We start from the raw sequence: 56946 nt of genomic DNA, 5'->3' as shown, positions 1-56946 counted from the left end.
GAAAATAGATGAAATTATAGAATTCAGCGGATGTCAACGCTATATCGATACTCCGGTAAAAAGATACAGTTCCGGAATGACCGTACGTTTGGCGTTTGCTGTAGCAGCATTCTTAGAACCGGAAATTTTGGTCGTAGACGAAGTGCTTGCTGTTGGTGATGCAGAATTTCAGAAAAAAGCAATTGGTAAAATGCAGGATATTTCCAGAGGTGAGGGCAGAACAGTACTTTTTGTGAGCCACAATATGGCAGCGGTAAAGAGTTTATGCACCAGGGCTGTACTGATAGATAATGGAAGATTTGTTTTTTCAGGCTCACCGGAAAGCACCATTGACGAATATTTAAAAGCGGAAAAAAGCTCCAATGTTTTAGAAAAAGTATGGCCTTTGGAAAAAGCTCCCGGAAATAATGTTTGCAAACTCATCAGTGTCAAAGCCAAAACAGAAGAAAAGTCAATATTCATTAGTAATGACCTGGAAATAGAGTTTGTAATCGAAAATCTTGGTGAAGCGCCCAAAAAACTGAACATAAGCATGGTCGTATATTCCAGTGCCGAAGTTCCTGTTTTTAATGTGGTTTCAGATTCCTATAATTGTGAAAAAGGCAGGTATGTCATCAGTACCGTAATACCAAAAAACCTGATGAATACCGATACCTATTCGGTTAGAGTTCTGCTTGTGGAAGATTCTTCTAAACCGCTATGCAACGAATATAACGTACTGAACATTTCTTATCTTGAAGAAAAAAGAGATGTTGCCTGGTATGGAAAATGGATTGGGGCTATTAGGCCTCAAAACCTAATTGATTGGGATTTCAAAAAAATATAAGATGAACATTCTTAGAAAAATTAAAAAAAAACTAACAGCTCCCAAAGGCAATTTTTCATGTTCCGTTTGCGGTAAGGATAACGTCAGACTGAATCCATTACCCGAGAAATATTTAAGGACATTTGCCAAAGAAGGATTTATCCATTCCATTTTTTTATTTGAAACCCTAAACCTTTTTGAATATTCGTGCGCCAATTGTGCTGCTTCAGACCGTTCGAGACTGTATGCCTTATATCTGAATGATTTCTTTTCAAAATCTAAAGAGGTCAAAGTTTTGGATATTGCCCCTACAGAACATTTGAAAAATTACCTTAACAGTAAGGTATTGGCACAAAATTACAGGTCGGCAGATTTATTTATGAAAGATGTTGATGACAATGTAGACATACAGGCAATGGATATTTATCCTGATAATTCATGGGATTTGGTTATATGTTCGCACGTTCTGGAACATGTTCCTGACGACATCAAGGCTTTGAGCGAAATCTATAGAGTGCTTAAAAAAGGCGGAGTTGCAATACTAATGGCACCAATAAACCTGGGACTCGAAAAAAGTTTTGAAGCAGAAAAGGATAAACGCTATACCGTTTCTGAACGTTGGAAATATTTCGGACAGGACGACCACGAAAGACTATACAGTAAAAACGATTTTATCCAAAGAATTAAATCTGTCGGATTCAATCTGGAAGAACTGGATAAGGATTACTTTGGCGAATCGGTATTTAAAAAATACGGCATTACCTCAGGGAGTGTGCTTTATATCGGAAAGAAATAGAAAGATTGCAGCTTAAAAATGCAGTAAACTACCAAATCACTAATTCAACATTATGAAAATTAGCGTTTGCATGATAACATACAATCACGAAAATTATATTCGTGAAGCTATAGAAGGTGTTTTGATGCAAAATATAGATTGTGATATGGAACTTATAATTTCCAATGACTGTTCTACTGATACTACCGACGCTGTCATAAAAGAAATTATACAATCACATCCAAAAGGCTCGCTCATTAAATATTTTTTTCATGAGCAAAATCTGGGAATGATGCCTAATTTTATATTTGCATTAAAACAATGTTTGGGCGAATATGTAGCATTGTGTGAGGGAGATGATTATTGGACAGATGAAAACAAGCTTCAAAAGCAGATTACTTTTTTAGATAATAATAAAGAATATGCCGGCTGTTTCCACAATGTTCTTGTCATTAACGAAATGGTTCCGGACTTTAAGCCAAAACCCTGGCGGGAATATGACAAACATGATTTTACGCAGTTAGACACATTCTCAAAACTGGCGCTGTTCCATACCTGTTCTTTTGTTTTCAGACAGCGTTTTTTAGAATTTCCAACGTGGTTTGAAAAAGTAAAAAGTGGAGATATGGCCCTGTTCTCCATTATTTCGGCAAAAGGAAAGCTAAGGTTTATTGATGGAATAATGGCAGTTTACAGAAAAAATGAAAGAGGAGTAACATCAGGTCAGAAAATTATAGACTATCATAAAAACCGGATACGGCTTATGCGTTTTTTTAAGGTCCATTTTGGTGTTTATCAGACCCATTTGAATGAGATTATAGCCTATCATCGCAAAGAAATTATAAAGACATACAAGAAAAAAGTACTGAGTATTTTTAAAATTAAATAACCATTGAAAAGCAGCAGTCCAAATATTGCCATAGTAACGCCTTCACAGAATGCCTATTCTGAAACATTCATTGAGGCTCATAAAAATTTGCTTGACGGAAACGTTAGTTATTATTATGGAACGGCTTCAAATATTAAATTAGAAGGAAAAGGTGAGGTGCTAGGCGGTACCAAAAAATTAATTGGAAAGGCAATAGATGCCGTTTCTTCTAAAAAACTGCAGTCACAAAAAAAAGCCCTGCTCAATTCCTGGAAAAAAAACAGGATTGACGTATTATTTTTTGAATACGGAACAACGGCAGCCCAATTTATTGATGTCATAAAAGAATCCGGATTGCCCCTGATAATCCATTTTCACGGTTATGATGCTTCTGCACATGCTACCCTAAAAGAATTTGAAAAGCAATATGCAGCCATGTTCAGTTATGCCACCTATGTAATAGTGGTGTCAGAAGTCATGCATAAAAAGCTTTTAGAAATAGGCTGTCCAAAAGAAAAAATCGTAAAAAACATATACGGTCCAAGCGACATATTTTTTGATTTGGAACCTGCTTTTTCAAAATCACAGTTTCTCTCTGTTGGCAGATTTACCGGTAAAAAAGCACCCTATTATACCTTGCTGGCTTTTAATGAAGTGCTCAAAGAATTTCCGGAAGCCACTTTGGTATTATGCGGAGACGGCACTCTATTAGAAACCTGCGAAAACATTTGCCGCTATTATCAGATAGAAAAATCCGTAAAGTTTGCCGGAGCTGTAACTCCCGAACAAATTAAAAATTACCTGAAAGAATCTTTGGCTTTTGTACAGCATTCCATCACGGCAAAAAACGGTGATATGGAAGGAACTCCATTGGCTGTTCTGGAATCGAGTGCGGCCGGATTACCGGTTATAGCATCCAAACATGCCGGAATACCCGAAGTGATTATTGATGGTGAAACCGGACTACTGTTTGAAGAGCATGATGTTGAAACGATGGCAAAACACATGAAATCTCTTTTAAAAGACAAACAGTTGGCAAAAGAAATGGGAGCAAAAGGAAGATTGAATATACGTTCCAACTTTTCAATGAAAAGGCATATTGATATACTGAATGGTCTGATTCTAAAAGCATCCAATTCGTGAAGCCGCAAGTCTCCATACTGATTCCGGTTTACAATCGGGAACATCTCATTGCAGAAACCCTTGAAAGCATCCGTTTACAGAGTTTTTCAGATTGGGAATGTATTCTGGTGGACGACCATTCAACAGACAATTCCGTTGAGGTTGTATCGGCATTTATCAGCCAGGACCCAAGATTTAAATTATATAAAAGACCTTCAGATAGGTTAAAAGGAGCCAATGCCTGTCGTAATTATGGGTTTGAAATGGCGCAAGGAGAATTCATAAACTGGTTTGACAGCGATGATATTATGCATTCCGAATTTATCCATAAGAAAGTCATTGCCCTAAATACCAATAGCGGGCTCGATGGCATCATTTCTAAAACAATGATGTTTGAAAATAGCATAGAAAATATCACGGGACGCGAAAACAGAACATTTCTGACTGAAACCACACTCGAAGATTTTTTAAAACTAAAGACTTCCTGGTATTTGCCGGATATTATGTGGAACGGGAATTTCCTGAAAGGAAAGCAACTTTTTGATGAAGAGCTTCTTGCCGGACAGGACAGCGATTTCTATGCCCGGATGCTCATTGAACAGCCCAAACTTGAAGTTATTGATGAGTATCTTACTTATTATAGGAAACATCCGCAAAATATAACATCACATATTGATAATAGGAAAAATGCCAGGCTAAAAATCTCGCACCTGCATAGCGTTATCCGATTGATAGCCTTGTTGGAAAAAAAAGGAAAGCTGTCAAAAGACCTGAAGCTGCATTTTTTTAAGGCAATGATGAAATATTTGCCCTATGTAATTTCAAGCAATCAGGGCCTGAAAGCTTTGATGAAACTGCTGCGGAAACTGTCTTTTTTTGATTTTGGAATTTTTAAACGCTGGATTAAAATATTTTTAGCTTATTTTTCACTGAAAATTATTGGAAAAGGCGAGAAGCTTTTAAAATAACACCATGATAACCCTACTCTACCCATATCGAAACCGAGAAATACAGCGCATACAGCGTTCTATGGATTCGTTGGCACAACAAAAAGTACATAACTTCAATGTAGTGTTTATAGATTATGGTTCTGAAGATGGAATTGCAGCAGAAGCAAAAGCTTTGGTTGAAAAATATGATTTTGCTTCCTATGTTTATCTGTACGCCAAAAACCAACCCTGGAATAAATGCAAAGCCTTAAACTATGCCATAAAAAAGCTGGAGGAAGGCTATTGTTTTGTTGCCGATGTCGATATGATTTTCCATCCTGAATTTACTTCAGTTTTAGAACAATGTTCAGATAAAGCCTCAGCCACTTATTTTCAGGTAGGGTTTCTTTCAGAAAGCGAAACAAAAAAGAATGTGGCTTTTGAATCCTACCAGGTTAACTTCAAAACCAATGAAGAAGCTACAGGAATGACGCTCTTTCCGGTTTCCTGTCTTAAAAAAATAAACGGATTTGATGAGTTTTTCCATTTTTGGGGAGCCGAAGATACGGATGTTCACAATCGACTGAAAAATGCGGGATGCAAAGTGAATTATTATGATAAAAAGCTATTGATGCTGCACCAATGGCACCCAAATTACCGCCAAAGGGAAGCCAAAACACTCAATAAGGAATTACAACTTTCCGGAATTGTAGAAATAAACCAACAGCATCTGTTCCATAACCAAAAAGAAAACATAGTCCAGGTCAATACAAAAGATTGGGGGCATATAATGGACAAGGCAGAATGGGAAGAATTGCAGGCATTTCCTGTCACTTTGTTGTCGAATGAAAAACAGCGGATTGATTATTTTCTTTATCAGCAATTACCGAATTCTATGAATAGGATTCTGGCAGTAGAGATAAAAGAAAACCCTGTTCAAAACAATTTCAAATACAGGCTTAAGAAAAAAATGGGCAAAAAAGTTCCGCAATTTTACAGCCTAAAAGAAATCAATGACCAAATCCTGTTGCATATCGTTTCATTTTACCATACAAAACCCTACATTTATCAGGTCAAAGAAGATTTGAAAACTATCATTTTTAAAATAAAAACCTAAACCGGTTCATGTCCCAAAACGGAAATATCAGGCTTTTTTGGTGGAGCGAAATCCAGCTCGCCGGTAAGAAAAAGGAAAACTACGGAGATTCAGTAGGCCATTATTTAGTCGAAAAAATTTCCGGTAGGAAAGCCGTTTGGACACATCCTAAAAAACGTTCATTTTTAGACCGATTTAAAACCGTGTATTTCACAGCGGGAAGTATTCTGACACAAGTGAGTGGAAAATGTGTGGTTTGGGGAAGTGGCATTATCTCAAAAGAATATAAAATAAAAAAAGCCGTATTTTTAGCCGTTCGAGGACCGCAAACACGCAAGCATCTGATAGCACAGGGATATGATGTTCCGGAAATTTACGGAGACCCGGCGCTTTTATTACCGGTATTTTATAATCCGGAAAGGGAGGTGCAATATGATTTGGGGATAATTCCGCATTATGCCGATTTCCAAATCGTTACAGAACTATATAAAGACCATAAGAATGTTCTGATTATAGACTTGATGACCAATGATGTGGAAAGTGTGACCAACCAGATTTTGAAATGCAGAAAAATACTGTCTTCATCGCTACACGGAGTCATAGTAGCCCATGCCTATCAGATTCCGGCAGTTTGGGTAAAGTTTTCCGAAAATGTTTTTGGAGACGGAATCAAATATCAGGACTATTTTGAATCGGTTGGAATTGAAAATTATACGCCGGAATTTCTGACGAAAGCTCAGGACAATAACCAGACAGAATTACTTTTTAGCCAAACAGATTCACTTCCGAAAGCCGAAAAAATCAAAGAATTACAAAATAAGTTGATGGACGTATGTCCTTTTAAATAATAGGTATGGCCAAAGTAATCTTGATATCACAACTCCCATTGCCTTATCCTAAAATAGGAAGCTGGACTACTCTGTATCAGAATTACCTGAATAGCGACCATGCGATTGATTATATCATTTGCGAACAGTCCGACGAACAATTCCAGAATGTGGAATACGGTATCGTCAGTCAGACGCTTACGCTCAAACTCAAGAAAAAATATCAGAAGAATAATTACATCGGTTATATCGAAGCTCTTGAGAAAATAGTAGTATCAGGAGAAAAGTATATCATCCAGATTGTCGATAATTTCGGAATAATCAAACCATTACAGGAATTTTTGGAATCCAAAGGGAAAAGAACCCAATGCTATATTCAATTTTTCTATCATGGTTTTGCTCCTTTTTATGGCAATTTCGAAAGCAGAAGTTTTTATGAGTTTATAGACGAAATGGTTCTTTTAACTCATGACAGCTACAAAGCACACAAAAACTATTATACCATATTGCCTTGCCGCTTTTCTGTATTGCACAATGGGATTGACGAGAACAAATTTTTTAAGGTTTCAACGGAACAGAAACAAAAGTTACGTGAAAAATTAGGACTGACATCAAAAACTGTTTTTATCTGGTGTTCACAGGACCGACCTAAAAAAGGATTAGACCTGATATTAGATGTTTGGAACCGAATTTATGAGAAACATACAGACTGTACTTTGTTGGTAATAGGGGCAAAACGAGATAAAACCTTTGCCGGAGTTTCTTTTTTAGGGAAAATCCCGAATGATGAATTACCCCAATATTATCAGGCAGCAGATGCCTATCTTTTTCCAACCTTATGGCATGAAGGCTTCGGACTAAGCCTGATTGAAGCACTCCATTGTGGCTGCTATAGTATAGCCTCTGCTTTGGGCGGTGTTCCGGAAGTTTTACAGTATGGTAATTTAGGAAGACTGATTGAAAACCCCCATTTTATTGCCGAATGGGTAGATGCGATAGACGAATTTTTGTTGGAGAAGGAGGAATATCCTTCACTTTCCGAAGAACTCTATTCAAAAACAGCGTGGAATAAAGGCATGAACGAAAGAATTGCAGAAGCTAAAAAAAGTTTAGGACGATGAAAACGATAGCCATAATTCCGGCCAGAGGCGGTTCAAAAAGACTACCCGGGAAGAACCTGATGTTGCTCGACAGGCTTCCGTTGATAGCACACAGCATTTTATATGCAAAAGCAAATCCGGATAGTATTGATGCCATTTTTGTAAGTACTGACGACCCTGAAATAAAAAAAACAGCTTTGGAATATGGTGCAGAGGTAATTGATAGGCCGGCGCATTTGGCAGGTGATCACGAACCTACCGTAACAGCTTTAAAACATGTTCTTGAATCTATAAAAACAAGACCTGAAACGGTAATTCTGTTACAGCCTACCAATCCGTTACGTCCGGAAAAATTGCTAAAGCAGGCTATTGAAATCTATAAAAAGGAGAAATGCGAAAGCCTTTTTACGGTAACACGCAGTCACCATAAACTTGGAAAAATAAATAACAATAAATTTGTACCGTTTAATTATAAACCGGGACAACGAAGCCAGGATTTAGAACCGCTCTACTTTGAGAACGGACTGCTCTATATCTGCAAATCCGATTTGATTTTAGAAGATACAATTATCAGCGAAAACGCCTATCCTCTACAGGTAGAACATGTCTTTGCCCAAGTCGATATTGATACGGCTGATGATTTTGATTATGCTGAATACATCTACCAAAAAAATAAATAAAACAGAATACGATATAATGAACCCCTACATAGAAATCGCAGGAAGAAAAATAGGATTGGATTATCCGCCGTTGGTGATAGCCGAAATAGGAATCAATCACGAAGGCTCGCTTGCCGTTGCCAAAGAAATGGTTGATGCGGCACACAGAGCAGGAGCCGAAGTTGTAAAACACCAGACGCATATTGTTGAGGACGAAATGAGCGGAGCAGCCAAAAAGGTTGTTCCGGGAAATGCAACGGTTTCTATTTATGAAATCATGGAACGCTGTGCGCTGAATGAAGCCGAAGAACTGGAGTTAAAAGAATATGTAGAAAGCAAAGGCATGATTTTTATCTCAACGCCTTTTTCGCGGGCTGCGGCAGAACGCTTAAAGAAATTTGATATTCCGGCCTATAAGATAGGTTCGGGAGAATGTAATAATTATCCATTGCTGGAACATATTGCCGGTTTTGGAAAGCCGGTCATATTGAGTACCGGAATGAACACGATTGAAAGTGTCAGAAAAGCCGTTGCTATTTTTGACAGGTACAACATTCCCGTTGCGCTTTTGCATACCACGAATCTATATCCAACACCCATCCATTTGGTGCGTTTTGGAGCGATGACAGAACTGCATCAGGCTTTTCCGGATAAAGTTTTCGGGTTGAGTGACCATACGCTAAATAATAACGCCTGCCTGGGAGCTGTGGCTCTGGGAGCTTCTATTTTAGAGCGGCATTTTACAGACCACATGAATCGTACAGGGCCGGATATTGTTTGCAGTATGGATGAAACAGCCTGTAAAGAATTGATTGCAGGCAGCAATGAAATCTGGCAAATGCGAGGTGGAAGCAAAGAACCCGCAAAAGAGGAACAGGTAACGATTGATTTTGCTTTTGCTACAGTATGTTCTATCAAACCAATTGCAGCAGGAGAAGTTTTTACCAAAGAAAATATCTGGGTAAAACGTCCGGGAACCGGAAAAATACTCGCAGAACACTTTAATAATATTTTGGGTAAAAAAGCAACAAGAGCTATCGGGAACGATGAACAGCTAGTTTGGAATGATATTGAGTAAGCCGTGAAAAAAATACTTTTTCTTACAGGAACCCGGGCTGATTTCGGGAAGATAAAATCGTTAATCCAGATATTGGAAAAAGACCAGGATTTTGTGCCCTATATCGCTGTAACAGGAATGCACCTGCAACAGGAATATGGCTATACGCTTATTGAAATTGAACGTTGTGGTTTTGAAAATATCCATACGTTTTCGAATCATACCCACGAAACAACGATGGATTTGACGCTGGCAAAAACAATAGAAGGTTTGTCTGCTTACGTCAAAGAATGCCAACCAGACCTGATTATTGTTCATGGCGATAGGGTAGAGACTTTGGCCGGAGCCATTGTAGGTTCGCTCAATAATATTCTGGTAGCACATATTGAAGGCGGAGAAATTTCAGGAACTGTCGATGAGCTGATTCGTCATAGCGTGAGCAAGCTGTGCCATATCCATTTTGTGTCTAACGAACAGGCTGCCAAAAGGCTGATTCAGATGGGGGAATTGTCTTCTTCCATCTTTACCATCGGTTCTCCGGATGTCGATATTATGTTTTCTGAAAATCTTCCTGATTTGGAAACCGCAAAAACATATTACGATATTGGATTTGACAATTTTGCTATTGCCATGTTCCATCCCGTAACAACGGAAGCAAAATACATGATGGAATATGCCGCTAATTTCACACAAGCCTTGCTCAATGACAATCATAATTATGTAGTTATTTATCCAAATAATGATTTGGGCAGCAAAGCAATATTGGATGCCTATCAGCAATTAAAAGACAATCCGAGGTTCAGGATATTTCCTTCGCTTCGATTTGAATATTTCCTGACCTTGCTGAAAAATGCGCAATTCATTATAGGCAACAGTAGTGCGGGAATCCGGGAAGCTCCGTATTATGGCATTCCGATTATCAATATCGGAACTCGTCAGCAAAACAGGGCCGTACATTCTGAAATTATCAATGCAGATTATAGTGTTGAAGCTATAAATGATGCATTAAAGACAATCGACAGTCATACTGTCAATGCAGAAAAGGAAGATTTTGGTGCCGGAAACAGTGCCGGATTATTCCTCAATTCATTAAAAAATCAGGATATTTGGCAGCTGAATCATCAGAAGCAATTTAGGGATATTGATGCACAATAAAAAAATCTTCATATTACTGCCGGACGGCATTGGCCTACGCAATTTTGCGTATTCTCATTTCCATGAATTAGGACAAAAAGAAGGATTTGAACCGGTTTTCTGGAACAATACATCTTTTGATTTGAAAACATTGGGCTATGAAGAAGTGAAAATTCACAGGGCTAAAACACATCCGCTGACTGATATTTATAAAAATGCCCGAAAACACATTGAACTAAACCTGAACATCCAAAAAAGTGGTGATTCGGTTTACGATGCCTATCGTTTTCCATTTTCATATAAAAACCTGAAAAGCTCTCTAAAGAGTATGGCCACTCGCGTAATTATTGCGGTCCACTCATCAGGAAAAGGATTGGAAAAAGTTCGGGAAAAGATTCAACAGCAGGAACGAAAAACTGATTTTTATCGGGATTCTTTAGCCACATTGCAAAAGGAAAAACCGGCCATGGTTTTCTGTACGAATCAGCGTCCGGTTCTGGCCATTGCGCCACTTCTGGCAGCCCGTGATTTAGGAATCCCAACGGCTTCTTTTATTTTTTCATGGGACAATCTTCCAAAAGCGACTATGGTTGTTGAAACCGATTACTATTTTGTATGGAGCGACCATATGAAAAAGGAACTGCTTTATTATTATGACTACATACATCCGGAACAGGTTTTTGTAACGGGCACACCGCAATTTGAATCCCATGCCAACAAAGCGACTATTCAGTCAAAACAGGCTTTTTTTGAAGCAAATGGCTTGGATAGTGCCAAAAAATACATTTGCTTTTCGGGAGATGATATTACGACTTCTCCTGATGACCAACAATATCTGGCAGACACGGCAAAAGCGGTCCGTGCATTAAATGCCAAAGGGTATAACTTAGGAATCCTGTTCCGTCGTTGCCCAGTCGATTTCTCTTCGCGTTACGATTCGGTATTGGAAACCAATAAAGATTTGATTGTCAATCTGCCACCATTGTGGAAAAAGATTGGGGAAGGCTGGAATACTATTCTGCCTACCCGGGAAGATGTGGTCTTGCAGCAGAACACGATTTTCCATACAGAAATGGTTGTCAATCTGGGTTCTTCAATGGTTTTTGACTATGTGTGCTATGATAAGCCTTGCTGTTTCGTAAACTATGATACCGATCGTACGATAGGAAGCAACTCATCAGTCAAAAAGATTTATAACTACGTCCATTTTCGTTCCATGCCGCATAAAAATGCCGTAATCTGGCTCGATTCTCCTGAGGAAATAGCTGACCGTATTGAAACTGGCTTGCTAAATCCGGAATCGAATGTCGCTGCGGCAAAAGAATGGTTTCAAGTAATTAACGAACAACCCATTCAGGATGCTTCGGCACGCATTTGGGAAGCCATACGCAACATAATCCGCTAGAATATGTTCTTCAATTCCCTGTCGTTTGCGGTCTTTCTTCCTGTAGTTTTTTGTCTTTATTGGTTTGTATTCAAGACATCCAAAAAGGCACAAAATGCATTGCTGATTATAGCAAGCTACTATTTTTATTCGTGTTGGGACTGGAGATTTTTATTCCTATTAATTTTTTCGACAGGACTGGATTATTTTACGGCATTAAAAATAGAAAACAGCCAATCTAAAGCGAGTAGAAAAACCTGGTTTTGGATTAGCGTTGGCGTAAATCTCGGATTTCTTGGCGTATTCAAATACTATGATTTTTTTGCAGTTTCCTTTTCAGAATTGTTGAAAGGATTTGGTTTGCAGGCCAATCCGTTACTTCTCAAATTGGTTTTACCCGTTGGAATTTCATTTTATACCTTTCACGGACTTTCATATATCATTGATATTTACAAAGAGCGTATTCGTGCCGAACGGAATTTTATTGACTATGCACTTTTTGTAAGCTATTTTCCATTACTGGTAGCCGGACCAATTGAAAGGGCAACGCATCTTTTGCCCCAGGTAAAAGTCAAACGAAATTTTGACTATCAGCAGGCGAAGGAAGGACTGCATCAGATTTTATGGGGATTGGTCAAAAAAATAGTCATTGCAGATAGTTGTGCCCAATATGCCAATGCTGTTTTTGACAATTATGAAAACATGAACAGCCTGTCACTTATGTTGGGAGCAGTTTATTTTGCCTTTCAGATTTATGGTGACTTTTCGGGTTATTCCGATATTGCTTTAGGAACTTCTAAACTTTTTGGTATCAACTTGCTCAAAAACTTTGATTACCCTTATTTTTCAAGGGATATTGCAGAATTCTGGCGGCGGTGGCATATTTCGCTTTCATCCTGGTTTCGGGATTATCTTTATATTCCATTAGGAGGTAGTAAAGGCGGAACGTGGATGAAAATCAGGAATACATTTATCATCTTTTTGGTAAGCGGCTTTTGGCATGGTGCCAACTGGACTTTTCTGGTATGGGGATTCTTAAATGCATTGTATTTCCTTCCGTTGCTCCTAAGTAAGAAAAACAGAATACATACCGGAAATATTGAAAATGTAAATCCGGTTCAGGCACTCAAACTGATTCCTCAAATCGGACTGACGTTTCTATTAACGTGTTTTGCATGGATATTTTTTAGAGCACCAACAATCACCGAAGCATTCGGATACATACAGAGAATGTTTACCAACTTGAAATTCAAAAGCCAGTATTTTAGCATAGAACGCTATAATTATGAACTGCTGCTCATGATTTTGTTGTTTGTTGGTTTTGAATGGTTCAACCGCTATAAAGTAGAACCAATTTCCGGACGATACAGCTATCTGAAAATTGCTTTAGCCATTGCGGTTTTATTGTTGTTTGGAGTGTATAGCGAGTATAAAAGTTTTATTTATTTCCAATTCTGATGAAAAGATTTCTGCTCCATCTGCTTAAGGTTTTTGTCGGTTTTATAGCCGTAATCTATCTGTTGGATTATGCTTTCACGGCTGGATATGTAAACAGCAAACCCAGAAATAAAATAGCATTGGCCTATACCGGAAAACCACAGGACTACGATGTGATTTTCTTAGGTTCGTCGAGAGCCAACAACCATTTTGTTCCGCAATTGTTTATCGATAAAGGCTATTCGGCTTATAATTTCGGAATGAGTGGTTCCCGATTGGAAGAGAGTGCTTTGTTACTGGAACTTTTATTGGCAAAAGGAACAAAAATTAAAAACCTTGTCGTTGAGGTAGACCTGAATATCAATTCCAACGGATTTTCTGAAGGTACCCGCGCTTATTTCTATCCTTATTTGAAAGAGTCGGTTCAGATTAGAGACTATTATAAAAATATAGAAGATTTTGACCAATTGTATTACCTGCCATTTTACCGCTATCTAAAATATGATGCTAAAATAGGAAGCAGGGAATTATTTTTTACGATAGCGGAAAGACCATCAAAATCCTTGCAACGTCATGGTTTTTATCCATTAAAAGGCGAAGGAAAAAACATGAAGTATGACCTTTCAAAATACAGTCCGAAGCGAAATACGGCTTATGAAAGGATTAAAAAAATCTGCAGGGAAAATAACATACGATTGATTGCTGTAACAACACCCATGTGCGAGAATGTAAAAAATGCTGCATATTTTGAAGATGTTGTCAAATTATATCCGGAAGTTCATAATTTTGAAGCTGTAGTAACCAGCGATGATTATTTTTCTTCCTGCGGACATATGAACGAAAAAGGAGCTACTATCTTTACGCAGTTTCTTTTGGATAAATTTTTTCAATAATGCACATAGCTTTTCTAACACCGGAATATCCTCATGAAAAGGTTCGCCATGCTGCCGGAATCGGAACCAGCATCAAAAATCTTGTTTTGGCTCTGCATAAAGAAGGAATCAAGGTTTCGGTTTTTGTGTATTCCCAAAAGACAAATGAAATCCTGGAAGAAGACGGCATAAAAATTCATCTGATACAACATAAAAAATATAAAGCTTTTGGTTGGTATTTTTATAGAAAGCACCTCCAGAATTATCTTAATCGTTACATTACAAAAGATAAGATTGATTTGGTAGAAGCTCCGGACTGGACAGGAATTACAGCCTTTATGAATCTGAATGCACCTTTGGTCATCCGTTTTCATGGCAGCGATGCCTATTTCTGCCATTTGGAAAACCGAAAACAGAAGCGTAAAAACTTTTGGTTTGAAAAACTCGGATTGGAAAAGGCAAAAGTTTATATCGCGCCAACACAATTTGCGGGCAATCTTACAAAAGAGATTTTTAAAATCAAGGGCAAACTTATTCAAACTTTGCATTACGGAATCCAGCTTTCAGATTTTTCAAATGAAACGCCGGAGGATTTTGAACCCGGTCTGATTTTATATATCGGGACTATTATCAGGAAAAAAGGCGTGTTGGAACTTCCTGCTATTCTGGAAAAAGTTGTTGTAAAAAATCCGGAAGCACATCTTTTATTAATCGGTTCTGATTCGTATGATTTACAAACACAATCATCATCAACCTGGCAATTGTTGCATTCCATGTTAAATGAAACGCTAAAAGAGAAAGTCAGTTATTTGGGAAGAGTGCCTTATAATGAGATTCGGGAACATATCCAAAAGGCCAATGTATGCGTATTCCCGACTTTTGCCGAAACTCTGGGTATGGTAACGATAGAATGTATGGCCATGCAAAAGGCTGTTGTGAATAGTAATATCGGCTGGGCAAAAGAATTGATTGTTGATGGAGAAAGCGGTTTTTTGGTACATCCAAAAGACCATACAGTATATGCTGAAAAAATAAACAAACTGATTACCGATAAAAATCAGGTGTTGCAACTTGGCAAAAATGCCAGGACACGTGTGGAGCATGTTTTTGACATACGAAAAACAGTCCTGCAAAATATTGAATTCTATAAGCAGCAGTTATGATTATTCTCTACCACCAAAATAATGCAGTAACACAGGTCTGGAACGATATTTTACAGGAAGACGTTCCGGTTCGTCTGGCTTCCATTGCAGATACGCTGTTTGAAGTAGCACATGCGTTTCCTGAATCGCTGTTGTTTTGGTGTCATGAATCACAACGCAATTATTTTAATAAGGATAGTGATAGTATTGCTGCTATTTTCCATCATAAAAAAATAATGGCTTTTTACAATCCGGTAAAAGAAAACTATTTTCCGGATACTATCGGATATGTAGACGAAAGCCTTTTTGCCAATCCAAACAAGAATGAAAAGTTCGCAACCTGGTTTGCCAGTGCTGCCATAGGCGGAATAGCTAGTGAAGTGCTTTTGTGTTTGGAAAAAGAAATTGTGCATGATAAGGATTTCAATTATTTCCTGCATTCTTTAGCGAAGCTATGGATGCCACACGGACTTTTGTGTTACTCGGAACCCCGATTGCTTTTGCATTCCAATACAGACTATAAAACTCCAAAAGCGACTGCAAAAACTGTTTTCAAATTTGTACGTCAACATTACAAGTTCCGGTGGTTGTTTCTTTTACGGCTTAATTACGTCTTGCACCAAAAATCGGGTCATTCAAAAGCCTTTTTTCAAAGCTTATTTTATAGTAAAAGAAAAACAGACGGCAAGGCTTTAGATACTCTTGTGGTTCAATCTTCAAGAAAAATTATAAACAAAGCAACGGTTGATGTTGTGATACCAACTATTGGAAGGGAACAATATCTGCATACGTTTCTATCTGATTTGGCAGTTCAAACCCAATTGCCCCAAAAAGTTATTATTGTAGAGCAGAACCCTGCTGAAGGAAGCCAAAGCAATCTGGATTTTTTGAAAAATACTTCCTGGCCTTTTGCCATTTCGCATGCGTTCACCCATCAGGCAGGAGCCTGCAATGCCCGTAATATTGCCCTGACGCAAATTGAAAGTGAATGGGTTTTCTTTGCGGATGATGACATTCGCATTGGTGAAGACTTTTTGGAAACGGCTTTCAGTCAGATTACCAAATACGGAAATGAAGCCAATACGCTTAGCTGTTTGCAGCTAAATGAAAAAACCGTATTCGATACTGTGTTTCAATGGAAAACATTTGGTTCCGGTTGCAGTATCGTAAAAGCCGAAATGCTAAAGGGACTCCAATTTGACCTCAGTTTTGAATTTGGTTTTGGTGAAGATGCCGATTTCGGAATGCAACTTCGAAATAAAGGATATGATGTATTGTACTTTCCTTTTCCCCAAATACTACACTTAAAAGCTCCAATAGGCGGTTTTCGTACCAAACCTGAATTGGCTTGGAAACATGAGAAATTACAGCCAAAACCATCACCTACAGTGATGCTTTACAGATTATTGCATCAATCAAAAACACAACTGCAAGGTTATAAAACGGTTTCTTTTTTTAAATTTTACAAACACCAGCCTATCCGGAATCCATTTCGCTATTATAAAAACTTCAAAGCAAAGTGGGCAGTAAGCCTTTTTTGGGCTAATAAAATTAAAAACAGCTAAGTTATTTACCTGATTTATTCTGGAAAATCGACTCTTAAACATTATCTCTAAGAGTATAGAGAAATAATTTAGAGTAGAATAGGTCTTTGTTATATAAAAAAATAATATCTTTGTAGCTAAGACATTTATTTACTAAGATAAATTGATATGAACGATTTACTCCAACAATTCAGACTGGCGAGCCGACAATATTCTGACGCTTCGATTTTTATGCATGAAGCAATTGCCCGCAAAGCAGGCCTGGCAGGTTCTGATCATAAATACCTGGGACTTATTCTACAACATAAAGAATTGACAGCAGGTGAACTTTCTAAATTGACAGGATTGACTACCGGTGCTGTTACCGGACTAATTGACCGACTGGAGAAAAAAAAGCTTCTGAAAAGAAAATTTAGCAGAGACGATAGAAGAAAAGTAATCATCGTACCTGATGAAGAAAATGCCATGAAATTATTACAGCCACTTTTTGAGGAACTCCAACAAAAAACTACAGCATTGATTACTTCTTTTTCATCCTCGGAAATGGAATCCATAAAACGATATTTTTCGGAAGCCACTATCATAATGAAAGAAGTAACCGATTCGATGAATCCTAAATCAGACGATTAAAATGGAAAATATTACGACAAGCTACCTGTCAAGAGCAGAGCTATGGCTCTGTATTACGACCCTTATTTATTTTATGATGAACGGGGCACAAATTTTTGAAACATTACTTTTTGTTCCAAAATGGACAGTTTCGCCACCGGATAATTTTAAACTCTTATTAGACGGACAGGGGAGCAGTCTGAAAATTTTCTGGATAGTGTTCCATTCCCTGCATGAAATTACTTTTTTGCTGGCGTTGTATTTCTGTTGGAAAATCGACCCGATACGGAATTGGCTTTTAGTTTTGCTTGCCATCCACATCGCTGTCAGGATTTGGACACTTTCTTATTTTGCACCTGCAATTATCGATTTCCAAAAAATGGCAATTGCATCCAATGGAACTAAAGATTTGCTCAGCAGGGTCAAATTTTGGCAGACGCTCAACTATATACGGGTTTTTATTTTTGTAGCCGTCTCGTTAGGAATGATACCGTTATGTATCCGATTGTTTAATATGCGGCATTAGATAATTATATAACCTTGTGATTGAAATGTCCATTTTTTAGAAACAGGGCTTTTTATTTCTTCAGGAGTGGCACAGGCTTTTAGAAAAATCCAAGGTTAATTGACAGTGTTAGAAAGTTCGATAAAATCATTGTGTTCTGGAAACAAATATTTTTTTTGTTTCACATCGTCAGTTTCAACTTTAAAACCAGATTTGAATGTAATTGGCAACGGCAATTCTCTTGATAGCGACCAGGCGGTAAGCCATTTTTTTTTAGGATATCTGAGGAGATTTTTTTCATAGGTGGTTTTATCATTTTCTCTGTCCATCAACAATTTCATCATAATCGTATATATCATCCGTATTATATATTTTTCCCATATAATGCGTTGTTCCGTGTTTTCTTCTGATTCTTTCTGCATAAACTATTCCCAGAATAATTCCAATAATAGAGATTAAGACAGAAATCCAAAGTAATTCTTCATTAGAAAAATAAATGGCTAAGGCGATAAAAAGAAAAATGATAAAGGGTGAAAGAAAAATTTTTACCCAATAGATTATTTCAAATAGTTTATTCATGAGTTTGATTGTTAAATATCTGATTTTAATGTTTATCGTGATTGTGCTCAAAATGGTATTTCATTAGGAATAATTATAAAAATACCAAGCAGTACCACTATACATTATTAGATTAAAAAGTAAATAAAAAAAATTAAGCTTTGAACCAAATAACCTATTCAAAATCATCAGCATAATAAAGAAATGTAAAAAGAGAGTTGCAAGGTAAAAAATCCATATTTCTTTTTGATAATTGGAGCTACTTGCATATCCGAGCATAAAACAGATAACAAACCAGGTAGTTAGCATAATAAGAAATGTTACTATGCTTATTGAGATAAATTTTATTTTTTCCATTTTTCCATACCGTATTACAGTACATACTAATGTTTGTTACAAACCTAGGCGTTTTCCAAAATCTTTCGCTACAGAAATCTGTAAAAATGGTTAAAATTTTTAAATCAACTGAATTTAGGATTGTTTTTAAGATGACTACATCAGTTTATTATTTGAATGGAAACAAATGACTCCTAAATTTCTATATTTGTTCTGTCTCAACCACATCTTATGAAATTCTCGCTGATTATCTGTACTTATAAAAGAGCCACTCCTTTGCGGACTCTTTTGGAATCCGTGCAGCTACAAACGGTGTACCCTGATGAGATTTTGGTTGTGGACGGCAGTCCGGACGATTTTACAAAAGCAGTTTTAGAAGAAAAACATTTCAAAGGACTTTCTTATTTTAAAGTTAACGAACAAGCCCGCGGACTTACACGACAACGAAATTTCGGAATTAACAGGCTAATGCAGGAAACGGAAATTGTTTGTTTTTTAGACGATGATACCGTTTTGGAGCCTACTTATTTCGCAGAAATTCTATCGGTTTATAAACTACATCCTCAAGCTTTAGGCGTGGGTGGCTACATCACTAACGAAACAACATGGCAGCAAACTCCGGCTGGATATAAAGCGAAGACTAATGAATTTGTGTATGACGGCTGGAAACGCAAAGACGGCTCCCGTTTTGTAGCCCGAAAGAAATTAGGACTTGACAGCAATGTGGCGCCTGGTTTTGCTCCGGAATATTCTCATGGCAGAAGCATAGGCTTTTTGCCACCATCAGGAAAAATTTATGAAGTACAGCAACTAATGGGCGGTGTTTCCTCATTCAGAAAAGAGGTTTTTGACAGGCTTCGGTTTTCTACTTATTTTGAAGGTTATGGTTTATACGAAGATGCCGATTTTACATTACGACTTTCCAACCTAGGTAAATTATATATCAACACGAACGCCAAATTAGCGCATTATCACGATGCGTCAGGACGGCCAAATAAATATGCTTACGGAAAAATGGTAGTGCGTAACGGCTGGTATGTATGGAGGTCTAAATACCCGAAACCATCTGGTAAAGCCAAATTAAAATGGCATAGCATTACACTGTTGCTAACCCTAATCCGTTATGGCAACGTATTTACTTCCTCGCAAAAAAAGCAAGCCTTTACAGAAGCAGTAGGAAGAACGGTAGGCTGGTGGAGCCTGCTTTTTAGCAAACCTAAACAGAAACTGTCATGAAGTTTGCCATCATCACCCACGTACCGCACATAAAAGAAAATAGCAAGCTTTATGCCTATGCGCCCTATGTGCGGGAAATGAATCTGTGGATAGAGAATGTAGATGAAGTACTTTTGGTGGCCCCAACAGCAGATTTACAGCCAAATGCTATTCACTTGTCCTATGAAAAAGAAGTCCGGTTTATGGAAATTCCGGGTTTTAATGCCATTGGGTTGAAGGCGAAAATTTCAGCTTTGTTTAAAATGCCCAAACTGATAGCCGTTATTTATAGAGCGATGCGTGAAGCCGACCATATCCATCTTCGATGTCCGGGCAATGTAGGCTTGTTGGGTTGTTTTGTACAGATTCTTTTTCCAAAGAAACCCAAGACTGCAAAATACGCCGGCAATTGGGATTCTGAATCACAACAGCCGTTTAGCTATAAATTCCAACGATGGATTTTAAGCAATACATTTCTGACCAGAAACATGCAGGTATTGGTGTATGGAAACTGGCCCAATCAGACAAAAAATATCCGACCTTTTTTTACGGCTACTTATAGTGAACAGGATAAAAAAGACGTATCATCACGGACTTTAGATGGAAAAATAAAATTACTTTTTGTCGGAACATTGGCACAGGGAAAAAGGCCCCTTTATGCCATACAACTGGCAGAAAATTTAATCAATAAAGGATTTGATATACAACTGGAACTTTTTGGAGATGGTCCGGAAAGAGATAAATTACAGGAATACATCATTAAAAATAATCTTCAAAACCCGGTTTTGCTGAAAGGCAACCAAACCAAAGAAAGTTTACAACAGGCCTATGAAGAAAGTCATTTTTTAATGTTACCTTCCAAAAGTGAAGGCTGGCCAAAAGTAGTGGCAGAAGCTATGTTCTGGGGTTGCGTTCCGGTTTCTGGCCGGGTTTCCTGCGTTCCGGATATGCTCGATTATGGCACAAGAGGAGTATTATTGGAAATGAATTTGGAACAGGATAGTGAAAATATAGCTGCTTTACTAAAAGCGCCGGAAGAATATAAAAACAAAGCCGAAAAAGCGATGCTTTGGTCCAGAAGATATACGTTGGATTATTTTGAAAGTGAAATTAAAAGTTTTTTAAAAAATAAATGAGAGTCCTGCAACTAATCGATTCGTTAGAAGCCGGTGGGGCCGAACGTATGGCGGTTAACTATGCCAATGGTCTCGCCAACAGGATAGCATTTTCGGCACTTGCCGTTACACGCAAGCAAGGCATTTTGAAAGAACAGTTAGATAAAGCTGTTTTGTATACTTTTTTGGAAAGGAAACGGACTATTGATTTCAAGGCTGTTTCCAGATTAAAACGCTTTGTGAAAGATAATAGTATAGACATCATACATGCTCATGGCACTTCCTATTTTATAGCAGCAATGCTCAAGATAGCCTATCCGAAAATAAAAATTGTATGGCACGACCACCACGGCGGAAGAAGTACTCAAAAAGGATATAAGAATGCTGTTTTGAAAATGGCTTCCCGCTTTTTTGATACTGTAATGGTCGTGAATCAGGAATTAAAAGCCTGGGCCGAACGTAATCTGGCAGTGGCTAAAGTAACATATCTTCCAAATTTTGCTGTGCGTGACAAGGTTGAGGAAAAGCAAACCACATTAAAAGGAACTGACGGTAAGAGAATCGTCTGCCTGTCAAATCTTAGATATCCAAAAAACCATGCTTTGCTTTTGGAAGCTTTTCGGGATTCCGGACTCCATAAAAAAGAATGGTCCCTGCATCTTATTGGTAAAGATTCTCAGGATGACTATTCTTCATTTTTGAAACGTTTTATAAGCGACAATCGTCTCGACGATAGTATTTTTATTTACGGCAGCTGTTCGGATATCAGCAATGTATTGGAACAGGGAACTATAGGCGTCCTGGCCTCTGTCTTTGAAGGTTTTCCTGTGACATTACTGGAATATGGAATGGCAGGTTTGGCAGTAGTTTCTACTAATGTTGGTTATTGTGGCGAAATCATACAAAACGAAAAAACAGGACTTTCTTTTACTCCATCAGATGTGGAAATGCTGACTGCACAACTGAAACGAATGACAGACGACGAACAGTTGAGAAAATCCGTGTCAGAAGCCTTAAAAACAACAATAAGAGAAAGCTATTCTGAAGAAATTGTGATGAATGCCTTAATATTGCAATATCAAAACATTTTAAATGCAAAACAAAAGTAGACAGATTACCTATATCGGGCTTGTCTTATTGCATATTGCGATTGGCTTTGCAATATACTTGTTTCCGTTACTATCCAAGGTATACGGTTTGCTTACGTTGCTGATTGGTGTTGGCATTGTGATGAAGACTTCAAATAAGCACAATGAAGTATTATATATTTCGGCTTATATAGCCGGAAGCGAGGTTTTACTGCGAATGACAGGAGGAAATTTCCTGAATGAATTTTCCAAATATGGCGTAATGCTGTTTATGCTTATGGGAATTTTTTACAGTAGTTTTTCCAAAAATTCTATTCCGTATTGGATATACCTTTTGCTTTTGGTTCCCGGTGTGGTAATTTCTACCGTAACCCTGGATATCAGTACCGATGTAAGAAAGGCGATAACTTTTAATATTGTAGGCCCGGTTTGTCTGGGTCTCTGTTCGATTTATGCCTACAGGCGCAAAATTTCGTTTGCCGAACTTTCGAATGTTTTGCTGGCTGCGGTTTTGCCCATCTTGTCTACGGCCTGTTACCTGTTTATTTATTCTCCGGATGTTAAGGATGTAGTGACCGGTACATCCTCCAACTTTGAAACTTCCGGAGGTTTTGGACCTAATCAGGTTTCTACTATTCTCGGACTTGGGTTTTTTATCTTTTTTTCGAGGATGCTCCTCAATTCTTCCAACAAGAGATACCTGCTAATCAATTTGTTTTTTGCACTTGTGCTCACTTTTAGGGCAATAGTTACTTTCTCCAGAGGAGGAGTAATTACGGGGCTGGTCATGATTGTTGTGCTTTTTGGAGCATTGTATACGATGGCCAATTTGCAGACCAAAATGAAATTGAATGTAGTGGTTATTCTGACTGTTCTGGCAGGAATCGGGGTTTGGGGCTATAGTTCCTTACAGACGAGCGGATTGATTGAGAAACGCTATGCCAATCAGGATGCAGCCGGACGTGAAAAGGAAGACCGATTGGGAGGAAGGGAACAAATTGCATCAACCGAACTGCAGATGTTTCTTGAAAATCCGATATTGGGAATAGGGGTTGGGAAAAACAAGGAATACCGGGAAGAAATTACAGGTATTCGTGCAGCATCACATAACGAACTGACCCGTATGCTGGCAGAACATGGCACTTTGGGTATTTTTTCAATACTGATTTTATTTTTTACACCACTGGTTTTGTATGTAGACAACAGGCATCATTTCTACCTGCTGTCGTTTTTTGTGTTTTGGTTCCTGACCATTAACCATGCTGCCATGCGACTCGTGGCTCCTGCTTTTATTTATTCGCTAACCTTACTCAAAGTATATTCTATTGAAAAACCTGCTGTACATAGGGAATAAATTATCACAACATGGTTTTTCGGTGACTTCAATCGAAACTTTGGGACCGCTTTTGGAAGGTGAGGGCTATACGCTTTTTTATGCTTCTTCCAAAAAGAATAAGGCATTACGGCTGCTCGATATGGTATGGAGCACACTACGGTTAAGGAATAAAATTGATTATCTGCTCATCGATACCTACAGTACCTCCAATTTTTGGTATGCTTTGTTGGTCAGTCAGTTGGCTCGATTATTAAAGATAAAGTATATTCCGATGTTGCGGGGTGGTGACTTGCCGGGCAGGCTATCCAAAAATCCGGCATTATGTGCTATGATTTTTAATCATGCCTATAAAAATATTGCTCCTTCGGGCTATCTTTTGGAACATTTCCAGAAAAAAGGCATTCAAAACATGACCTATATTCCCAATACGCTCGATATGAGCAATTATAATTTTCTGAAACGGGAAATAATACAGCCCAAACTTTTATGGGTAAGGTCATTTGCAGCCATTTATAATCCGTTTATGGCTGTTGAGGTATTCCGTGAAATTAAAAAACAATTTCCTGAAGCATCGCTCTGCATGGTTGGGCCTGAAAAAGATGGAATGCTGGCAAAAACCAAAGAATTGGCATTGAAATATAACCTGGACGTGAATTTCACAGGGAAACTTTCCAAAACCGATTGGATTCGTTTATCTGAGAATTACAATATTTTTATCAATACTACCCATTTTGACAATACACCGGTGAGTGTAATGGAAGCCATGGCTTTAGGTTTGCCTGTGGTGAGTACAAACGTTGGAGGAATTCCTTTTCTGTTGGATGACAAAAAAACAGCTCTTTTAGTAGATGACGGAAATACGGAAGCCATGATTAAAGCCGTAAAAAAGATAACTGAAAATAAGAACCTTGCAGAAGATTTGGCGCAAAACTCCAGAGCAAAAGCCGAAAGTTTTGACTGGCAGCAGGTGAAGTCACTATGGAATAAAATTTTGTGTTAGCGATAGATTTGATATTACTAAAATAATGTTAAATTGCAATGCCCAAATCTACCATAGATGTTCTCATTTAAGAAAATACATTTTGAAATCTCGGAGCGCAAATTGCTTTTGCGGTTATTTGATGTATTGACGGTTATTTTGGCATTATACATAGTAGGACTGCTTTTCAAATTTGATTATTTCAGTATTTCCAAAGCTAATTTTTACTGGACGATTGTTTTAGGAATTTATCTGAATATTCTGGGAACCGTCTTTGAAATGTATAATCTGCAGACAGCCAGTAATCAGTATCAGATTATCAAAAGTATACTGCTCACTTCTTCCACGACAGTATTATTCTTTCTTCTGACACCTATTTTTACGCCAGTACTTCCATCCAACAGATTACAAATCATTTATTTTTTCCTGGCAATTACATTGGCCTTATTTGCATGGCGTATTTTTTATCAGGCATTTCTGGCTTCTCATCGTTTTTTGAAGCGGGTCGTTATGGTGTGCGACAAAAACCAGTTGGAAGAATTGGTAGCCTCGTTAGAAAAAGTAGACCCGCATTATAAAATACTGGGTTTCATCAATACAGATTCCAAAGGTGATACTGTGTCGAACCACGTTGGCGTGGCCAATATCGAAATTGCCGACCTGAATGGTTTTATAAGAAAAAATGGCGTGTCGGAAATCGTTATTGCCTCGCAAAAAACAGACGGTATAACGGTTGATTTATATAACCGTCTTTTGGCTCTTTTGGAGCAGGGATTTGTTATTCGTGAATATACGCAGGTTTATGAAAATATTACACAGCGTATTCCGGTTCAGTATGTAGACAGGGATTTTTACAGGTATTTTCCGTTTAGCCGAAGCAATCATAACAAACTTTACCTATTGCTGGCCCGACTTATTGAAATCCTGATTTCATTAGTTGGAATAGCTATTGGATTGTATCTGTTGCCGTTTATTTACGTCGCTAATTTTATCGGAAACAAAGGTCCGCTGTTTTATGTTCAGGAAAGAGTAGGGAAGAACGGAAAGATATTCCGTATTTATAAATTCAGGACAATGGTAAAAAATGCAGAGACGGATAAGGCTGTTTTTGCTACACAAAATGATAACAGGATTACCTTTTTCGGCAAATTTTTAAGGAAGTCAAGAATAGATGAATTTCCGCAGTTTATCAATGTGCTCAAAGGCGACATGGCAGTTATCGGGCCAAGACCGGAACGTCCGTTTTTTGTAGAGCAGATAGCCAACCAAATGCCGTTTTATCAAACCCGTCACGTCATCAAACCCGGACTAACAGGTTGGGCGCAGGTTAATTATTCCTATGGCGATTCCATCAAGGACAGCCTCATTAAACTGCAATATGACCTGTATTATATCAAACACAGAAGTATTTTTCTGGACATCAACATTACCATCAAAACTATCAGCACGATTCTGTTCTATCGTGGGCAATAGCTAAGCTTTAGCAATTTTTGTCTTTTTGTTTTTTCTGGCAAGTTTCGCAAGAATTACCGTAGAAGTAATCAATATAGGCATAAATAACAGCAGTTGTGCCTTATTGAAAATAACAATCAGATAAACAGCAATACAGGCTAGATTGAACAGGGCAAGATTGGATATCCACTTGCGGTTTTTCTTTTTGAAAAAGTAAACCAAAAACAGCAACGACGGATTAAACAAAAGTACATTATAATTCCAACGGACTTCTTCGTGTAGCGAATAAAAACCTACTGATGAAAGGAATAAACCTAATAATCCTAAAATAGTAAAGTAAGTAAGATAAACGGTATTGTTTTTTAATACGATTACCAAAAGTACCAAAGCTGAAAAAACGTAGATATTATTCCAGTAGGAAACTGTCTTTACAGGCTTGGCTTCAAAAATGGTCTTGGTTTCTGTAACCAAAGGTCTGCCATTATAAACAGTAGTTTTCAAAACATCCATTAATTCCAGCGGAAGAAATAATACTTCAGCTTTTTTATCGGTTTTTGGTCCAAAAATGATATTAACGCCTAGCTTCTGGAAAAAGTTACTGCTCAGATAAGGATTGAGTATTTCTCTGTAAGTTACTGTCACCGGTTTTTTTGTTGTAATGATTTTTCCGCCAAGCACATCATTTACCTTGTCAATAACCATAGTGGTACAGTTCTTATCGATAAATTTATAAGTATAAAAACGTTCGTCAGAATAAAGATTCTTATTCAGCTCATCAAGCAATTTCTGTTTCTGGATTTTGCTCAGATTGAGTTCCTGCTCATAAATAGAACGGTTTTCTTCCCTGTAGTTATATTCAAAGTCACGATATTGGTTGGTTGCCACAAAATATTGCAGGTCGCCTTTTACAAATTTGGCCAAAAAATAAGGCGTATTGAAATCAAAATAGCCAAAATTATAAACCACATCCAATCCGCGCTGTTCGTCTAAAACACGTAAGCCGGTATGTCCGTAAAGAGTGTGTGATTCGTTGGCAGTACCAATGGTCAGGATGCTTACTTTTGAAGAATCGGATAATATGGCACTTTGTGAAAAGCTTTTAGATAGCGGAAACACCAGCAATAACAAAAGAAGTAAGAGTCTGAATCTTGACATAGGATAAAATTAAAGCACAAATATCCGTAAAACTACTAAATATTTTCATGCCGGAACTATGTGAAAATTATCTCCTGAAGATACCCAGATCTACTTTTACCGAAAAGATGTTAGAATACAAAGCTACACTCTGGTCGCCAATGTCGGTCAGCGCATAATCTACCTGAATACCTTTGTATTTGAATCCAAGTCCGATGTTAGGCTGGAAACCTACTTTTTCGCTTCCGTCCAGCTGTTTTACATTTTGGAAATTTCCGACACCGGCCCTTAAAAAGACCAAATCAGTATATCCGAATTCAAAACCAACAGCCGGGTCAATGCTCACAACATCTGTAGAAATAATATCATTGGTACGGGCAAAGCTCATATTCAGGTTGGCTGCTGCCAGAATGCTGTAGTCGTAACGGATGATAAATTTTTTGGCAATTCCTAATTGTGCTTTTGGAAGCGTGATTTCAGAATCTTCCGGCAGTTCCTGGTTTTCACCTGGAATGGCATCTTTGATTTTATTATAAGCTTCTTCGTCAATGTTCCAGATATTGTAGGTGGTAGTGACGTCACGCACCATCAATCCGAATTTCCAATCATTTCTTTCGAATTGTACTCCAATGTCGAAACCAAATCCCCAGGAATTGGCAAAATCTCCAATAACACGTCTAATTACTTTGGCATTCACTCCGTACTGGAATCCCGGAATCTTTAATTTCCGGGCATAGGAAAAAGTCACGCCATAATCGGCTGTAGAAAACAGGCTGATTCGGTTGTAATCGATATTTCCTTCGCTGTCAATTAATTCGGTTGTATTTAAGATGTCATCAACCCCAAAACGGATTACAGATAATCCCCACGCACTTTCGTTGTCAATTGGCATGGCAAAACCCGCGTAATCATATTGCGCAATATTGGCAAAATAGCTGGCATGCATTAAAGCAGCCTGTTTGTCTTCAAGGTAAATAAGCCCGGCCGGATTCCAATATCCGGAATTGACGTCGTTAGTGCTGGCCGTCACGGCATTTGACATACCCAATGCGGCCGCATCGACACCAATATTCATAAATTCATTGGAATATTTCCTGACCGCTTGGCTGTAAGCAAAAGAGCATACCAGAAGAAAAGAAGCTATAAGGGGTTTTTTCAAAGCAAATTGTTTTTACAAGCCGAAATCTGTATTGTTAATTATCGTCCAAAAATATAAATTTTTATCGAGCTTCCTTCTTTGCCTTATAACAATAAATAATACTGAGGAATATCAAGTTAAAAATCTGTTATAAGAAACGCGCTGCACTATAAACTTATTGTGCTAAATTTGCGGTCACGCCAATTAAAAAAATAGCACGATATGGGAATCAAGGCTCAAGTTCCGAATACTATTACATTGCTTAACCTCTTTTCAGGATGCATTGCACTAATCTTTGCTTTCCATCAGGATTTTAAGCTGGCCTTTCTGTTTGTGTGTCTTGGTATTTTTCTTGACTTTTTTGATGGCTTTTTTGCAAGGCTTTTTAAAGTTTCCAGTCCGCTTGGATTGCAACTCGATTCTTTGGCTGATATGGTGACCAGTGGCGTAGTTCCGGGTGTTGCCATGTACTATTTGATGAATCAGGCTTTGGGATTTCCTTCTTCAGGATGGCAGCTGTTTTTTCCTTATCTGGGTTTTATCATTACGTTAGGTTCCTGCTATCGTCTGGCTAATTTTAATATTGATACCCGTCAGACGGATTCTTTTATAGGTTTGCCAACTCCGGCAAATGCTCTATTTATCTTAAGCCTTCCGCTTATTTTGCTTGATAACCAATACGGGTTTATTTCGCAGGCTTTGAGCAATCCGTGGATATTGCTTGTAATTTCCCTTTTCAGCGCTTTTATGCTCAATGCCGAAATTCCTCTTTTTTCATTAAAAGTAAAAAGTGCAAGTTTTGCCAAAAACAAACTTCAGATAATCTTTCTGGTAGTATCTGCACTGCTTTTAGTGTTTTTTAAAGCTTTGGGAATTCCGTTATTGATTCTTTTTTATATAGCATTGTCGGTTTTGACGAATAAGAAGAGTATTTAAGATTGCAGATTTAAGATTTAAGATTTTTGCCGCTGATTGCGCAGATTTCACAGATTTATTAAGCGTTACAGAATCACTTTAATCTTTTCAATCTGTGGCATTAAAAAGCTATAATGTTGAATCTTTTTTGCCACTGATTTTGCAGATTTTCACAGATTTGTTTAGGGTTTAATTGAATCATTTTAATCATTTAATCTGTGGCATTTGAAAAAAGTAACAATTCTCTTAATTCGGCGTTTTTATAATTTTAAGTTCCGGATATAACTTTTCCTCCAAAACATTTATTTTTACTGAATGAAGAAACAGGCTCCAAGACGAAAACCTGCAGTGCGAAAATCCAAAAAGAAGAATAATTTCTTCTCCGGAAACGTATTGAAATTTTCATTGTGGGCATTTTTTATCCTTTTGATTGCGGGGACTGCCTATCATTATCGTGAAGGACTGGCCTATTATTTCAGTTTTAAAACTGACAAGAGACTCGCAGAAGAAAAGCGTATTGCCGATGTCAGGATTTATCAGGTTTTAAGCAAACATGAGAATAAAGTATACGGTTTTGATGTGTCCGAATACCAGGGCGATGTAGATTGGGAAAAAGCAAATGCCATTGAAGAAAAATTTCCATTGGGTTTTGTTTTCATTCGTGCCACAGCAGGAAAAAATAGGGTAGATGCTACCTTTAAAGACAATTGGAAGGAAGCGAAAAAACATAAGCTGATTCGGGGTGCTTATCATTATTACCGTCCGAATGAAAATTCTATTGAACAGGCCGATAATTTCATTAAAACTGTAAAACTCCATAAAGGCGATTTGCCGCCGGTTCTGGATATTGAAAAACTACCCAAAGAACAATCAATTGACAGCCTTAAGATTGGTCTGAAACGATGGCTGAAAAAAGTAGAAAAACACTATAACGTAAAACCGATCATCTATTCGGGAGAAAGCTATTATAATGATTTCCTGAAAGAAGAATTTAAAGGCTATACGTTTTGGATTGCCAACTATAATTTTTTTGAAGAAACCATCAAAGACGAATGGCTGTTCTGGCAATTCACAGAAAAAGCCACCGTACCCGGCATCAAAGGAACCGTTGATGTCAATATCTATAACGGCACACCAAAACAACTTCAGTACTTCACCATCAACTAAAAACAAAAAAACCGAAAAGCCTAACTTCCCGGTTTCATGTCTATTATCTATCTTCTATCATCTATTTTCTGCAATCTAAAATCTAAAACTCCAATTTCTTCTTACGCAACTCAAAGTTTTGTCCTAAATAAACCCTTCTCACCATTTCGTCCTGAACCAGTTCTTCCGGAACACCAGCCTTTAAGATACCGCCTTCAAACATCAGATAGGTCTTATCCGTAATAGCAAGTGTTTCCTGTACGTTATGGTCGGTAATAAGAATTCCGATATTTTTGTTTTTTAATTGTGCCACAATTCTTTGAATGTCTTCTACTGCCACCGGGTCAACTCCGGCAAACGGTTCATCCAATAAAATAAATTTAGGATCGGTTGCCAAAGCGCGTGCAATTTCCGTACGGCGTCTTTCACCTCCGGAAAGCAGGTCGCCTCGGTTGGTGCGGATATGCCCTAAGCTGAATTCGGCAATAAGGCTTTCCATTTTGGCTTCCTGTTCCTGTTTGGAAAGATTGGTTAATTGAAGCACGCTCATAATATTGTCTTCAATGCTTAGTTTTCTAAAAACCGAAGCTTCCTGAGCCAGATAGCCAATTCCGTTCTGTGCTCTTTTATACATCGGATAGTCCGTAATTTCAGTCTCGTCAAGATAGATTTTACCGCTGTTCGGCTTTACCAAACCTACAATCATGTAGAAAGAAGTCGTTTTTCCGGCACCATTAGGCCCTAGAAGACCTACAATTTCTCCTTGATTTACTTCAACAGAAATACCTTTTACGACACTTCTTCCTTTGTATGTTTTGACCAGATTGTCAGCTCTTAGAATCATATTCCGATTTTTTAATCTTTATAAAATTGCCGAACAAATAAACGACTATTCAGAAAAATGCGGTTACTAATTAACAATTATTTATTTTCTTCCAGGGCTTCCCAGAATTCGTAAGCTCTTCTCAAATGCGGGATTACGATAGTACCGCCTACTAACGTAGCAATACTCATCGCTTCCATCATTTCCGCTTTTGTGATACCTTCCTTGTAGCAGGTTTCCAAATGATATTTTACGCAATCGTCGCAACGCAAAACGGCAGAAGCTACCAATCCAAGCAGTTCTTTGGTTTTTACATTTAATGCGCCTTCCATATAGGCGTTAGTATCAAGGTTGAAAATCCTTTTGATGACTTTGTTGTCGTCATTCAGCAGTTTTTCATTCATTACCTGACGGTAATCGTTGAATTCTTTAACTAGATTGCTCATTTTTCAGCTTATTTTTTAGTACCCAGCCCGAAATAAAAATACTGAGTTCGTATAATATTAATAATGGAATTGTCACAATAATCTGGCTCACCACATCAGGAGGTGTCACAATAGCCGCAATAATAAGGATAATAACAATGGCATATTTTCTGTATTTCCTTAAAAATGTAGGTGTTATTAATCCTAATTTGGAAAGGAAAAACATAACAATTGGCAATTCAAAAACCAAACCACACGACAGCGTAGTGCTTCGTATTAGTGAGATATAGGAATCCAAATCAATATCGTTGTGGATTTGCGTACTTACTTGGTATCCTGCGAGGAAGTTGATGGAAAGCGGCGTAATGATAAAATAGCCAAACAAAACCCCAAGGAAAAACAGGAAAGAAGCCACGGCCAGGAACAGCTTGGCATTTTTCTTTTCCTTATCGTATAATGCCGGGCTGATAAATTTCCAGCATTCCCACAAAATAAAAGGAAAGGCAAGAATAAAACCGGCGGTTATAGAGGTCCAGATGTGCGCATTGAACTGTCCGGACATGACACGGCTCTGTACGTCAAAATTAATTTTATAATCACAAAAACCTTCTCCCGTACTTCCGAAGAATTTACTCACTTCGCAAAACCAACGGTAAGTGATGAAATTAGGGTCTTTTGGCCCGAATATAATTTTGTCAAAAATAAAATCACTGAAGAAGAATGCAACAGTGGAAGCGATGACTATAGCTAATGTGCTTCTGATTAACAACCATCGGAGTTCTTCCAGATGGTCCAGAAACGACATTTCGTTTACGTTTTTATTTTTAGCCATAATTTATACGATTCCTTCTTTTAAAATATCATGGAGGTGGATTACACCTAAATAATTGCCTTCATCCACAACAACCAGCTGTGTTATGGAGAAATCTTCCAGGATGTTTAACGCATCAACAACCATATCGCTGGATTTAATCATCTTCGGATTTTTGGTCATAATGTCTTTTGCCGTCAGGTCGTTAAAAGTATCACGGTCGTTAAGCATTCTTCGGATATCTCCATCCGTAATGATGCCTATTACCTTGTCGTTTTCTACCACGGCTGTAACACCCAGTCTTTTTTCAGAAATTTCCACAATAACTTTTTTGATGCTTGAATCCGGAGCTACAACAGGTCTGTGAGTCGTGTCGAGCATATCTTTTACGCGAAGCAACAGTTTTTTTCCTAACGCACCACCCGGATGGTATTTGGCAAAATCCTCGCTCTTAAAATCGCGAAGTTCCATCAAAGCCACAGCCAGGGCATCGCCAATAACGAGTTGAGCCGTTGTGCTGTTGGTAGGGGCAAGGTTAATTGGGTCACATTCTGACTCAACATACGCATTTAAGACATAATCGGATTCTTTTCCAAGAAAAGAAGTTAAATTTCCGGTAATCGCAATTAAAATGTTTCCAAAACGTTTTAGTAGCGGAACCAGCACTTTGATTTCCGGACTGTTACCGCTTTTTGAAATGCAGATAACGACATCGTCTTGCTGTACCATTCCCAAATCGCCATGAATGGCTTCGGAAGCATGCAGGAACATGGATGGTGTTCCGGTTGAATTGAGCGTCGCCACAATTTTTTGGGCAATGATTGCGCTTTTTCCTATTCCGGTAACAATCAGGCGACCTTTTGACTTGAAAATGATTTCTACGGCTTCGGCAAAATCGTTGGTGAGAAGTTCTGAAAGATTTGCAATTGCTTTACTTTCAGCTAATATTGTTTTTTTGGCAGACGCCAATATTGCTTCTTTTTCTATCAAAACAGATTTTTTATAAAATTTGTGGTTATAAAAGAAAGTTGTATCTTTATGTTGTGCAAATTTATGTAAAATACCATTAAAAAAGAATGAATTCAAACGAAATTGACATCCACAAAGAATTAAAAAAATATTTTGGCTTTAGCCAATTTAAGGGATTGCAAGAACAAGTTGTCAAGAGTATCATAAACAGAAATAATACATTCGTTATTATGCCTACCGGTGGTGGAAAATCCCTCTGCTACCAACTTCCGGCCCTAATCAAGGAAGGTACAGCAATTGTAGTTTCTCCGCTGATTGCCCTTATGAAAAATCAGGTGGATGCCATCCGAAGCCTTTCTTCAGAAAATGGAATCGCCCACGTTTTAAATTCATCACTTACAAAAACCGAAATAGCCCAGGTAAAAAAAGATATCGTTTCCGGAATCACAAAACTATTATACGTAGCACCGGAATCACTTACCAAAGAAGAATACATACAGTTTCTCAAAAGTGTGCCGCTTTCTTTTGTGGCGATTGACGAAGCACACTGTATTTCGGAATGGGGACACGATTTCCGCCCGGAATACCGAAACCTCCGTACCATCATCAAACAACTGGGAGATATTCCCGTAATCGGACTCACGGCTACGGCCACGCCAAAAGTACAGGAAGACATTCTGAAGAACCTGGATATGGTCAATGCCAAGACTTTCAAGGCATCGTTCAACCGTCCGAATTTGTTTTATGAAGTACGCACAAAAACTAAAAATATTGAATCGGATATTATCCGGTTCATCAAACAGCATAAAGGAAAATCAGGAATCATCTATTGCCTTAGCCGTAAAAAGGTAGAGGAAATAGCGCAGGTTTTGCAGGTAAACGGAATCAGTGCGGTTCCGTATCATGCAGGACTTGATGCCAAGACACGTGCCAAACATCAGGATATGTTCCTGATGGAAGATGTTGACGTAGTAGTAGCAACAATTGCTTTCGGAATGGGAATCGACAAGCCGGATGTTCGCTTTGTCATTCACCACGACATTCCAAAATCATTGGAAAGCTATTATCAGGAAACCGGTAGGGCAGGGCGTGACGGCGGCGAAGGTCATTGCCTGGCTTATTATTCGTATAAAGACGTAGAAAAGTTGGAAAAATTTATGGCCGGAAAACCGGTGGCCGAACAGGAAATAGGTTTTGCACTTTTGCAGGAAGTGGTTGCCTATGCTGAAACTTCCATGTCGAGAAGGAAATTCTTATTGCATTACTTTGGAGAAGAATTCGACAGCGAAACAGGCGAAGGTGCCGATATGGACGACAACGTAAGGAATCCGAAGAAAAAAGTCGAGGCAAAAGACCAGGTGGTTAAATTGCTGAAGATTGTTCGCGATACCAAACATCTATACAAATCAAAAGAAATTATTTTCACCCTGATTGGCAAAATCAACGCTACCATCAAAGCGCATAAAACCGATGCGCAGAGTTTCTTTGGTAGCGGTGCCGATTTTGATGAGCGTTACTGGATGGCTTTAATCCGTCAGGTTTTGGTAGACGGTTATCTGTCAAAAGATATTGAAACTTACGGCATATTAAAACTTACAGAAAAAGGAGCGGATTTTATCAAAAACCCGGCTTCCTTTATGATGTCTGAAGACCATGATTATAACGAATCAGAGGACGAGGCTATCGTTACAGCAGCCAAATCTTCGGGTACGGCCGATGAGGTTTTGATGGGCATGCTGCGCGATTTGCGTAAAAAAGTAGCCAAAAAACTGGGTGTACCGCCATTTGTGGTATTCCAGGATCCGTCATTGGAAGATATGGCCTTGAAATATCCGGTTTCTATTGAAGAATTAGGTAGCGTTCACGGTGTTGGAGAAGGAAAAGCCAAGAAATACGGTAAAGATTTTGTTGAGCTGATTGGACGTTATGTGGAAGATAATGACATTATCCGTCCGGATGATTTGGTTGTAAAATCGACAGGAGCGAATTCGGCTTTGAAATTATACATCATCCAAAACGTAGACAGAAAACTTTCCCTAAACGATATCGCAAAAGCCAAAGGATTGGATATGGACGTTTTGCTAAAAGAAATGGAGCAGATTGTCTATTCCGGCACCAAACTGAATATCAAATACTGGATTGACGATATTTTAGACGAAGACCAACAGGAAGAAATCCATGAATATTTTATGGAATCCGATTCCGACAATATAAAAGACGCCCTTAAGGAATTTGATGGCGATTATGACATCGAAGAACTTCGTTTGATGCGCATTAAGTTTATTAGTGAAGTGGCGAATTAGGGATTTAGGATTTGAGATTTAAGACTTTAGATTTAAGATTTCAGAGGGCAGCATTGTTTTCTGAAATTTTTTTTGGACTCACTTCCAAAACTATCCCCTATCAACTATTCTCTCTCAACTATCGACTATCCACTAAAAACTATCAACTATTTTCATTATCCACTTCTAAATCAAAAATCTTAAATCACAAATCAAAAATTATTCTTCCCAGATTTCCCCTCTATGCGGTTTCAAAGCATCTCTAACCGCAATCATATTCTCTTCTTCCACAACCATAAAAGCAATGGCGTGCATTTCGTGTAAGGTTTCGAATCCGGTGATGTTAAGCGGGAGCTTTTCAGCTTCGATAAATTCTTTAAGGTGGATTTCATGATGTTCAGCAGTTTTGGTGCCGGCAGGTCCCCTGAAATCCCAAATCAGCTTTATTCTTCTTGACATTCTTTTATTATTTTTTGGATTACAAATCTACAAACTTATACTGGCTTGTTCTTTTTTTTGTATGCAATAAGTGGTAAAAGTTCAAATCACTAACATCAAATTTTGCGTCTTAGCGCCTTTGCGAGCCACTATTTCACTCAAAGGCGCAAAGGCGCAAAAATTATTGAAATTTGTTTTTGGTATACGTTTCAGATAGTCAATAAAGTTTATATTTGGGAAAAGATGTATCATGAAAATATCCCACTATCTCTTTCTTTTTTGTTTTCAATTCAGTTTTTCACAGGAACTGACTTTAGAAAAAGCAAACCATCTCGCTACCTTACCCATCAAATGTCTGCAACAGGAATATCCTAACAAATTAGGACAATTATTACAGGATGCTACAGAACTACAATCGCCTAAAAAATTGCATCCGGCATTTTACGGCTGTTTTGACTGGCATTCCTCCGTTCACGGACACTGGAGTTTGGTTTATCTGCTAAAGCGATTTCCGGATTTAGACAAACGTGATGAAATCATACAGAAATTAAAGGTAAACCTCTCTAAAGAAAACATACAACAGGAAGTAGCCTATCTTTCCAAAGAACATGAAAAGTCTTTTGAACGTACTTACGGCTGGGCATGGTTGCTGAAACTGCAATTGGAACTGGAAACTTCAAACGAACCGTATGCAAAAGAACTGGCAGATAATTTGAAGCCGCTGTCGGATATTATCATCACACGATATATCGAATTTTTGCCAAAGCTATTATATCCGGTACGGGCTGGAACACATGCCAATACAGCTTTCGGATTGAACTTTGCCTGGGATTATGCGGTACATTCCAATAATCAGGCTTTGCAAAAAAGTATTTGGGTAAATGCGATGCGCTTATTTCAAAACGATAAAGACTGCCCTTTTGCATGGGAACCCAGCGGAACCGATTTTCTTTCGCCTTGTCTGGAAGAAATGGGTATCATGCAGCGTATTCTGCCCCGTGAAGAATTCCTCAAATGGATGAAAAGCTTTGCGCCATCGCTTTTTAATAAAAGGTTTACGTGGGATGTGGCAAAAGTTTCAGATCGCACAGACGGACATCTGGTACACTTAGACGGATTAAACTTTAGCCGTGCCTGGAACTTATATTCCTTAATCAAACAATATCCGAAAGAGTTTTGGTATTTAAAGGATGCAGCCGACAAACATCTGGATTTTTCCCTGCCTTCTGTAGTCGATGGAAACTATGAAGGCGAGCATTGGCTGGCTTCTTTTGCGTTGCGGGCTTATGAAGAAAAAAATAATGACAAGTAATATTTTTTATATATTTGAATAAAACAAACGTATGATAAACAACTACTTAACTAAGAAATTATTTGGTGTATTGCTTCCCTTGCTTTTCCTTTCAACCAAAGGAAATGCACAATACACGGTGTCAGCAATTCCACACCAGGCCTATACTTTGGTGTCGCCAACGCCATTATTTAATGTGGATGACCGTAATTCGCCGGTCATAACATTGCCGTTTAACTTTACTTTTTATGGCAACACCTATAATCAATTAGTTGTATCTTCAAACGGATACATCGATTTTAGGACAAATCTGGCCAATCAAAACGGACCGTGGCAGATTACAACTCCAATCCCAAATGCAGGATTTGGAATTAAAAACGCAATTCTGGCCTGTTATCACGATTTGAATAATAGCGGTGGAACGGGAACCATTTCCTACTCAATCGTAGGTGCAGCCCCTTACAGAAAATTCATTCTGATGTTTATTAACCAGCCTCAATATGGTCCTTGCTCAGCTCAGAAAAGTACATTTCAGGCAGTACTTTATGAAACATTAAACACTATCGATGTACAGATCATAAGCAAGCCAAGTTGTACTGCATGGAATAACGGAATGGCTGTGACAGGGATAGTCAATGAAACAGGAACTATGGCATTGACACCTCCCGGAAGAAACTCAGGTTCATGGTCAGCAACTCAGGAAGGCTGGAGATTTAGCCTTCCGTCAGAAGTAAATACGTATAAATACACAAAATGTGACGCTAACTCAGACGGTCTTGAAACGTTCAATCTTCAGGTAGTTAAAGATGATTTAGCGGCTCCTAATATGGAGTTTTATGAAACTTTAGCAGATTTGTATAATCAAGTTAGTCCGATAATGTTAACTTACAGCAATCTCTATCCTGATCAAACTATTTACGCTGAAAATAATGGACAGATTACAAAAATAATTCTTAGAGCCATTAATTGTAATGTGGATTATGATTTGGATACAGTAGCAACAGCTTCTGAAGACCTGAATGGTGACGGAAATCTTGAAAATGATGATACGGATGGTGACGGTATTCCAAACTTCCTTGACAATGATGATGATGGTGATATGGTGCTGACTTCTTTTGAATATGTATTTACTTCGGGAAGAAATTCAGATGCTGCCAATTCTGCTTTAGATACAGATAATGACGGTATTCCAAACTATTTAGATAATGATGATGACGGTGATGGTGTCCTGACAATCAATGAGGATTATAACAGAAACAATAACCCGGCCGACGATGATACTAACAATAACGGTCTGCCTGACTTCTTAGAGAGGGCAGTGGCTTTGGGTGTTAACGAACATGCTCTTAACAACTTGATTTCATTATATCCAAACCCGGCTTCAAATCTTTTAAACATTGATAACAGAACCAACGAAGTGATTTCAAACATTGCGATATACTCCATTAACGGAATGTTGGTAAAACAGGTTCCAAATGCTGCAAGTACGACTTCTATTCCAGTTTCTGAACTGCAAACAGGAATGTATTTCGTGAAAATGGAAGTAGGTAATCAGGTGATGAACTACAAGTTTATCAAGAAATAAAATTATATTTTAGTTTTTATAAAAAGGTTTGGCGAAAGCTGAACCTTTTTTATTTTACAATCTCTGATTTATGAAAAACCATTAAATTATGGTAAAAAATAATCCTTTTTCTACCTTTGTCCCATGCCAAGAGAATTTCAAATACAAGTAGCGCCCGAAGTGGCTGCCAATTCACAATTATTGACCGACCATGTTGCCAGGCTGATGCAGGTAAATCCTGCCGAAATCAGACATATTGCCATATTGAAACGTTCTATTGACGCCCGGCAAAAAGCCATCAAAATTAATCTGAAGATTCAGGCCTATTGGAAAGAAGATTTTCAGGAAACCAAAATTGCCCTTCCGGAGTATAAAGATGTGTCCGGCAAGCAGGAAGTAATTGTTATTGGAGCAGGACCTGCGGGGCTTTTTGCGGCCTTGCAATTGATTGAATTGGGACTAAAACCTATTGTATTGGAACGTGGCAAAGACGTGCAGGAAAGACGCCGTGATTTGAAAGCCATCAACAGAGACCATATTGTAAACGAAGATTCTAACTATTGTTATGGCGAAGGCGGAGCCGGAACTTATTCTGACGGTAAATTATATACGCGTTCTAAAAAACGTGGCGATGTAGACCGTATTTTGGAATTGTTCGTAGGCTTTGGAGCTTCGGAAGAAATTCTGGTAGAAGCGCATCCGCATATCGGGACCAACAAGCTGCCGAAAATCATCAAGGCCATGCGCGAAAAGATTATCGAGTTTGGCGGTGTCGTTTTGTTTGACACTCGCGTGACCGATATTTTAGTAAAAAACAACGAAGTAGAAGGAGTAGAAACCCAAAAGGGCGACATTATAAAAGCTTCAAAAATCATATTGGCTACAGGCCATTCGGCAAGGGATATTTTTGAACTGCTTGACCGAAAGAAAATTTTTATCGAGGCCAAGCCTTTTGCCTTGGGCGTACGTGCGGAACACCCGCAAACGTTGATTGACAGCATACAGTACAGTTGCGATTTCCGTGGTGATTATCTTCCGCCAGCGCCATACTCTATCGTAAAACAGGTGAACGGCAGGGGAATGTATTCGTTTTGTATGTGTCCGGGTGGCGTGATTGCGCCTTGTGCTACAAGTCCGGGTGAAGTAGTGACGAATGGTTGGTCGCCATCCAAACGCGACCAGGAAACAGCCAATTCAGGAATTGTAGTCGAACTAAAACTGGAAGATTTTAAACCGTTTGCCAAATTTGGTGCTTTGGCCGGAATGGAATTCCAAAAAAGCATCGAACAGCGTGCCTGGCATTTGGCGGGCGAAACCCAACGGGTTCCGGCACAACGTATGGTTGATTTTACGCAAAGCAAGGTTTCTGCCGATATTCCAAAAACATCCTATGTTCCGGGAACCACTCCGGTAGAATTGGGACAGGTTTTTCCGGGCTTTTTAACGCAGATTATGCGTGAAGGATTTGTGCAGTTTGGCAAATCCATGCGGGGTTATATGACCAACGAAGCTATTTTGCATGCACCGGAATCAAGAACATCCTCGCCGGTGCGTATTCCAAGAGATAACTTTTCGTTAGAACATGTGCAAATCAAAGGGCTCTATCCGTGTGGAGAAGGTGCAGGTTATGCCGGAGGAATTATTTCGGCAGCAATTGATGGAGAAAAATGTGCTTTGAAGATTGGTGGGAGTTTGGGAGTTATGGCTTCTTAAATTAATAGATGATATTGTTTTGTAATTATCCGTATATAAATGATTACAAACGGCTATGTGTTTAAATAAGATGTATGTTTGTAATGCAAACGTTATTTTATTTTTTTTATGTTATTTCATCAAATTCAACTTGAAATGTACCTTGGGAGAGGCAAACGGGTGAAAGTCCCGAGACTTATTGAAATAACATTCAATAACGTTTGCGGTGACCTCTCTTTTTTTTATCAATTTATAATCCATACAGTATGCAAACGTTTAAAAGTCAAGGTGACGAGCTGAATCCTTCAGCCGACACAGCGGGTAATACACGAAACGTATCAAAGGTAAAGGTGTGGCTTACACCGTCTCAATCTGAATTTATTGAATTTGTTTTGTTTTATGGCGCTTCGGAATTGTCGAAGTCGTTAAAATTGGTACATGATATGGCTTTATATCATTCTGATATTTCTATAAATGCTGACGAAAAGCGCGCGCTTTTTGGTGTGAAGTGTTTGTGGGAAGGAGTTGAGGAAATATAAAAAAACCGCTGGGAAGCGGTTTTTTTATTTAACTGACTGATCGATGTAGTCAATTATTATTTTTGCATCATCAAAATAATCTTTCACATCATTAAATGTTACTCCTGGATTTCCTCCATGAGCGAATTGGTTTCTTGCGTTATTTAAAGAAGATATTGAGGATTTAATTCGATGAATGTTTGGATCTGCTCTTAATAAATTTTTAAATGTATTATTCCACGTTGAGTCAAATCTTGATAGAGATTTATGTATATTATCTATATTTGGGTTTATAGAACTTTCTCTAAATGTGATGTCTATAAATTTCTTTGTTTGAGAATTTTGATTATGGGTGCAAAAATCTGATATTATAATTTTGAAACACTGTTCTAATGTCCCGCAAGCTTTAATAATAGAGTATTTTGTTAAAAACGGAACTGCTGGATTTGTATTGGTTAAAACATCTATTATTTTTTCGATTCTAGCTAAATCGTCATCGCACTCGTTAGCTAATATTTGTGCCGTCTGATTATTCATAGTTAATACCAAATAAAATTTGACAGGCTAAATTTATTCTGCCATTAATATGCTCAATATTTGTAGTTCTTGTAGACGTATAAATTTTAAAATCAGGGTGTAGCAATAACTTTTTATGTTGTTGCTTCAAAATTTCCACATTTACTTTACTTTTTTTTATATTTATTGCATAATTGGTTGCAATTGAAATAGAGTCGAAAATTGTGGGATGGAATCTTGTTTGATAATTATTTTCAGCATTTAGGTTTCTAAAAGCATTTGAGCCAATATGTGAATATATAAAACTCATTGTTGTTTCAAATTCATGTCTTTTTGTTTCAACAAAAACTTTACTGTTGTTTGATTTTTTACCCATAAAATTATTTAAAAATAATTTTAATGAAATTTGACCTTCACTTTTTGATTTAATATCTTCATCAGAAAGAGCAAAAAATCGCAAAATAAATTCTAAATCGTTCATTCTTGAGTCTTCAATATCCGAACCAAATAAATTTCTCCAAGTTTCATTCGTATTTAACTCAAATAATAATGAATTTAATTTACCTTGATAAACACAATTTCTTATTTCTTGAGGTTTTAATATTTTTCCACTCGTATTTATTCTTTCAAAAATTTGAAAAAGACTTGAATCACTATCTTTCGGATGTTTTTGCTCAAAAATTATTGCATGGATAGTAGTTTGCCTTATTTTTTTTTGATCGAATTCATCAAGTTCGTTAAATGATTTTCCTCTCCATCGATAATTTATCTTTTCGTTATTGGTAAGTTTAAATGTTTTTCCGTCTTTTGAGAAGATACCTTTTTTAACATAATCATATACGGTCATTATTCTTTGATAGCCGTCAATAATTAATTTATTATTTTCAGGTGTATTTGCCAAAAAAATTGATGGGATGGGAAGGCCTAATAGAATAGATTCTATAAATCTACTCGCTTCAACTTTTTCCCAAACATATTTTCTTTGTAATTCAGGTTTTAAAAGTTCATCATCGTCATACATATTAATTAATTCTCTAAATGACATATCAGCTCCCCATGAAGTTATATTAAATAGATCATCATTTTCATAGTCTTGTTCACTTGAATCAACTTGTTCAATATTTGATAATTCTAATTCTTCTTCTTGCATAATTTTTAAATAATTTGTTTGAGTAATTGTGTAAGCTCGAAAATTTATGATAATAGGAGATAACCCAAAATTATTACTTAAATTTTTGATAGGTATCCCTCGCCAATTAGTATGTATTTAACCAGTCTTTTAAATTATAATAATCCTTTAATTCTATTTTCTCTTTATGTAATGCAGCTTCTTTAATTGCGTCTTTCGTGAAGGTACTTGTAGTTACAATAATACTTTTTGAAGGTTCTTTTAAGCTATGCACTCCAGCCACTTCTCTTATTATACCAACATTTACTTTATGTTCAGGAGAATATTTTTTACACTCTACTAATATTAAAAAACTGGCAATTGAATTTTTTACTCTTGCAATAATGTCACTTCCTCCATCTCTTGTCTCTTTTGTTAAAGTTACATCTAGCCCCATATCTTCTAAAATACTTGCGACCAATTCTTCAAATTTTCGTGGGCTAAGATCATGTAGCTTTTCAGGATGCTTTTTTAAATATTTTTTTACTTCTTCATTAATGTCAGTGATTATTAAACTAGAGCTTGTTTCTGAAGTTTCATTATCAGAATATAATTCTTCCTTGTACTCGCCACTAGTAATCAATTTATTTAATTTTATCATTAATTGATTTTCTGCTACTTCCATAGTTTGAAAAGAAACATCAACTTCAACAGCACGATATTCATCATTCCTTTCTTTGGCTAAAATCATATAAGCCCAATCATTATCAACTTTATCCCTTATAATTGTTGCCAAGAGATTATTGTCACTTTCTTCAAACCATTTTTCTTCTTTACCTAACATACTTGCCATTTCATGCTTTTGAATGTTTCTTGAATAAAATGTTCTTTCTGTAATTGATTTGATTTTCATAATATGAATTATTGAAGCGTTTGAAATCAAATATATTAAAATATTATGTTCAAAGTAAATTCTTACTAAAAATTTGATAAAAGGCACATTTTAACGACAAACTGTTTTGTCAAATAATAAAAAAACAAAAACCGCCTTAAAGCGGTTTTAAAATTATTTTTCTCTTATCATTTCATATTTAGGCTTATCAAACTCCTTATCATCAATTTTCATTTTTTCTACTTTAACGGCTTCTGTGACTAACGTATATTCGTCTATTTTAAAATCCTGTCTCAGGAAAACAGATTTCATTATTTCGGCTATTTTATTTTTATTCAGAAAAGTATAGTCTTTGGTATATTTAGGATCCATCTTTAATTCGGGAGCAAAATAGTAGTCAATTTTTTGCCCAAATTCATCGGTATAGATTAGTTTGTCACAGTTGTAGCCTGCAATAATAGCTGCGTTTTTAATAATTTTGGATGTGAAGTCTTTGTTGTCGGTTTTATCACATCGGTAATAGAATAGGGTTCCGGGTTCAGTTTTATTAGTAAAGTATAATCGGTTTTCTTTTGGAAGATAGAGTTGTAAGGACATCTGCTCCGATTCATTGATTCGTTTAATGGCTCCTTGCTTAATTAGTAATACACTCTTTTCTCCAAATTCCTTTTTTAATTTTAGAGTATCAACGTTTTTTCCGGGATTAGGAATGAATTTTAATCGATATTCAACACTTCCTTCAAAGTCAGGCGCGTCTATTTCTGTTTTTGCCGTTTCTTGTTTATTGCAGCTATTTAAAAGTAATACTGATAGAAGAAAGTAAATGGATTTTTTCATGATGTTACGGTGTATTATTTGTCTTGTCGACTTTTTTATTTAGAAAACAACTAGACTATTTTGTCCATACTGTTATAATTGGTTCCCTGTATTCTTCGTCTTTTTCGTGTATTTCAATTTCTTTTTCCTCAGTATTTATATTGAGATATAGCTCTGAGTATAAGTTTTCATCGTCTTCTTCGAAGAATAGTTTTAGTTTATAATATCCGTTTTTGTCGAGATTGACAGGTGTCTCGTTAAGTGAAAATGCGGTTGTTGAAATTGTTTCTTTTGTAAATCCTTTGTTTGTTGGAAAGCCATATAATTCAGCCAATGCTTTTACTAATTCATCACTTTCTTGTCCGATGGATGTTAGTTGGACAGCATTAGATACAAAGCCAGAATCTCCTTCAAGTCCACCATTGATTATGCCTGCGCCAATTTTTGAGCTTACCTCAATTTGTAAGCCAACTGTTTTATTGCTGTAAAGTCCTTTGGCAATATAAATATGTGATGAGTCTGTTTTGGTATCGGAAGTTATTTTGAGAAAAATATCGCGCCACCCTTCTTCCGGATCAAGTCGGGCTGTAATGTTTTCCAATTTAACCTGAGCGTTTGTTTGCTGTGTTTTATCTGTGTTCTTGCAGCCAAATAAAAAACAAAAAAGTCCCATAAGAAGTATCGTTTTTAGGTGTATTGTCATATAGCTTGCGTTTTTAATTAATATCCGCTATTTGTACTAATCTAATTCAAAGTATAATTTTTTCAAGAAAATAATACTAACAGTCATTCAGTTGTTTCTGCTTTTGCCGTTTTCTCTTGTATTTCAGTTTCTTCATACCTGTATGCTATCTCGGCTTAAGTTTTCTTAATCAAAAAAATAACTCGTAACTCCATTTACTTCTTTTTTTGAGTTCAGCAATTCTTTTAACTCTATTTCTATATAATAGGTACAGCCACCACATATTGGAACTTTTTCTGTTGATTTGTGTAATTCGTCAATTCTTTCCATTTCGGATTTCGTTAATGTGATATTCTTTTTATCGGCTAATTTTTTACTGATAACTACTGCAAGAAAATTTTCTACAGGAATTTTAGAGTATAATAATGCCTTAATTGATTTGTATTTTTTTTCATACAGAAGGTTGTCAAACTTTATAATTACTGAGGTTGGCTCACCTGAATATCCGCAAGAATATCCGAGAATTTCTTTTTCACTTTTTTGTTGAGAAAAAGTTGGAATTGAAACCAATAATAAAAGTATTAGATATATTTTCTTCATAAATATTAATTCAACTGAATATTATGCTCCTTAGCAATCTTTTTAAACAAATCTTCTTTGTTTTCTTCCTGTAGTTTTTGGTAAATCGCTCCTATAACTACTTCAGAGTCTTTAGCGTATTTGGAGTTTTCTTCGGTATAGATGCGGTGTGCTGTGAATATATTGTTTAGTGCTTTTTCGTAATTCTTCATTAAAAGATAGTTTTTTCCGGCTCCAAAATAACCTTCGGCATTTTCAGGATAAAACTGTATGAGTTTTTCATAATATTGGATGGCGGTTTTAAAATCAGATTTTAAAGAATAGACAACGGCAATATTCATTAGGGCAAAGTCGCCTTCTGGATAAATTTCGAGTGACTTTTTATAATATTTTATAGCATCGTTATACTTTTCAAGTTGTCTGTAACAGACGGCCAAATCATCATAAGCCAGGACAAATTTTTCGTCATTTTTAATTGCTGTCAAAAAGTTTTCAATGGCAGGTTTGTATTGGTTCTTACTCATAAAATCTTTCGCAATGATATAAGCATTTTGTGCGCTTTCAATTTTTGAATCAGAATAGAACAGCTTCCTTTTTTCATCTGATTTTTGCCCTTTTACCTTGTCGCAAATTTCAGGCAAAAGGCTTTTGACTTTTGGGAGCAGTGCCATGAGTCCTTCAACCGTGTTTACTTCTTCCCGGGTTTTGGGATCTTCTTCTGTAGCAATGGCTTCTTTTACGATATCGGCAATACAGCTCCTGTAAGCCTCTTCGCCAATTTTAGTTTTTTGTTCTTCACATTCGCATGCTTTTTTAGCTATTTTTTCTTCTATGCTTTGTGCGTTGGATAGAAATGAAATAAGGATAAAGATTGGGAGTAGTGTTTTTTTCATTCAGTTTAGGATTGTAGATAGCGATATAGCTATTGATTGTGGTTAGTTATATTTAATCGTCTGAAACCAAATATATTAAAATGTTTTATACTATCGTAAAATTCTTATAAAACAAGTATTTAGGAATTCAGGAAAACAAAACTTTGCGCCTCTGCGTCTTTGCGTGAAACAGTTGCTCGCAAAGGCGCAAAGACGCAAAACAGGAACCGAATAGGGAATATTATTTTAACAATAAGTTACAGACATTCAATTAATTTTTAAATTGCATCTGATTTTAAACTAAACCAGAAATCGCAATTTAACCTTTAACTTTTATGAAACTTACTCTCCAAAAAATTTCGTTGTTTTCCTTTTTACTTTTTGCAGCTTTTACCGCAAAAGCCCAGACAACCTGCGACTGTTCCGAAACTTTTAAATGGGTAAAAGAAACCTTTGAAAAAAACGATGCGGGTTTTGATTATGCCATCCAGCAAAAAGGAATGGATATGTATGAAAAACACAATGCTGTTTTTTTACAAAAAGTAAAGACGATAACAGAAAGCCATGAATGTGCGGAGGTGCTGAATGAATGGTTGAAGTTTTTCAGGAAAGGACACTTTGGAGTTATGGCTTTGGCAACAGCAACTACGCAACAGTCGGCTAATGTCAAACAATGGCCTGTACTGGCTGTAAAGGAAAAAGAGCTGCGAAGCAAACCAACAAAAGACGCTAAGGATTTAGTGGGAATCTGGAAAGTAGGGGCCTATAAAATTGGTATTGTTAAAAAAGATAAAGGCTATAAAGGAGTTATTCTGGAATCGGGCAATGTGGCATGGAAACCACAGCAGGTAAAAATGGAAATAAATGAAGATGGTTCCGGTGTTTTTTATATGGGAGATTTTTCGCCTTTAAAATTCAAAAAGATGGATTGGGTTGGTAAAAATGCTATAAAATTGGCACCTGCAATTCAATTACAACGAGAATATCCTACGTTTCCTGAAAATGCAGACATACAACTGTATGCAAAAGCAATGAGTACGGGCAAGCCTTTTATGGAAAAGCTTTCTGAGGAAACCTTATACTTGCGAATTCCTTCTTTTGGCGGCGAACAAAAGAAAGTAATTGACAGTGTGCTTTCGGCTCATGAAAAAGAAATCAAGAGTACTAAAAACCTGATAATCGATATTCGTAACGGAACCGGTGGTGATGACGACAGCTATGCGAATATTATCCCTTATTTGTATACCAATCCGATACGCATTGTAGGTATGGAGCTTTTGTCTACACCGTTAAACAACAAAAGAATGGAAAGCTACTTGTCTATGCCGGATTTGTCTGAAAAAAGCAGAATGCAGGTAAACGCTGCACTTACTTTACTTAACGACAATCTTGGAAAATTTGTGAATCTGAACGGAGGTGACAAAGTGCATATACAGAAGATGGATGCTGTATTGCCTTTTCCGCAACAGGTAGCTATCATCGCCAATGAGGCTAACGGAAGTACAGACGAACAGTTTTTGATGGCGGCCAAGCAGAGCAAAAAGGTAAAGCTTTTTGGAACAAGTACTTTTGGAGTGTTGGATATTTCAAACATGAATTTTGTGAAATCACCGGATGAGAAATTCCAATTGGGCTACTGCCTTTCTAAGAGCTATAGAATACCGGGCATGGCCATTGACGGTATAGGAATACAGCCGGATTATTTTATTGACAGCACCATCCCAAATGAGCTTTGGATAAAATACGCCGCTTCTGTTTTGGAAGACAAAGAGTTTCAGCCTTAATTTTTGCGACTCTGCGTCTTTGCGAGCAATTGTTTCACGCAAAGACGCAGAGCCGCAAAGTTTTTGAAAAGCTAACTTTCGGTAGATATAATTTCCATAAATCAGCTATCCTGAAGAATACGGTCATGGGTGATTACGAATGTCATCCATAAAGTCACAAGAATTATCAACAGGTTAAGAACAGTTAGGATTGTATAATAATTCCCCTGAAAGTTATTATGCTTGTCGCTGTTTTTCTTAGCATACCACTTTGAACCAATTGCAATCAGCATCAAAAGAAATAAGATAATAAAACCCGGATAAATTTCGGAAATCACAACGCCAATAAGCCCAAGCACTACTGCCATGAAAGTTATTATCACAGATAGGGTAGTGATATTATTAAATGATTTTGTTGCCATTTTGATATTAATTTTAAGGTTGTTTAGCTGGTCGATTCGTGAATTAGTTCCAATACGTACCATTTAATCCTAATACGGTACCCATCCAAAGGGTGATAATAAAAGCAATAGCACCAATTAAGAAAGCTGCGATTCTTGTCCAGATTTTCTCACCACCGATAAACTGATTGGCATAATGGAATAATCCGCCACCAAAAGCGCCTGCCAATGGGACAATTATAAGTGGTTTAATTCTCCAGAATTTTCCCCATTCCGGATTGGGTTCGCCTGAGGTTATCAGGAAAAAAAGTATTAAGGCAGTGGCGATTCCTCCGCCAATTAAAATTCTTCTTTTTAAAGCGGAAGAATCTGTGTGAGATGATACATTATTCATAAAGAGAGATTTTAGATTTGATTTTAGACTTTAGACTTTAGACTTTAGACTTTAGACTTTAGACTTTAATAAAGTACTTTGTAATTCAAAGTAAATACATATTTTAGAACTGTGCAATAAATAGTTGCGAAAAAATTATAGGAAATAGTGAAAAAAGTTGTGAAGGGTTGCTTTTGCTGGGGAAATCAATTATGTAAAATTCAGTTTTTGTTAAACTCTTTTTTGCTGTTCGCTTTCGCGGATTGCTTTTTCAAGTCGGGATTGTCTGGTTTTTTCCTGTTTGGCATCCATAATCCAATGAATGGTTAGTTTTTTATAGGATGGAGCTTGTTTCATAAAAAAATCCCAGGCGGCAGTGTTCTTTCTAAATTGACTTTCATATTCGGCGGACAGAAGTACGGGTTCATTTTCATAGGAATAAATCTTTGACCTGCTTTCTTTTCTTTCAATGAAAGCCTTTTGTCCCGCTTCGGTCATCAGTCCGGCTTTGGTAAGTTCTTCCATCTTTTTGATGTTGATGGCGCTCCAGTTGCTGGTCTTTTTTCGTGGTGTAAAACGGATAGAGTAACTTTCTTTGTCGATAGACCTGCGTACTCCGTCTATCCATCCAAAACAGAGTGCCTGGTCAACAGATTCTGACCAGGTCATGGATGGCTTTCCGCTGTCTAATTTATAGAAACCGACCAGAAGCTCGGTTTCGTTTTTATGGTGCTTTTCGAGCCATTTTCTAAATTCAGCCTGTGTTGCAAAAAAGGTTGCTGCCATTGTGTTTTAATTTTCGATTGGGTATAGAAGGAATAAATATAATAAAAAGGAAACGGCTTATTGTTTCATCAGTTCTTTGTGTTTTCTTCCCCAATCTTCAAGTTCTCCAATTATAGTGTGTAGCTGATAGCCAATAGCAGTTAACTCATATTCGACCCGTGGTGGAACTTCTGCATAAACAGTGCGGGTGATGATTTTATTCTTTTCGAGTTTGCGCAATTGTAAGGTCAGCATACGTTCTGTGATGGTTGGCATGCATTTTTTTAATTCTCCGAATCTCAATTTTCCGTTAATCAGATAACAGCATATTGCTAAAGTCCATTGTCCTCCAATGATTCCGGAAGCATATACTTCCAGACACTCGTCTTGCAATAGCTTTTTGTTTTCGAAGTTGGTTGAAGTTTCCTTTATTTTACTCATTACTTACCTTTTTGATAGTATCCTACAATGGGTTGCTAATATACAGAATTAAGTGTAGTGCTTTACTTTTGTGTCAGTTTTACAACTCAGGAAATATAAAAATGAAAACATTAGTCGTAGTCATACATCCAAACCTACAAGAATCTGTAATCAATAAAAGATGGATTGAAGAATTAGAAAAATATCCTGACCACTATTTTATACATCGTTTGTATGATACTTATCCCGATGAAAAAATTGATGTTGCCAAAGAGCAAAAACTGATAGAATCCTATGATAAAATCGTATTTCAGTTTCCGTTTTATTGGTTCAATTGTCCGCCGTTGTTTAAAAAATGGTTGGATGAAGTGCTGACGCATGGTTGGGCCTATGGAAGTAAAAGCGGTTATAAGATGGGTGGTAAGAAAATAGCAATGGTGCTATCTGTAGGAGTAGACGAAGAAGAATATAGAGCCGACGGCAAATACAAATATACTTTGCGAGAGCTGACGACTCCTTTTGAACTGACTTTTGAATACATCAAAGCAGATTACCGCTACTTTTTTGCCTATTACGGAATAGAACTCAATGCTACTGACGAGTGGATTGAAAAGAGCGTACCTGATTACAGGAAGTTTTTAGAGAGCCTGTAAAGAAATATCAGGCATTTTGCCGTTTTGTTAACTCGGTTGGCGAATAGCCAAACTGTTTTTTAAAGGCATGCGAAAAATGCGACAGATTCTCAAAGCCGACTTCATAGCACACATCGATAGGCTTTTTTTTCTTTTCGATGAATTGGTAATGTGCCAGTTCCAATCGTTTTTGCGTAAGCCAACGTTGTGGCGTGGTATGGAATGCCTTGCTAAAATCACGTTTGAAAGTAGTGAGGCTGCGACCGGTCAGGTATCCGAATTTTTCTAACGGAAGATTAAACATGAAATTCTTTTCCATATAACCGGCCAGGTCAATTTTTCCGGGCTCTTCAAAGTTGGCGAGTACATCATCAATTCCTTTGTCTATCGTGCGTAATATGCTTATGGCTTCCTTGATTTTTAATGAAGCAATATCTTCGGGTAGTGTTTCCATGCCAAAATAAGGAAGTAGCGAGGCCAGACAGCTTTCAAGTAGCGGATGATTGCTGTAACTGTGTATTTTTTGAGATGCTACCGCTTTTGGCTGAATAGGCAGTCCGGTATAAAAATCACGCAGTTTTTCGGTAGACAAATGCATTACCACTGTTCTGTGTGGCTGTCCGTCTTTTGGATAATTGATAATGGTGGCCAGCTGATTTCTTGGAATCAGAAAGATATCGCCTTTTTTGAAATAGTAAGTTGCATCAGCCTGTACGATTTTGGTTTCGCCGGAGATAAACCAAACCAGCATATGATGGTCAAACATAATATCCGATTTGAAAAACTTATCCTCATAACAGGAAAGTTTGATATCGTCTGTAATGTATTTTGCCTGATATTCCATAGGAAGCCGTATTGCCTGTGATGGCGATGTTGTACAAAAATAAAAAGAATTGTGCATTTTATAACGTAATTAGGACTGTTACTCTGCTGCATTGAAAGGAATGCCGGTCATCGTTTCACTGAGTGTCCATAATCGTTTGGCGTTGGATTCATCAACAGAATAAGGTCTGACGCCTTTTGTTATTCTTTCTTCCGACGCTAAATCTGCTATATCGCAATCTTCGCAATATACGCCTCCAATTGTGTTGAGCATTGGGCTTGTAGCACACCAAACAGTTGTGGCTGCTCCTTGCGGAATGGTTTTTAATGCTGCAGCTACTTCGGGAAATAGGACTCCGTTGGCATCACAATAACCTAGTTTCTGGAATAATTCTAAGGGTGCTTCTCTCGCCAATTCTGTTCCATTTATGGAACCCGGATGGAGCGAATAGGCTCTTATGCCAAATGCTTTGCCACGTTCATCGAGTTCCAGTGCAAATAAATTACTGGCTGTTTTGGATTGCCCATAACTTAGCAGGGTTTCATATTCACGATTTAAAAAATTTGGGTCGTCAAAATCAAAAGTTCCGAATTGGTGACCTTGTGAAGAAACATTTACAACCCGGGCACCATGCGCTTTTTTAAGAGTCGGCCAAAGTCTGGCCGTCAATTGAAATTGGGCGAGATAGTTGGTAGCCAGTTGCGATTCATAACCGCGATTGTCCCAACGCAGCGGTACCCACATGATTCCTGCATTATGGATAAGCAAGTGTAATGGCCTTCCGGAAGCCAAAAATCTTTCAGCAAAAGCATCAATAGAAGTGGCATCCATCAAATCCATTGCTTCCAACTCTATATTCGATATTCCTTCCAGATTTCTTTTTGCTTTTTCAATATCTCTTGCCGGGATAATTACGGTGGCTCCTGCGCCAGCCAGTACTTTCGCAGTTTCAAGTCCAATCCCTGTGTTGCCGCCCGTTACGATTGCGATTTTTCCTGTAAGGTCGATACCCTTAATAACTTCGGATGCTGTAGAGGTTGCGCCAAATCCTGAACCGATTGGCTGTTGCAATGCTCCCTGATAATTGTTCTGTCTCATTTTTATAAAATTTAATGATTTATGTTGAGACAAAATTATGATGGTTAGTGCAGGAGAACTTTGTTCAAACGTCCGAACTTACTTTGTTTAAACGTCCGGTTTATCAGGCAATAAAAAAGCCAAAGTGTTGGCTTCGGCTTTGTGGTTTCTTATTTGCTATTGGGTATCTGTTCTACCAATATTTCATTTCCGGTTTTGTCATAATAACTACAGGACATTTTCTGCGTATCGACCACCCATTTTTCAATACCGCACTTTGCACTCATGGCTATAAAAGCATTGTAATCGGTTTGGCCTTGTTGGTGTGATTTTAAGCCTGCTTTAAAGGATATTGTATCGCAGCTGTCTGCTATAAACAGATTTTCATATTTTGCTGTAGTTGTAATTTCATACTCATTGGTTCCATGATATTCGGAATGACCGTCTGCAACATATACATCGTAAGAGATTACACCCAGAGATTTGATTTCTTGTATGTAGGCTGGGAAGTCTGCCCCTGATTTTACTTTGCTATGGGCATGTTTGATTTGCGTTTCTGTAAACATATTTTTGATGTTTTAAGCTGGAAGATTTTGTTCTGTCTGTCTCAGGTGGTGAATAGCATGGTAGGCCATGAGATAAAACATTTCGCGAACGGTCATAATACCCAATAAAGGATGCGGCATAACAATCGTATCCAGTTCTTCTTCAGAATACCCGCTTAATTGTTGTTGGATGGAATCCAAAATCTGCTGCAGTTCTTCAGTTAATTCTTTTTTGGCTTCCGGCTGTACAGCTTCCGGCAGGAATTTTTCAGGAGCTTTTCCGCCATTGGCAAGAGCTACTTTGTAATTGGCCAGTACGGTATCATAGTCCCAAAGCGGACGTTCGATTTTTCCAAATTTTTGAATAAGGAATTCTTTAGAAGCCAATGCCTTTGAAATAGGCAACAGGCAAAGATAGACATGGCTAAGCTGTTGTCCGGCTGTCCATTTGCCATTTTTGCTATAGAGAAATTGGTCGTCCGGTAGTGCATTCACATAATTAGCCAATTCAATATGGTTATTGTGAAATAGGGTAATAAGTTCTGATGTATTCATTGTTCTTGTTTTATGTTGGTAGAAACAAAAATTCTGGTTTTAACGAAGTTATAAAATATTTTGCTGAGGTACCAACCCAACTTTATCAAAAACAAGTTTTTATACCTTTAAACACCCCCTGAATCCTCTGGCTGCATAATACGATTCGGCACCATTATGATAGAGGAAAACGGTATCGTAGCGTCTGTCACAAAAGAGAGCGCCGCCACGTTTTCTGATTTCTGTAGGTGTTTTTACCCAGCTTGATGTTTTGAGGTCAAACTCTCCCAGTTTTTGAAGTTCGCGATATTGTTCTTCTGTAAGTATTTCGATTCCCATAGCATCTGCCATAGCTATGGCGCTGTCTTTTGGTTTGTGCTCTTTTCTGGATTCTAAAGCTTGCGGGTCATAGCAAATGCTTCGGCGGCCTTTTGGACTTTCCGGTGTGCAGTCATAAAAAATATATTCGCCGGTTTTTTTATCAAACCCTACCACGTCAGGTTCGCCGCCGGTTTCTTCCATTTCGTCTAACGACCAAAGTTTCTCAGGATTGGCTTCTAATTTTGCCTGTATGTCGGACCATTTCAAACCTTTGTGGCGGTTTGCGTTTTTCTCAAAACGGGTTCTTAATATACCCATTAGTGTCTCGCTTTGTGATGCTGATAATTTCTTTTTATCCATATCTTGATTTTTTACGATGTGACGGTAATTGTTTTTCTATTGGCCGGCCTAAAGTACCAGGATACCAAGGTAAGTACCAGTAACAATAAAGCAGGAAAAATATCTTTTACGGGGTCATGAGCCGCAAGGTGAGAAAAGATTGCTCCCGACATGGCGAAAAAGAAACCTGCATAGGCCCATTCCTTTAGTATTGTAAATTTAGGAATAAGTACGGCAATAACACCCAAAATTTTCCAGACGCCTATGATGGTCAAAAAGTAAGCAGGATAACCCAGATGGGCCATCATTTCAGTTTCTTCCTTTACGCCTGATAATTGTACAATTCCTGTAGAAACCATTCCTAATGCCAGCCATAGTGTTGAAATCCAGTAAATAATTTTATTTCTCTTTTCCATGTTCTGTTATTTTAAATTGGAAACTACGTCTTGAAGTCGGTTATGAGCCATATTGATACCCTGTGCAAAAGGAAGCTGCAATATCTGATTTCTTACAGCCACAGATTTGTAGACAACATGCATAGTAAGTTTACTGGTAGTATCAGTCAGTTTTTCAAATTCCAGATATTCAAGTTGTACAGGGAAAGGGGTATTTTCCATTTCAAAGGTGCGGGTGATTTTGTGATTCGGAATGAATTCATGGATAGTTCCATTAGACCGAAAGACTACATTTCCTTGAGCGTCTGATGTTTCGAACTGGTAGCTGCCATGCTTTTTGTTTTCAAGCTTTACTACTTTCGTTCCCATCCATTTTGCTACGATATCTGCTTCTTCATAGGCTTTGAAAAGCAGTTCCAGAGGCAGGTCAAATTCCCGGATAATCTGTAATTCCTGTTTGCCTTCTTCAGCATTGATTTTTGTTTTTCGTTCCATTTCTTATTTTTTTGATTGATAAGTTTTCATAATGTCTTCCAGTTTATTGAACCTGTCATCCCACATTTTTTGGAATGGCTCGATAAAGTCGGCTATTTCTTTTAGCTTGTTCGGATTAAGATGGTAATACATTTCCCTGCCATTCTGCTCCTGGTTAAGTAATTCACACTCCGTGAGTATCTGCAAATGTTTTGATACCGTAGGCCGTGCCGTATCAAAATTGGAAGCGATGGCTCCGGCAGTCATCGATTGGGTTGATAATAGTAGCAGTATGGCCCTACGGGTAGGATCTGCTATGGCCTGAAATACGTCTCGTCTTAGATTCATATGAAGTTATTTGACTACAAATATATATGAAGTCATTTGACTACGCAAATTTTTGCAAAAAAAACCGATCGGAATCGATAAAAGCAGGTCTTAAATTCTGTTGGATAATGTTTTAAAGGCTTGGCCCGGTTTTTATTGAGGAAAGTTTATGATTATTTGTTGTGTTTGGTTTTCAGCTGTAATGACAAATTTGATCTGTTTTCGAGTCATTACTATATCCGGATTTTGTTCAGAGCCTTTTATTTTCTCTTGAATGGAAAATATAGTATGAGCACCAGATTCACTTTGAATCAATTGGCCTAGAACAATGTCATAATCTTTTTTACTGGCATTTGGGCGGTTTACAGATGCTTTTTCTTTATCAATAACTACTACAGGGAAATCTGAAAATTTATCAGTATCTCTCAAATAAAGTATAAGAAAATCATGTTTTTGATTTTCTTCAAAATTGGATGCGGATACAAAAAGTTTAGCTTTTGCATCCTTTTTGCCATTGATGTAGATGTCTGCTTTAGTTTGTGAACCAATGATTCGTGCTGTTCCAGTAGCTAGTTTCGCTATTATTGGATGTGAAAAAATGTAGACGCCTATTATCAGTAAAACAGAAATGATTGAAATTAGGACTAACTTTTTATTTATAAATTTCATAGACGCATTGAATAATAATACTTTTTTTACTTCAACTATTTGTTTTATTTTTTAGTGAACGGATTATATTGATGCAAGAAACCATTATTAACATAAGACCAAAAACAATTGAAATTTCATATTGTTTTGTATAGCTTAAGATAATAGCAAGCAAGATATCGCTTAGATAGAGTAATGATAAAACTTTTTGGATTTGATAGCTCAATGATGACAAAATAGAATAGCCAATAAAAGATAATATCAGAGAAACGAGGCAGATTATTTTAGCAATACTATCTATATCATAAGCCATTCCAACTGTTTTGTTTAATCCTAATGAATTAAAATCGATAGTGAGACAGAAAATGGCTAAAATAATAGCGACTATAAGATAGAGCTTTTGTTGGAGTATATAGTTTAACTGCATAAATGTTTTATCCTTGTATAACACTAATTTTTGTTGCGATTCCTTTATTGTTTAAATCTATATATAAGGCGCCCGTATTAATTCCTTGATGGCTAAAACCCAGATAATAATACATTTGATTTTCTTT

Annotated in this window: 64 protein-coding genes (2 of these 64 running past the window's edge); 33 read left to right on the top strand and 31 right to left on the bottom strand. The window is 37.4% G+C overall.

Annotation, left to right across the window (positions count from 1 at the left end):
* The 18 genes from B0G92_RS14710 to B0G92_RS14625 all read left to right on the top strand — a co-directional run.
* Positions 1-826 carry the 3' portion of an ABC transporter ATP-binding protein gene (locus tag B0G92_RS14710; protein ID WP_101472803.1) on the top strand. The gene continues 443 nt to the left of window position 1, outside the view, so the window shows 826 of its 1269 coding nt (coding positions 444-1269); its start codon lies off the left edge, out of view; it ends in the stop codon at positions 824-826.
* Between the two features lies 1 nt (position 827).
* Complete coding sequence (locus B0G92_RS14705; RefSeq protein WP_101472902.1) at positions 828-1601, top strand: class I SAM-dependent methyltransferase; 774 nt, start codon at positions 828-830, stop codon at positions 1599-1601.
* Positions 1602-1671: 70 nt separating this feature from the next.
* Positions 1672-2469: a glycosyltransferase gene (locus tag B0G92_RS14700; RefSeq protein WP_180326459.1), complete on the top strand. Its 798-nt coding sequence runs from the start codon at positions 1672-1674 to the stop codon at positions 2467-2469.
* A 3-nt stretch (positions 2470-2472) separates the two neighbouring features.
* The gene (locus B0G92_RS14695) at positions 2473-3591 is read left to right on the top strand and encodes a glycosyltransferase family 4 protein (protein ID WP_101472801.1); all 1119 of its coding nucleotides are present in this window, start codon (positions 2473-2475) and stop codon (positions 3589-3591) included.
* Positions 3588-4538 carry a glycosyltransferase family 2 protein gene (locus B0G92_RS14690; protein ID WP_180326458.1) on the top strand — a complete coding sequence of 317 codons (951 nt, stop codon included), beginning with the start codon at positions 3588-3590 and terminating at the stop codon, positions 4536-4538. The genes B0G92_RS14695 and B0G92_RS14690 overlap by 4 nt, the downstream gene beginning before the upstream one ends.
* A gap of 4 nt (positions 4539-4542) precedes the next feature.
* Positions 4543-5616 (top strand): glycosyltransferase family 2 protein, encoded by a 1074-nt coding sequence (locus tag B0G92_RS14685; RefSeq protein ID WP_101472799.1) that lies wholly within the window; start codon positions 4543-4545, stop codon positions 5614-5616.
* Positions 5617-5624: 8 nt separating this feature from the next.
* Positions 5625-6443 carry a polysaccharide pyruvyl transferase family protein gene (locus B0G92_RS14680; RefSeq protein WP_101472798.1) on the top strand — a complete coding sequence of 273 codons (819 nt, stop codon included), beginning with the start codon at positions 5625-5627 and terminating at the stop codon, positions 6441-6443.
* A gap of 5 nt (positions 6444-6448) precedes the next feature.
* On the top strand, positions 6449-7543 hold the full coding sequence (locus tag B0G92_RS14675; protein WP_101472797.1) for a glycosyltransferase family 4 protein: 1095 nt from the start codon (positions 6449-6451) through the stop codon (positions 7541-7543).
* The gene (locus tag B0G92_RS14670; protein ID WP_101472796.1) at positions 7540-8202 is read left to right on the top strand and encodes an acylneuraminate cytidylyltransferase family protein; all 663 of its coding nucleotides are present in this window, start codon (positions 7540-7542) and stop codon (positions 8200-8202) included. The genes B0G92_RS14675 and B0G92_RS14670 overlap by 4 nt, the downstream gene beginning before the upstream one ends.
* 16 nt (positions 8203-8218) lie before the next feature.
* Positions 8219-9259 carry an N-acetylneuraminate synthase family protein gene (locus B0G92_RS14665; RefSeq protein ID WP_101472901.1) on the top strand — a complete coding sequence of 347 codons (1041 nt, stop codon included), beginning with the start codon at positions 8219-8221 and terminating at the stop codon, positions 9257-9259.
* A 3-nt stretch (positions 9260-9262) separates the two neighbouring features.
* On the top strand, positions 9263-10393 hold the full coding sequence (gene neuC, locus B0G92_RS14660) for a UDP-N-acetylglucosamine 2-epimerase (protein ID WP_101472795.1): 1131 nt from the start codon (positions 9263-9265) through the stop codon (positions 10391-10393).
* Positions 10383-11777, top strand: coding sequence for a UDP-glycosyltransferase (locus B0G92_RS14655; protein WP_101472794.1), 1395 nt, complete (start codon positions 10383-10385; stop codon positions 11775-11777). Before neuC ends, B0G92_RS14655 begins: the two co-directional genes overlap by 11 nt.
* A gap of 3 nt (positions 11778-11780) precedes the next feature.
* Positions 11781-13214 (top strand): MBOAT family O-acyltransferase, encoded by a 1434-nt coding sequence (locus B0G92_RS14650; protein WP_101472793.1) that lies wholly within the window; start codon positions 11781-11783, stop codon positions 13212-13214.
* Positions 13214-14086, top strand: coding sequence for a hypothetical protein (locus B0G92_RS14645; RefSeq protein ID WP_101472792.1), 873 nt, complete (start codon positions 13214-13216; stop codon positions 14084-14086). Before B0G92_RS14650 ends, B0G92_RS14645 begins: the two co-directional genes overlap by 1 nt.
* Positions 14086-15228 carry a glycosyltransferase family 4 protein gene (locus tag B0G92_RS14640; protein ID WP_101472791.1) on the top strand — a complete coding sequence of 381 codons (1143 nt, stop codon included), beginning with the start codon at positions 14086-14088 and terminating at the stop codon, positions 15226-15228. The genes B0G92_RS14645 and B0G92_RS14640 overlap by 1 nt, the downstream gene beginning before the upstream one ends.
* A complete protein-coding gene (locus B0G92_RS14635; RefSeq protein ID WP_101472790.1) occupies positions 15225-16772 on the top strand; it encodes a glycosyltransferase family 2 protein in 1548 nt (515 codons plus the stop codon). The genes B0G92_RS14640 and B0G92_RS14635 overlap by 4 nt, the downstream gene beginning before the upstream one ends.
* Before the next feature lie 147 nt (positions 16773-16919).
* Entirely contained in the window at positions 16920-17381 is a 462-nt protein-coding gene (locus B0G92_RS14630; RefSeq protein ID WP_101472789.1) for a MarR family transcriptional regulator, read from the top strand.
* A gap of 1 nt (position 17382) precedes the next feature.
* Positions 17383-17886, top strand: a complete 504-nt coding sequence (locus tag B0G92_RS14625) for a transposase (RefSeq protein WP_101472788.1) — start codon at positions 17383-17385, stop codon at positions 17884-17886.
* 95 nt (positions 17887-17981) lie between these two features.
* Here B0G92_RS14625 and B0G92_RS14620 read toward each other — a convergent pair whose 3' ends face one another.
* Positions 17982-18194, bottom strand: a complete 213-nt coding sequence (locus B0G92_RS14620; RefSeq protein ID WP_101472787.1) for a hypothetical protein — start codon at positions 18192-18194, stop codon at positions 17982-17984.
* Positions 18178-18444, bottom strand: coding sequence for a hypothetical protein (locus B0G92_RS14615; protein ID WP_121366424.1), 267 nt, complete (start codon positions 18442-18444; stop codon positions 18178-18180). Before B0G92_RS14615 ends, B0G92_RS14620 begins: the two co-directional genes overlap by 17 nt.
* A gap of 546 nt (positions 18445-18990) precedes the next feature.
* On the opposite strand from B0G92_RS14615, the gene B0G92_RS14610 reads away from it, so the two are divergent.
* From B0G92_RS14610 to B0G92_RS14585, 6 genes are read left to right on the top strand one after another with little or no spacing between them, the layout of a single operon-like run.
* Positions 18991-19995, top strand: a complete 1005-nt coding sequence (locus tag B0G92_RS14610; protein WP_101472785.1) for a glycosyltransferase family 2 protein — start codon at positions 18991-18993, stop codon at positions 19993-19995.
* Positions 19992-21110 (top strand): glycosyltransferase family 4 protein, encoded by a 1119-nt coding sequence (locus B0G92_RS14605; protein WP_101472784.1) that lies wholly within the window; start codon positions 19992-19994, stop codon positions 21108-21110. Before B0G92_RS14610 ends, B0G92_RS14605 begins: the two co-directional genes overlap by 4 nt.
* A complete protein-coding gene (locus B0G92_RS14600) occupies positions 21107-22198 on the top strand; it encodes a glycosyltransferase (RefSeq protein ID WP_101472783.1) in 1092 nt (363 codons plus the stop codon). Before B0G92_RS14605 ends, B0G92_RS14600 begins: the two co-directional genes overlap by 4 nt.
* A complete protein-coding gene (locus B0G92_RS14595; RefSeq protein WP_056068638.1) occupies positions 22182-23531 on the top strand; it encodes an O-antigen ligase family protein in 1350 nt (449 codons plus the stop codon). The genes B0G92_RS14600 and B0G92_RS14595 overlap by 17 nt, the downstream gene beginning before the upstream one ends.
* Positions 23503-24513 (top strand): glycosyltransferase family 4 protein, encoded by a 1011-nt coding sequence (locus tag B0G92_RS14590; RefSeq protein ID WP_101472782.1) that lies wholly within the window; start codon positions 23503-23505, stop codon positions 24511-24513. The genes B0G92_RS14595 and B0G92_RS14590 overlap by 29 nt, the downstream gene beginning before the upstream one ends.
* A 57-nt stretch (positions 24514-24570) precedes the next feature.
* Entirely contained in the window at positions 24571-25965 is a 1395-nt protein-coding gene (locus B0G92_RS14585; protein ID WP_101472781.1) for a sugar transferase, read from the top strand.
* Here the strand turns inward: B0G92_RS14585 and B0G92_RS14580 are convergent, their stop codons facing one another.
* A complete protein-coding gene (locus B0G92_RS14580) occupies positions 25966-27099 on the bottom strand; it encodes a lipoprotein N-acyltransferase Lnb domain-containing protein (RefSeq protein WP_101472780.1) in 1134 nt (377 codons plus the stop codon).
* Positions 27100-27166: 67 nt separating this feature from the next.
* A complete protein-coding gene (locus tag B0G92_RS14575; RefSeq protein ID WP_445709682.1) occupies positions 27167-28237 on the bottom strand; it encodes a putative type IX sorting system protein PorV2 in 1071 nt (356 codons plus the stop codon).
* A 201-nt stretch (positions 28238-28438) separates the two neighbouring features.
* Between B0G92_RS14575 and B0G92_RS14570 the strand changes: the two genes are divergently transcribed.
* Entirely contained in the window at positions 28439-29152 is a 714-nt protein-coding gene (locus B0G92_RS14570) for a CDP-alcohol phosphatidyltransferase family protein (protein ID WP_101472779.1), read from the top strand.
* A gap of 294 nt (positions 29153-29446) precedes the next feature.
* Positions 29447-30298 (top strand): glycoside hydrolase family 25 protein, encoded by an 852-nt coding sequence (locus B0G92_RS14565; RefSeq protein WP_101472778.1) that lies wholly within the window; start codon positions 29447-29449, stop codon positions 30296-30298.
* 82 nt (positions 30299-30380) lie between these two features.
* On the opposite strand, the gene lptB is transcribed toward B0G92_RS14565, so the two are convergent.
* From lptB to B0G92_RS14545, 4 genes are all read right to left on the bottom strand, one after another.
* Positions 30381-31121: an LPS export ABC transporter ATP-binding protein gene (gene lptB / locus B0G92_RS14560; RefSeq protein ID WP_101472777.1), complete on the bottom strand. Its 741-nt coding sequence runs from the start codon at positions 31119-31121 to the stop codon at positions 30381-30383.
* A gap of 77 nt (positions 31122-31198) precedes the next feature.
* Positions 31199-31546 carry a carboxymuconolactone decarboxylase family protein gene (locus B0G92_RS14555; RefSeq protein WP_056068627.1) on the bottom strand — a complete coding sequence of 116 codons (348 nt, stop codon included), beginning with the start codon at positions 31544-31546 and terminating at the stop codon, positions 31199-31201.
* Positions 31530-32357, bottom strand: coding sequence for a twin-arginine translocase subunit TatC (tatC, locus tag B0G92_RS14550; RefSeq protein WP_101472776.1), 828 nt, complete (start codon positions 32355-32357; stop codon positions 31530-31532). The genes B0G92_RS14555 and tatC overlap by 17 nt, the downstream gene beginning before the upstream one ends.
* A gap of 3 nt (positions 32358-32360) precedes the next feature.
* The gene (locus tag B0G92_RS14545) at positions 32361-33326 is read right to left on the bottom strand and encodes a KpsF/GutQ family sugar-phosphate isomerase (protein WP_180326457.1); all 966 of its coding nucleotides are present in this window, start codon (positions 33324-33326) and stop codon (positions 32361-32363) included.
* A gap of 86 nt (positions 33327-33412) precedes the next feature.
* On the opposite strand from B0G92_RS14545, the gene recQ reads away from it, so the two are divergent.
* The gene (recQ, locus tag B0G92_RS14540) at positions 33413-35608 is read left to right on the top strand and encodes a DNA helicase RecQ (protein WP_101472775.1); all 2196 of its coding nucleotides are present in this window, start codon (positions 33413-33415) and stop codon (positions 35606-35608) included.
* 198 nt (positions 35609-35806) lie between these two features.
* Here the strand turns inward: recQ and B0G92_RS14535 are convergent, their stop codons facing one another.
* On the bottom strand, positions 35807-36046 hold the full coding sequence (locus B0G92_RS14535; RefSeq protein WP_056068618.1) for a hypothetical protein: 240 nt from the start codon (positions 36044-36046) through the stop codon (positions 35807-35809).
* A gap of 229 nt (positions 36047-36275) precedes the next feature.
* On the opposite strand from B0G92_RS14535, the gene B0G92_RS14530 reads away from it, so the two are divergent.
* From B0G92_RS14530 to B0G92_RS14515, 4 genes are all read left to right on the top strand, one after another.
* A complete protein-coding gene (locus B0G92_RS14530) occupies positions 36276-37337 on the top strand; it encodes a DUF2891 domain-containing protein (RefSeq protein ID WP_101472774.1) in 1062 nt (353 codons plus the stop codon).
* Between the two features lie 31 nt (positions 37338-37368).
* A complete protein-coding gene (locus tag B0G92_RS14525; protein ID WP_101472773.1) occupies positions 37369-38901 on the top strand; it encodes a T9SS type A sorting domain-containing protein in 1533 nt (510 codons plus the stop codon).
* Between the two features lie 123 nt (positions 38902-39024).
* Complete coding sequence (locus B0G92_RS14520; RefSeq protein ID WP_101472772.1) at positions 39025-40593, top strand: NAD(P)/FAD-dependent oxidoreductase; 1569 nt, start codon at positions 39025-39027, stop codon at positions 40591-40593.
* A 245-nt stretch (positions 40594-40838) separates the two neighbouring features.
* Positions 40839-41111 carry a hypothetical protein gene (locus B0G92_RS14515; protein WP_101472771.1) on the top strand — a complete coding sequence of 91 codons (273 nt, stop codon included), beginning with the start codon at positions 40839-40841 and terminating at the stop codon, positions 41109-41111.
* A gap of 24 nt (positions 41112-41135) precedes the next feature.
* On the opposite strand, the gene B0G92_RS14510 is transcribed toward B0G92_RS14515, so the two are convergent.
* From B0G92_RS14510 to B0G92_RS14480, 7 genes are all read right to left on the bottom strand, one after another.
* Positions 41136-41627, bottom strand: coding sequence for a HEPN domain-containing protein (locus B0G92_RS14510; protein WP_101472770.1), 492 nt, complete (start codon positions 41625-41627; stop codon positions 41136-41138).
* Positions 41620-42756, bottom strand: coding sequence for a DUF262 domain-containing protein (locus B0G92_RS14505; protein WP_101472769.1), 1137 nt, complete (start codon positions 42754-42756; stop codon positions 41620-41622). The genes B0G92_RS14510 and B0G92_RS14505 overlap by 8 nt, the downstream gene beginning before the upstream one ends.
* 106 nt (positions 42757-42862) lie before the next feature.
* The gene (locus tag B0G92_RS14500) at positions 42863-43627 is read right to left on the bottom strand and encodes a restriction endonuclease (RefSeq protein WP_101472768.1); all 765 of its coding nucleotides are present in this window, start codon (positions 43625-43627) and stop codon (positions 42863-42865) included.
* Positions 43628-43780: 153 nt separating this feature from the next.
* Complete coding sequence (locus B0G92_RS14495; RefSeq protein ID WP_101472767.1) at positions 43781-44443, bottom strand: hypothetical protein; 663 nt, start codon at positions 44441-44443, stop codon at positions 43781-43783.
* Between the two features lie 55 nt (positions 44444-44498).
* Positions 44499-45125 carry a hypothetical protein gene (locus B0G92_RS14490; RefSeq protein ID WP_101472766.1) on the bottom strand — a complete coding sequence of 209 codons (627 nt, stop codon included), beginning with the start codon at positions 45123-45125 and terminating at the stop codon, positions 44499-44501.
* 165 nt (positions 45126-45290) lie between these two features.
* On the bottom strand, positions 45291-45704 hold the full coding sequence (locus B0G92_RS14485; RefSeq protein WP_101472765.1) for a hypothetical protein: 414 nt from the start codon (positions 45702-45704) through the stop codon (positions 45291-45293).
* Positions 45705-45709: 5 nt separating this feature from the next.
* Positions 45710-46576 (bottom strand): tetratricopeptide repeat protein, encoded by an 867-nt coding sequence (locus B0G92_RS14480; protein WP_101472764.1) that lies wholly within the window; start codon positions 46574-46576, stop codon positions 45710-45712.
* A 314-nt stretch (positions 46577-46890) separates the two neighbouring features.
* Between B0G92_RS14480 and B0G92_RS14475 the strand changes: the two genes are divergently transcribed.
* The gene (locus B0G92_RS14475; protein WP_101472763.1) at positions 46891-48339 is read left to right on the top strand and encodes a S41 family peptidase; all 1449 of its coding nucleotides are present in this window, start codon (positions 46891-46893) and stop codon (positions 48337-48339) included.
* 101 nt (positions 48340-48440) lie between these two features.
* On the opposite strand, the gene B0G92_RS14470 is transcribed toward B0G92_RS14475, so the two are convergent.
* The 4 genes from B0G92_RS14470 to B0G92_RS14455 form a co-directional block, all read right to left on the bottom strand.
* Positions 48441-48740 (bottom strand): hypothetical protein, encoded by a 300-nt coding sequence (locus B0G92_RS14470; protein WP_101472899.1) that lies wholly within the window; start codon positions 48738-48740, stop codon positions 48441-48443.
* Positions 48741-48783: 43 nt separating this feature from the next.
* Positions 48784-49113, bottom strand: a complete 330-nt coding sequence (locus B0G92_RS14465; protein WP_101472762.1) for a potassium transporter KefB — start codon at positions 49111-49113, stop codon at positions 48784-48786.
* Between the two features lie 210 nt (positions 49114-49323).
* Entirely contained in the window at positions 49324-49878 is a 555-nt protein-coding gene (locus B0G92_RS14460) for a YdeI/OmpD-associated family protein (RefSeq protein ID WP_101472761.1), read from the bottom strand.
* A gap of 57 nt (positions 49879-49935) precedes the next feature.
* A complete protein-coding gene (locus B0G92_RS14455) occupies positions 49936-50298 on the bottom strand; it encodes a winged helix-turn-helix transcriptional regulator (protein WP_101472760.1) in 363 nt (120 codons plus the stop codon).
* 101 nt (positions 50299-50399) lie between these two features.
* Here B0G92_RS14455 and B0G92_RS14450 point away from each other — a divergent pair, with 101 nt between their 5' ends.
* Positions 50400-50930 (top strand): NAD(P)H-dependent oxidoreductase, encoded by a 531-nt coding sequence (locus B0G92_RS14450; RefSeq protein ID WP_101472759.1) that lies wholly within the window; start codon positions 50400-50402, stop codon positions 50928-50930.
* Between the two features lie 7 nt (positions 50931-50937).
* On the opposite strand, the gene B0G92_RS14445 is transcribed toward B0G92_RS14450, so the two are convergent.
* The 11 genes from B0G92_RS14445 to B0G92_RS16815 all read right to left on the bottom strand — a co-directional run.
* Complete coding sequence (locus B0G92_RS14445; RefSeq protein WP_101472758.1) at positions 50938-51753, bottom strand: AraC family transcriptional regulator; 816 nt, start codon at positions 51751-51753, stop codon at positions 50938-50940.
* A gap of 78 nt (positions 51754-51831) precedes the next feature.
* Complete coding sequence (locus tag B0G92_RS14440) at positions 51832-52830, bottom strand: SDR family NAD(P)-dependent oxidoreductase (RefSeq protein ID WP_101472757.1); 999 nt, start codon at positions 52828-52830, stop codon at positions 51832-51834.
* 149 nt (positions 52831-52979) lie between these two features.
* On the bottom strand, positions 52980-53375 hold the full coding sequence (locus B0G92_RS14435; protein WP_101472756.1) for a DUF1398 domain-containing protein: 396 nt from the start codon (positions 53373-53375) through the stop codon (positions 52980-52982).
* A 12-nt stretch (positions 53376-53387) separates the two neighbouring features.
* Positions 53388-53909, bottom strand: a complete 522-nt coding sequence (locus tag B0G92_RS14430) for a DinB family protein (RefSeq protein WP_101472755.1) — start codon at positions 53907-53909, stop codon at positions 53388-53390.
* 99 nt (positions 53910-54008) lie between these two features.
* Positions 54009-54569 carry a DUF4256 domain-containing protein gene (locus B0G92_RS14425; protein WP_056068574.1) on the bottom strand — a complete coding sequence of 187 codons (561 nt, stop codon included), beginning with the start codon at positions 54567-54569 and terminating at the stop codon, positions 54009-54011.
* An 11-nt stretch (positions 54570-54580) separates the two neighbouring features.
* A complete protein-coding gene (locus B0G92_RS14420; protein WP_101472754.1) occupies positions 54581-54964 on the bottom strand; it encodes a DoxX family protein in 384 nt (127 codons plus the stop codon).
* A gap of 6 nt (positions 54965-54970) precedes the next feature.
* Positions 54971-55438, bottom strand: a complete 468-nt coding sequence (locus B0G92_RS14415) for an SRPBCC family protein (protein WP_101472753.1) — start codon at positions 55436-55438, stop codon at positions 54971-54973.
* A 3-nt stretch (positions 55439-55441) separates the two neighbouring features.
* Entirely contained in the window at positions 55442-55765 is a 324-nt protein-coding gene (locus B0G92_RS14410; protein ID WP_101472752.1) for an ArsR/SmtB family transcription factor, read from the bottom strand.
* A 132-nt stretch (positions 55766-55897) separates the two neighbouring features.
* The gene (locus B0G92_RS14405) at positions 55898-56413 is read right to left on the bottom strand and encodes a hypothetical protein (RefSeq protein ID WP_101472751.1); all 516 of its coding nucleotides are present in this window, start codon (positions 56411-56413) and stop codon (positions 55898-55900) included.
* A 31-nt stretch (positions 56414-56444) separates the two neighbouring features.
* Positions 56445-56819 (bottom strand): hypothetical protein, encoded by a 375-nt coding sequence (locus B0G92_RS16630; RefSeq protein ID WP_143395051.1) that lies wholly within the window; start codon positions 56817-56819, stop codon positions 56445-56447.
* A gap of 7 nt (positions 56820-56826) precedes the next feature.
* On the bottom strand, positions 56827-56946 hold the 3' portion of the coding sequence (locus tag B0G92_RS16815) for a hypothetical protein (RefSeq protein WP_245867895.1). The gene runs 57 nt beyond the window's last position; the window shows 120 of its 177 coding nt (coding positions 58-177); the start codon falls outside the window, past its right edge; it ends in the stop codon at positions 56827-56829.

This window comes from Flavobacterium lindanitolerans (assembly GCF_002846575.1).
GTDB lineage: Bacteria > Bacteroidota > Bacteroidia > Flavobacteriales > Flavobacteriaceae > Flavobacterium > Flavobacterium lindanitolerans.
Note: the sequence above shows the minus strand (reverse complement) of the source record. Positions and strands in the feature narration are given on the sequence as shown.

Bases quoted from the DNA above. Each gene is read 5' to 3' on its own strand.
- B0G92_RS14430 (WP_101472755.1), bottom strand. From the start codon at position 53,909: ATGAATACATCAGAACTTATTACCCTATTTCACAATAACCATATTGAA.
- B0G92_RS14585 (WP_101472781.1), top strand. From the start codon at position 24,571: ATGTTCTCATTTAAGAAAATACATTTTGAAATCTCGGAGCGCAAATTG.
- B0G92_RS14685 (WP_101472799.1), top strand. From the start codon at position 4,543: ATGATAACCCTACTCTACCCATATCGAAACCGAGAAATACAGCGCATA.
- B0G92_RS14670 (WP_101472796.1), top strand. From the start codon at position 7,540: ATGAAAACGATAGCCATAATTCCGGCCAGAGGCGGTTCAAAAAGACTA.
- B0G92_RS14480 (WP_101472764.1), bottom strand. From the start codon at position 46,576: ATGAAAAAAACACTACTCCCAATCTTTATCCTTATTTCATTTCTATCC.
- B0G92_RS14490 (WP_101472766.1), bottom strand. From the start codon at position 45,125: ATGACAATACACCTAAAAACGATACTTCTTATGGGACTTTTTTGTTTT.
- B0G92_RS14470 (WP_101472899.1), bottom strand. From the start codon at position 48,740: ATGGCAACAAAATCATTTAATAATATCACTACCCTATCTGTGATAATA.
- B0G92_RS14405 (WP_101472751.1), bottom strand. From the start codon at position 56,413: ATGAAATTTATAAATAAAAAGTTAGTCCTAATTTCAATCATTTCTGTT.
- B0G92_RS14625 (WP_101472788.1), top strand. From the start codon at position 17,383: ATGGAAAATATTACGACAAGCTACCTGTCAAGAGCAGAGCTATGGCTC.
- B0G92_RS14595 (WP_056068638.1), top strand. From the start codon at position 22,182: ATGCAAAACAAAAGTAGACAGATTACCTATATCGGGCTTGTCTTATTG.
- B0G92_RS14675 (WP_101472797.1), top strand. From the start codon at position 6,449: ATGGCCAAAGTAATCTTGATATCACAACTCCCATTGCCTTATCCTAAA.
- B0G92_RS14535 (WP_056068618.1), bottom strand. From the start codon at position 36,046: ATGTCAAGAAGAATAAAGCTGATTTGGGATTTCAGGGGACCTGCCGGC.
- B0G92_RS14515 (WP_101472771.1), top strand. From the start codon at position 40,839: ATGCAAACGTTTAAAAGTCAAGGTGACGAGCTGAATCCTTCAGCCGAC.
- B0G92_RS14565 (WP_101472778.1), top strand. From the start codon at position 29,447: ATGAAGAAACAGGCTCCAAGACGAAAACCTGCAGTGCGAAAATCCAAA.
- B0G92_RS14635 (WP_101472790.1), top strand. From the start codon at position 15,225: ATGATTATTCTCTACCACCAAAATAATGCAGTAACACAGGTCTGGAAC.
- B0G92_RS14605 (WP_101472784.1), top strand. From the start codon at position 19,992: ATGAAGTTTGCCATCATCACCCACGTACCGCACATAAAAGAAAATAGC.
- B0G92_RS14580 (WP_101472780.1), bottom strand. From the start codon at position 27,099: ATGTCAAGATTCAGACTCTTACTTCTTTTGTTATTGCTGGTGTTTCCG.
- B0G92_RS14450 (WP_101472759.1), top strand. From the start codon at position 50,400: ATGAAAACATTAGTCGTAGTCATACATCCAAACCTACAAGAATCTGTA.
- B0G92_RS14500 (WP_101472768.1), bottom strand. From the start codon at position 43,627: ATGAAAATCAAATCAATTACAGAAAGAACATTTTATTCAAGAAACATT.
- B0G92_RS14655 (WP_101472794.1), top strand. From the start codon at position 10,383: ATGCACAATAAAAAAATCTTCATATTACTGCCGGACGGCATTGGCCTA.
- B0G92_RS14555 (WP_056068627.1), bottom strand. From the start codon at position 31,546: ATGAGCAATCTAGTTAAAGAATTCAACGATTACCGTCAGGTAATGAAT.
- B0G92_RS14505 (WP_101472769.1), bottom strand. From the start codon at position 42,756: ATGCAAGAAGAAGAATTAGAATTATCAAATATTGAACAAGTTGATTCA.
- B0G92_RS14495 (WP_101472767.1), bottom strand. From the start codon at position 44,443: ATGAAAAAATCCATTTACTTTCTTCTATCAGTATTACTTTTAAATAGC.
- B0G92_RS14680 (WP_101472798.1), top strand. From the start codon at position 5,625: ATGTCCCAAAACGGAAATATCAGGCTTTTTTGGTGGAGCGAAATCCAG.
- recQ (WP_101472775.1), top strand. From the start codon at position 33,413: ATGAATTCAAACGAAATTGACATCCACAAAGAATTAAAAAAATATTTT.
- B0G92_RS14460 (WP_101472761.1), bottom strand. From the start codon at position 49,878: ATGGCAGCAACCTTTTTTGCAACACAGGCTGAATTTAGAAAATGGCTC.
- B0G92_RS14525 (WP_101472773.1), top strand. From the start codon at position 37,369: ATGATAAACAACTACTTAACTAAGAAATTATTTGGTGTATTGCTTCCC.
- B0G92_RS14410 (WP_101472752.1), bottom strand. From the start codon at position 55,765: ATGAATCTAAGACGAGACGTATTTCAGGCCATAGCAGATCCTACCCGT.
- B0G92_RS14510 (WP_101472770.1), bottom strand. From the start codon at position 41,627: ATGAATAATCAGACGGCACAAATATTAGCTAACGAGTGCGATGACGAT.
- B0G92_RS14415 (WP_101472753.1), bottom strand. From the start codon at position 55,438: ATGGAACGAAAAACAAAAATCAATGCTGAAGAAGGCAAACAGGAATTA.
- B0G92_RS14440 (WP_101472757.1), bottom strand. From the start codon at position 52,830: ATGAGACAGAACAATTATCAGGGAGCATTGCAACAGCCAATCGGTTCA.
- B0G92_RS14520 (WP_101472772.1), top strand. From the start codon at position 39,025: ATGCCAAGAGAATTTCAAATACAAGTAGCGCCCGAAGTGGCTGCCAAT.
- B0G92_RS14600 (WP_101472783.1), top strand. From the start codon at position 21,107: ATGAGAGTCCTGCAACTAATCGATTCGTTAGAAGCCGGTGGGGCCGAA.
- lptB (WP_101472777.1), bottom strand. From the start codon at position 31,121: ATGATTCTAAGAGCTGACAATCTGGTCAAAACATACAAAGGAAGAAGT.
- B0G92_RS16630 (WP_143395051.1), bottom strand. From the start codon at position 56,819: ATGCAGTTAAACTATATACTCCAACAAAAGCTCTATCTTATAGTCGCT.
- B0G92_RS14700 (WP_180326459.1), top strand. From the start codon at position 1,672: ATGATAACATACAATCACGAAAATTATATTCGTGAAGCTATAGAAGGT.
- B0G92_RS14475 (WP_101472763.1), top strand. From the start codon at position 46,891: ATGAAACTTACTCTCCAAAAAATTTCGTTGTTTTCCTTTTTACTTTTT.
- B0G92_RS14465 (WP_101472762.1), bottom strand. From the start codon at position 49,113: ATGAATAATGTATCATCTCACACAGATTCTTCCGCTTTAAAAAGAAGA.
- B0G92_RS14425 (WP_056068574.1), bottom strand. From the start codon at position 54,569: ATGGATAAAAAGAAATTATCAGCATCACAAAGCGAGACACTAATGGGT.
- B0G92_RS14455 (WP_101472760.1), bottom strand. From the start codon at position 50,298: ATGAGTAAAATAAAGGAAACTTCAACCAACTTCGAAAACAAAAAGCTA.
- B0G92_RS14445 (WP_101472758.1), bottom strand. From the start codon at position 51,753: ATGGAATATCAGGCAAAATACATTACAGACGATATCAAACTTTCCTGT.
- B0G92_RS14610 (WP_101472785.1), top strand. From the start codon at position 18,991: ATGAAATTCTCGCTGATTATCTGTACTTATAAAAGAGCCACTCCTTTG.
- B0G92_RS14485 (WP_101472765.1), bottom strand. From the start codon at position 45,704: ATGAAGAAAATATATCTAATACTTTTATTATTGGTTTCAATTCCAACT.
- B0G92_RS14630 (WP_101472789.1), top strand. From the start codon at position 16,920: ATGAACGATTTACTCCAACAATTCAGACTGGCGAGCCGACAATATTCT.
- B0G92_RS14530 (WP_101472774.1), top strand. From the start codon at position 36,276: ATGAAAATATCCCACTATCTCTTTCTTTTTTGTTTTCAATTCAGTTTT.
- B0G92_RS14570 (WP_101472779.1), top strand. From the start codon at position 28,439: ATGGGAATCAAGGCTCAAGTTCCGAATACTATTACATTGCTTAACCTC.
- B0G92_RS14650 (WP_101472793.1), top strand. From the start codon at position 11,781: ATGTTCTTCAATTCCCTGTCGTTTGCGGTCTTTCTTCCTGTAGTTTTT.
- B0G92_RS14435 (WP_101472756.1), bottom strand. From the start codon at position 53,375: ATGTTTACAGAAACGCAAATCAAACATGCCCATAGCAAAGTAAAATCA.
- B0G92_RS14645 (WP_101472792.1), top strand. From the start codon at position 13,214: ATGAAAAGATTTCTGCTCCATCTGCTTAAGGTTTTTGTCGGTTTTATA.
- tatC (WP_101472776.1), bottom strand. From the start codon at position 32,357: ATGGCTAAAAATAAAAACGTAAACGAAATGTCGTTTCTGGACCATCTG.
- B0G92_RS14620 (WP_101472787.1), bottom strand. From the start codon at position 18,194: ATGGACAGAGAAAATGATAAAACCACCTATGAAAAAAATCTCCTCAGA.
- B0G92_RS14420 (WP_101472754.1), bottom strand. From the start codon at position 54,964: ATGGAAAAGAGAAATAAAATTATTTACTGGATTTCAACACTATGGCTG.
- B0G92_RS14640 (WP_101472791.1), top strand. From the start codon at position 14,086: ATGCACATAGCTTTTCTAACACCGGAATATCCTCATGAAAAGGTTCGC.
- B0G92_RS14665 (WP_101472901.1), top strand. From the start codon at position 8,219: ATGAACCCCTACATAGAAATCGCAGGAAGAAAAATAGGATTGGATTAT.
- B0G92_RS14705 (WP_101472902.1), top strand. From the start codon at position 828: ATGAACATTCTTAGAAAAATTAAAAAAAAACTAACAGCTCCCAAAGGC.
- B0G92_RS14615 (WP_121366424.1), bottom strand. From the start codon at position 18,444: ATGAATAAACTATTTGAAATAATCTATTGGGTAAAAATTTTTCTTTCA.